Here is a 55,938-nt window from a genome sequence, read left to right on the forward strand (position 1 = left end):
GAACCTCGTCAGAAATCCAAACGACAAGCACAGCCTCAAAGTCCGGCGAAAAAAGGCAAACCTCAACGACGACTATCTCGAAAAGCTCATCACCCAAGCAATAAATTAACCTGAAGCGATTCCCCTGCGCATGGCTGCCCTGCAGCATCGCAAATCGCTCCCTTTGCCGGCCGGTTGGCGCCGATCTCAGAATTTCTGCTGCGTTATCAGCACTTCGCGGGCGATCTGATCGAGCGGCAGGACGCGGTCGACGCCGCCCTTGGCGATCGCCTCCTTCGGCATGCCGAAAACGACGGAACTCGCCTCGTCCTGCGCCACCGTGTAGGCGCCGGCCTGATGCATTTCCAGCATGCCGCGCGCGCCGTCGTCGCCCATGCCCGTCATGATGATTCCCATGGCGTTCGAGCCGGCCGAACGCGCCGCCGAACGGAAGAGCACGTCGACGGACGGCCGGTGGCGGGAGACCAGCGGCCCTGTCTTCACGCTCACATGATAGCGCGCGCCCTGGCGTTCGAGCAGCGTGTGCCTGTCGCCGGGCGCGATCAAGACATGGCCGCGCAGCACCGGATCGCCGTCAGCGGCCTCCTTGACCTCGACCTCGCAGAGCCCGTTCAGCCGCTTGGCGAAGGCGGCGGTGAATTTCTCCGGCATATGCTGGACGATGACCATGCCGGGCGCATTGGCCGGCAGTTCCTCCAGGAACTCGCGCAGTGCTTCGGTTCCGCCGGTGGAGGCGCCGACGCAGACGACCATCTCCGTCGTCTTCGCCATGGCCTGCCCCGTCGGCGGCGGCAGCATGGCATCGGCCGTCAGCTTCTTGGCCGGCCCCTCGGCGGAAGCCGAGCGAATGGTCCCGGCCGCGCGGCGGACTGTGGAAAGCCGCGCCTGCGAGGCGCTCTTGACGACTTCGCGAATGCGCATGGCGTCATCGGCAAGGCTGTCGGCGGCGCCGATCTTCGACTTCAGGATGACGTCGACGGCACCCGCCTCCAAAGCCTGAATCAGCGTTTCCGAGCCCGCCTCGGTCAGCGACGAGCACATCACGACCGGGATCGGCCGCTGCGCCATCAGCTTGCGCAGGAAGGTGATGCCATCCATGCGCGGCATCTCCACGTCGAGCGTGATGACATCGGGGACCTCGTCCAGCAGCCTGCGCGCCGCCACGAAGGGATCGGACGCCACCGCCATGATCTCGATATCGGGATCCTGCTCCAGCACGTGGGCCAGCGTCTGCCGGACGCTGGCGGAATCGTCGATGATGAGAACGCGGATTTTCTTGCGCATGAACGCCTCTAGATACGCTGGAACACCGTGTTCGAGACCTGTTTCAGCGGCAGGTCGAAACCGGTGATCGACTCGGAGTGGCCGATGAACATGTAGCCACCCTTCGCCAGGCAATCGCAGAGGCGGTTGAGCACGCCGGCCTGAGTCTGCTTGTCGAAGTAGATCAGCACGTTGCGGCAGAAGATGATATTCATCAAGTCGCCGACCGGATATTTGTCGTCCATCAGGTTCATCCGGGCAAACCCCACCCTGCTGCGCAGCTTCGGGTTTATGCGCACCTCCTTGCGGCCTTGCTGCTTGGCGACCAGCACATATTTGCGCTGCAGATCGCGCGGCACGGGCGCGATCAGGTCTTCCGGATAGATGCCCCGGCGCGCCGTCTGCAAGACGTCGGTGGAAAGATCGGTGGCAAGCACGCTGTAGGAAACGTCGTTGCGACCTTCCGCGAATTCCGCCAGCACCATCGCCATCGTATAGGGTTCGGCCCCTGTCGAGCAGGCCGAACTCCAGGTGCGGATGGTGCGCACGCCGCTATTGGCGATCGTCGGCAGCGCCACGGTCTGCATATATTCGAAATGCTTGGCTTCCCGAAAGAAGTCGGTCTTGTTGGTCGTCACCACGTCGATCAGATAGACGGTTTCCTGGGCAAGCCCGTCGTGATTGAACAGGAAGTCGCAATAATCGTCGAAGGTCGAATGGTTGGTTGCGCGAAGGCGGCGCCGCAGCCGCCCTTCGAGCATCGTCAGCTTGGTCGGCGGCATCTTGATGCCGCTGTAGTCGTAGATGAACCGGGCAAGCTTTTCGAAATTGCGCTTGCTGATCCGATCACCCGGCAATTGGGTTTCCACCGCTGCCATACTCATAGAAAGCAGTACTCCGGGTTGATGCGCGCTCAGGCGGCCGATTGCAGTGCCGAGGTATCCTCGCGCGACAAGAGCCGCGCGAGATCGATGATGACGACGAAGCCGTTTTCACGGCGAACGACGCCTGCAATATAGTCCGAGCGCCAGCGCACGCCGATGTCGGGCGCCGTCTCGATCTGGTCGTGCCGGAACGGCGTGACTTCGAAGACGCGGTCGGCGACGAGGCCCAGCGTCAGCAGCCGGCTTTCCATCGGCACGTCGAGGACGAGCACCCGCGTATGCGGCGTCGGCACGGTCTTCGTCATGCCGAGCTTCAATCGAAGATCGATCGTCGGCACGCCCTGCCCGCGCACGTCACGCAGGCCGAGCAGATAGTCGGGACCGTTCGGAATCTTGAACGCTTCCGCATAGTCGAGGATTTCCCGCACGACCTCGACCGGCACGGCGAAGATCTCCTCGCCGAGGCTGAAGGTCACGAATTGCGCTTCCAGAGATGTCGGAGCCATGATCACGCGCTTTCCTTGAATTCGGCGTCTCCATCATCGGGACCGCCCATGGAGAGATCGAGAGCGAAACCCTTCGCCCGCGCTTGCTGGCCGGCGACGCTGTTGGCGGCGGGGGTCCTGACACCGAGCTTGCGGCCGGTGAGGGGAGCCGAACTGCGGACAGTGACCTTCGCAGCCGGCGTCCGGGATTGGCGGTCGCCTGCCGCATCGATCTTGAAGAAGGCGATCGACGCCTGCAGTTCTTCGGCTTGGGAGGCGAGTTCCTCGGAAGTTGCAGACATCTCCTCGGAAGCGCCTGCATTCTGCTGCGTCACCCGGTCGAGCTGCTGGATCGCTTCATTGATCTGCGACGCGCCGATATCCTGCTCGCGGCAAGCGGCGCTGATTTCGGAAACCAGTTCGGCCGTCTTGCGGATGTCGGGCACCAGCCGGCCGAGCATGTCGCCGGCGTCCTGGGCAGCCTTGACCGTATCGCCCGACATCGAGCTGATTTCGGCAGCGGCCGACTGGCTGCGTTCGGCAAGCTTGCGCACCTCGGAGGCGACAACCGCAAACCCCTTGCCGTGTTCGCCGGCACGCGCCGCTTCGACGGCGGCGTTGAGCGCCAGAAGATCGGTCTGGCGGGCGATTTCCTGAACGATGCTGATCTTCTCGGCGATGGTCCGCATCGCCTGGACGGCGCGCGACACCGCTTCGCCGCTCATCTCGGCATCCTTGGCCGACTGGCGGGCGATCTTTTCGGTCTGCGCCGCGTTGTCGGCATTCTGCTTGATGTTGGCGGCCATCTCCTCCATCGAGGCGGACGCCTCTTCGGCGGAAGCCGCCTGTTCGCTGGCGCCCTGTGACACCTGCTCGGAGCTCGAGGACAGTTCCTGGCTGCCGGCCGAAACATTTTCTGCGGCAGCAGCCGCATCGGCGACGACGCCACGCAGGCGCTCGACCATCTGCTCGAGCGCAATGCCGAGCGTATCCTTCTCCGAAAGCGGCTTCGGTGCGACAGTCAGATCGCCGTCGGCGATCTGCGCCGCAATGTTCGCGGTGATGCGAAGGTTCTCCGTCATGGTGTTGATCATGTTGACCAGATCCTTGATCTCGTCATTGCTTCTGATCTCGACCTTCTGGTTCAGGTCACCGATCGCGACAGCGCTGGCAACGTTCATGATCTTGCGCAAGCCGCTGTTGACGCCGAGCGCAATCCAAAGGGCAGCGGCGAAAGCAATGACGGAAGCCCCGATCGCTACACCGATCAGCGTATTCTTCGTCGAGCTGTAAAGGATGTCTGTGTCGTTATCGGCTTGAGCCATCGCTTTTTGCTGAAGCGTGACGAGCGTCTCGAAAACATCTTCCAACTCCAGGACGAGGCCGCGAACCTCCCCTGAGGAAAGCGCCACGGCCCCTGCCCTGTCGCCGCCTTCCTGGGTAGAGGCGACTCTGTTGGAGCCTTCGTCGAAGCGTTTGGCGAGATCGAGCAGCCTGTCCCAACTGGGCTTGCCCTCGGGAGTTGCGAGCTGTTGGCCGGTTGTCACCAAAGCGATCATTTCATCCACACTCTTTGCGGCATTCTGATAGTGCTTCCTGACCATTTCAGGATCCATCTCCAGAAGGGCGTTTTTCTGCCAACGAACGGCATCGAGCTCGGCGGTCTTCGCTTCCATTGCCAGTTCCAGTCTTTTCGCGGGACCTGCAACAAGGTTGCTGACGGCGTCGTTCAGTGAACTAAGGCTCAAGATTCCATAGACCGCGCTGCCGGCCAGCAAGACTATGACAAAGCCGAAGGCGGCTGCGAGTTTAAGTTTGATCGTAATACGCATCTCAATATTCCTCTCTGAGAGCGAGGCAATAAATATGGTCCAGGCGGCGCGGCATCATGCAGCAAAGAAATTCCGTCAGGCGAAAACCTGTTACAGGGAGAAGTACCGGCACCCCCAAGCGCCGGAAGCGTGTGTCATGGGCCATGTGGCTGGCCCACGACAGTTTCGAACGGAGATAGCGCTCATGCACGTCTCCAGAGGAGCATTCTCCCCAAGGAGCGCGCTAGGCGCTCTCCCTAAACTCGTCGTCAACGGTGTCGGGACCGCCCATCGACATGTCGAGGGCAAACCCTTTCACTCGCGCCTGTTGAGCAGCGACGCTGCCGGCGGCCGGTTTCCTGGCCGCAGGCTTGCGGGCGGCGGGAGCGGGGCTCCGCACCGTCGTCCTGGCCGCCGGCGCGCGATCACGGCGGCTGCCTGCCGTATCGACCTTGAAGAAGGCGATCGACGTCTGCAGTTCTTCAGCCTGGCTCGCGAGCTCTTCCGAGGTAGCGGACATCTGCTCGGAGGCGCCGGCATTCTGCTGCGTCACCTTGTCGAGCTGCTGGATCGCCTCGTTGATCTGCGCCGCGCCGATATCCTGCTCGCGGCAGGCCGCACTGATCTCCGAGACCAGCTCGGCCGTCTTGCGGATGTCGGGCACCAGGCGGCCGAGCATTTCGCCGGCTTCCTGGGCTGCCGTCACGGTGTCGCTCGACATCGAGCTGATTTCGGCCGCCGCCGACTGGCTGCGTTCGGCAAGCTTGCGCACTTCCGAGGCGACAACCGCAAAGCCCTTGCCGTGCTCGCCGGCGCGGGCCGCTTCGACGGCCGCGTTGAGGGCGAGCAGGTCGGTTTGGCGGGCGATTTCCTGGACGATGCCGATCTTCTGGGCGATCGTGCGCATGGCATCGACCGCGCGGGAGACGGCCTCGCCGCTCGCTTCCGCATCCTTGGCGGACTGGCGGGCGATCTTTTCCGTCTGGGCCGCATTGTCGGCATTCTGCTTGATGTTCGAGGCCATCTCTTCCATCGAGGCGGAAGCTTCTTCGGCGGAAGCCGCCTGCTCCGTGGCGCCCTGCGATACCTGCTCGGAGCTTGCCGAAAGCTCCTGGCTGCCGGCCGAAACATTTTCGGCGGCCGAGATCGCGTCGGCGACGACGCCGCGCAAGCGCTCGACCATCTGCTCCAGGGCAAGGCCCAGCGCATCCTTGTCGGAGAGCGGCTTCGGCGACACCGTCAAGTCGCCGTTGGCGATCTGGTCGGCGATCCCTGCCGTGGTCCTGAGGTTGGCGATCATGCTCTGCATCGCGATGCCGAGCGTATCCTTGTCCGAGAGCGGCTTGGCATCGGTCGTCAGGTCGCCCATGGCGATCTGGTCGGCAAGGGCCGCCGTCGCGCGCAGGTTGGCGGTCATGGTGTTGACGGTATCGATGAGATCCTTGATCTCGTCATTGGTCCTGACGTCGACCTTCTGATTGAGATCGCCGATAGCCACGGCGTTTGCGACGCTCGTGATCTTCCGCAGGCCATTGTTGATTCCGAGCGTGATCCACAAGGCGGCGCCGAGAGCCACGAGCACGGCGATACCCGATGCCGTGGTGAGGATGAGCTTGGTCGAATCGTAAAGCTCGGTATTGGCATGGTCGGTCGCCTGCATGCTCTTGCGCTGGATCTCGATCAGGGAAGTGATCGCGCCAGCCATATCGTCGGTCATCACCCTGAGATCGCCGAGCGAAAGCGCAAGCGCGCCTGCCTTGTCGCCTCTGGCGTCGAGCTGCTGCAGTTCGGCGGATTTTTCGCGGAATTTTCCGCCGATCGCCCGCAGCTTCTCCCAATGGACCTTGCCTTCTGTCGTGGCGATGGCAAGGCCGGCATCGACGGTGTCGAACATGGCCTGCAGGTTCTGGTCGGCTTCCTTGTAAAAGCCGGCGGCGGTCTCGGGATCGGTGGAGAGCAGCGCGTTCTTCTGCGCGCGGATCGCGTTGACTTCGGCAATATTGGCATTCAGCGCCAGCTCCAGGCGGCGCACCGGCCCATCGATCATATCGCCGCTCGCCTCGTTCAAGGTGCCGAGGCTCAGGCTTCCGTAAACTGCGATGCCGATCAGAAGCAGCGTCATGACTGAGAAGGCAAGGCCGAGTTTGAGCTTAATGGTGAAACGCATGTGATACCCCGTTCTATGCGCAAAACGATTGGATAGAGAGACGTTCCGGTCCAAGGAACGCCGAACTTCAGAGTGATGTGTCTGAAAGGGGGAAAGCGACTACATTCACTTCCCGGCGGCCGGACATCTATCGGTCGCAGCGCCAACGCCTACACGCGTTGGGATATTTCCCGCCTCGGGCCACCAGGGCAGCCCGAGGGATCACATGAAGGCGAAGGCTGAGGCGCTTCACCCGGGAGAATGCTCGGCACTCTCCTCCAAGAGGCGCATTTATGCGCTCTCTCTGAAATCGTCGTCGCCGTCGTCAGGACCGCCCATCGACATGTCGAGAGCGAAGCCCTTGAGGCGCTGCTGCTGGGCCGAAACCGTCTGGCCGCGGCCCTGGCTTTGGGCGTGCGGAGCAGGCTTGCGGGCAACGGCCGGAGCCTTGATCACCTTGGCCGGGCCTTTCGGCTGCGTCTTCTGGGCACCGGGCCGTGCGCTGCCTGCCGTATCGACCTTGAAGAAGGCGATCGACGTCTGCAGTTCTTCGGCCTGGCTCGCGAGTTCTTCCGAGGTAGCGGACATCTGCTCGGAAGCACCGGCATTCTGCTGCGTCACCTTGTCGAGTTGCTGGATCGCCTCGTTGATCTGGGAGGCGCCGATATCCTGCTCGCGGCAGGCGGCGCTGATCTCGGAGACGAGTTCCGCCGTCTTGCGGATGTCGGGCACCAGACGGCCGAGCATCTCACCGGCATCGGCGGCGGCCTTTACGGTATCACCCGACATCGAGCTGATTTCGGCGGCGGCCGACTGGCTGCGTTCGGCAAGCTTGCGCACTTCCGAGGCCACGACCGCAAAACCCTTGCCGTGCTCGCCGGCGCGTGCTGCTTCCACAGCCGCGTTGAGTGCGAGAAGGTCGGTCTGGCGAGCGATTTCCTGGACGATGCTGATCTTCTGGGCGATCGTACGCATGGCATCGACAGCGCGCGTGACGGCTTCGCCACTGGCTTCCGCATCCTTGGCGGACTGGCGGGCGATCTTTTCGGTCTGCGCGGCGTTGTCGGCGTTCTGCTTGATGTTGGCGGCCATCTGCTCCATTGAAGCGGAAGCCTCCTCGGCGGAAGCCGCCTGTTCCGTGGCGCCCTGCGATACCTGCTCGGAGCTTGCCGAGAGCTGCTGGCTGCCGGACGAGACGTTTTCGGCGGCCGAAAGCGCGTCGGCGACGACGCCACGCAGGCGTTCGATCATGATGTTGACGTTGCCCAGAAGTTCGCCGATTTCGTCATGGCTGGTGATGTCGGCCATCTTCGTCAGATCGCCTTCCGCCACTTCGCGAACCACGGTGTTGGCGCGGCTGAGGCCCTTGCTGATCGTGCTGGCAATCCAGAAGGCCGTAATCGCGGCAATCAGCAGCGCAACGGCCGCGACGGCGATCATCGTCGTGCGTGTCGTCGCATACTGCTGGTCGGCCTCGGCGTCGGCACTCTTCATGCGCTGCTTTTCAAGAGCCAGAATTTCGGCGAGGGTCGAGTCGATATCGTTGGCCGCGGCACGCGCTGCCGTGATGGAGACGGTGTTTGCCCCCTCGGCATTGCCGGCCTTCAGATAGTCGCGGATCTGGTCGTCGGCTGCATTGAAAGCCTTGGAAAGCTCGGCGATGCGCGCCCAGCGGGCCTTGCCTTCTTCCGTCGCGAGCCCCAGCACATGGTTGAAGGCCTCGCTAAAATCCTTGCGAGCCTGGTTGCCCTTGTCGATCGCGCCGGCGCTTTCTTCAGGAGTGCGGGCGGTCAGCAGGTTCTTCTGCTGGCGGATGGCTTCGAGCTGCGCGATGTTGATCTGCTGCGCAAGGTCGAGGCGGGCCGCCGGGCCGGCAAGAAGATTGCCGATCGTATCGTTCAGCGATCCCAGGCTAAAGATACCGTAAGCGGCGGTGCCCAAAAGCATGAGGATGATGAAGGTGAACGCAGTCACCAGTTTCGTCTTGATTGTCAGTCGCATGGTCCAAAACCCCCGTTGAATTCATCCGGCGTCAATTGACGGCCCCCGCCGCGTCATGCCTGGATGAAAAAATCGCCTGCAGGTTCGGGAGAATGATGAACTCCCCGCCCCTCTTCACCAGGCAGTTGATGTAGTCGGCGCGCCAGCGCATGCCGACGCTCGGCGGAGCCTCGCTGGCCGTCTTGGCAAGCGTCGTCACCTCGTTCACCTTGTCGGTTCTGAGGCCGACGAGCGTCGGCTCGCCCTGCAGATCGATCTCGATGACGATGAAACGGCTGTCGATCGTGGCCTCCGCCGCCTCCATTCCGAAGGCGAGGCGCAGGTCGGCGAGCGGAATGACCTTGCCGCGAAAGTTGATGACGCTCGCGACGAAGGGCTGGCTGCCCGGCACCGCGGTTTCCGGAAGCAGGTCCAGGATTTCCTGGACGATGACCGCTTCCAGCGCGAAGGTCTCGCCGTTGAGATCGAAGGTCAGGACCTCGACTTCCTCGGCATAGCTCCAGTGATTGTCAAATCGTTCGACTGTTGCTGCTGCGCTCATCCTGCTACCCGCAATTGCGCCTCCTGTTGCTGACCCGCGGCAACCAGGTGCCCGACGTCGAGAATGAGGGCGACGCTGCCGTCGCCGAGAATGGTCGCGCCCGAGAAGGTCGCCACGTTGTCGTGCAGTTTCGACATCGACTTGATGACCGTCTGGTGGTCGCCGATGATCTGGTCGACGACGAGGCCGACGCGCTCCGTGCCGGTCGAGATCACCACGACCTTCTGATGCACGTCGGGTTTCGTGCCGGTGCGGAAGAGATCGCGCAGGCGCAGGAACGGCACCAGGCTGTCACGCAGCGAGATGAAGCTGCGGCCGCGCGAACGAAGATCTTCCTCAAGCGACAGTTCGAGGCATTCCTCGACCGCCGAGAGCGGAATGACGTAGCGGCCGGAACCGACACGCACCAGCAGGCCGTCGATGATGGCAAGCGTCAGCGGTATGCGCAGCGACACTTCCGAACCCTGACCCGGCACGCTGACGATATCGATTGCGCCGCGCAGCGCTTCGACCGTCTTCTTGACCACGTCCATGCCGACGCCGCGCCCGGACAGATTGGTGATCGCGGCGGCCGTCGAGAAGCCGGGAGCGAAGATCAGTTGCAGCAGCTCCGAGTCCGAAAGCGGCTGGCCGGGATGGATCAGCCCTGAGGATTCGGCCTTGGCGCGGACCCGTTCACGATTGATGCCCCGGCCGTCGTCCTTGATCGAAATGATTACCTCGCCGCCGGCCTGGCGGGCCGAAAGCGTCACGGTGCCGGCTTTGGCCTTGCCGGCAGCCAGGCGATCGGCAGGCATTTCCAAGCCATGATCGATCGAGTTGCGCACCAGATGCACCAGGGGATCGGCCAGGCGCTCGATGACCGTCTTGTCGACCTCGGTCGTTTCGCCCTCCGTCACCAGTTCGATCACCTTGCCGGTCTCGCGGGCGAGATCGTGGACGAGGCGGCGGAAGCGCGAGAAGAGGGTTGCGACCGGCACCATGCGCAGCACCATCATCGTGTCGCGCAGTTCGCCGGAAAGGCGTTCGATTTCTTCCGAGACGGAGCGCAGCGCGATATCGGTGCTGGCGCTCGCAAGCTGGCTGAGGCGCGATTGCGCGATGACGAGCTCGCCGACGCGGTCCATCAGTTCGTCCAGGCGTTCGGCCGGAACGCGTACGTTCTCGGCGGCCTTCGCCTGGCTTGCGGCAGCGGGCGCCTCGCGCCTGACCGGAACCGCCTCGACCGGGCGGAACTCCGGCACCACAGCCGGCGGAACCGGGATCGTCATTGCTGCAGCGACAGGAGCAGCCGCCGGCTTTGCTTCGACAGCAGCGGCGGTTGCCGTTGCCGCGCCGTCGATCTCCTCGACGCTGAGTTCCATGTCGTCGAGCACGAAGATGAAGACGTCGTCGATCGCCGACCGGTCCTGCTCGCTGGTCAGCGTCACATCCCAGGAAACGTAGAGTTCCGTCGGAGTGAGCCCGTCGAGAGGCGGAATGGCCGAAGTGTCGGCGCACACGGTGCATTCGCCGAGATCACGCAGCTCGTCCAGAAGGCCGAGAGGATTGGTGCCGTTGGCCATCGAATTGGCCGGCAGGCTGAAGCGAATGCGCCAGCTGTTCCTCTTCTTTGCCGGAACTTCGCGCACCGATGCGGGAGCGGCAGCAGCCGCTGCTGCGGGTGCCGCAGCCTTGCCGCCGACGGCAGCCTGCAGCTGCGCCAGAAGCTTATGCCCGATATCCCCGTGATCGGCGTCCGGCTGATCGACGAGGGCTCGCATGTGGTCCTGGGCGGCAAGAACCGCGGCGACGAGTTCACTGGTCGCCCCGACCTCGCCCTTGCGGACGCGGTCGAAGGCTGTTTCGCAATGATGGGTGAAGGCGGCGAGCGCCTCGAAGCCGAACATCGCGCCCGAGCCCTTGAGCGTGTGAAGCCCACGGAACACGGCGTCGACGAGATCCTTGTTGTCGAGATCGTGAGTGAGGTCGAGAAGGCCGGTCTCGATCGCTTCGAGGCATTCGGCAGCTTCCATGCGGAAGACGGCGACGGGATCGAGCGTGCTCATCTTCCTAAGACCTTCTTGACGATCTTGACGAGGCTTTCCGGATCGAACGGCTTGGTCAGCCAGCCGGTCGCGCCGGCCGCCTTGGCGCGGGCCTTGAGATCGGCATCCGATTCCGTCGTCAGGAAGATGATCGGGACGCCTGCCTGGCCCGGCAGCTTGCGCAGCTCCTCGATCATCGTCAGCCCGTCCATGACGGGCATGTTGAGATCAGTCACGATCAGATCGAAGCTGCCGCCCTTGGCCGCGGCAAGGCCCTCTGCCCCGTTGACCGCCTCGGTGACGCTGTAGCCGGCATTCGTCAGCGTGACCTTGGTGGTCAGGCGGATGCTGGCGGAATCATCTACGGTCAGGATATTTGCACTCATAACGTCACCTCTTTATGCAACCAGAAATTTAAGTCTTCTTGATCGAAGGATTCTATAAAACCTGCGCGCTCAAGTACCTTCAGGACCGAGCCGCTGGCCGGCGAAGAAAGTTTGAACGTCTTTCCCTTGGCCTTTGCTTGACGACGCGAGGATTCGAGGAGTTGAACGAAACTCAGATCCGCTTCCGCGCCTTCGGGAATGCTGAGAGTAACTGCATCTCGACTGCGAAATTCATCAGTAATCTTGGAATATAATTCGGACGAATTGCGAATACTCAGCGCCTCCGGCAAATTTATAGATTCGTAATATTGTTTTGGAGTACCCAACGCAGCCCCCTCGGCCAGAGAAATACTTGATGACCCTAAGAGGACTCTCACGGCAGCGTTAATGGCGGGTAAACAGCGGTTGTATGAAACTGTCGTATAACGAGTCCCATGACTCCCAATTCTCATCGGGGATAAGTTGTATTTCCCCCTCAGCAATGGGAATTAAGCAAAGAAAAACAGCAAGTTGGACAATAATTGCCGGCTATGTGGTCTCGCACGGAGCGTCGTCCACATCTTTCGTTAATCACAACGCAGGCGAGTCTGGCGCGTTTACCGGTCGTTTCCATCCTGCCCGTAAAAATAGAGTCAAATTGCCTGTGTTTTAAGAAAAGGTATAAAGTTGGCACACGCTCAGGTATCACCGCACGCTGCAGCCTACACACCGGGACGGGACGTCAGCCAGAGCCTTGAATCCGCCCGCAGTCAGGTCGAGGAACGTTTTCTTGAAGGCGGAACGGTGCTGCTGTCGGTGATGGATGTTCTCAACCGGCTATTGAATTCTCTCGAAAGCGTCACCACGGCGCTCGACAACAAGGAGTCGAGCGATACCGGTGCCGATCTCCGCGCAACGGTGGAAAGCCTGACGGCACTGCCGGTCACCGAGGAAAACCGCCAGCAGGCGCTCGTCTCGCTTGCGCAGACCGGCAGGGATCTGCGCAAGCACGTCGCCGACATGCAGGAGACGATGCGTTATCTCAGAACCTTCGCCGTGACCGTAAAGATAACGGGCGCGGGCCTTCCCGAATTCGCCGGCTTCGCCCAGGAAATTCTGGAGCGCATCTATTCCGGCACCGATGAGGTCAACCGTTTCGCCACCCATCTCGACAGCCTCGAGAAAGAGGTCAAGCTCGCCGCCTCGCTCGGCGCCAGCGTTTCCCGAGGTTATGCCGATACCGTTCCGGCTGTCGCCGCGGCGCTGCGCGACGATGCCGCCAAGATCGCCGGGCACCGCAAGGATCTGGGCGTCGTTGCCCGCGAAGTCGGTGCGATTGCCCGCGGCGTCCAGGCCAAGGTCGCCTCGACATTATCCGCCCTGCAGATCGGCGACATCACCCGCCAGCGCATCGAGCATGTACAGGCGACGTTTTCGCTGCTCGAGGATTTCTTTGCCGGCGAGGAGGGCTCCAGGCTCGACGCCGGCGCGCGCCGGCGCCTCCAGAACGTCATTCATCATCTGACCGCGGCGCAGATGAGCGAGATGTGCGCCGATTTCCAGCGGGATTCGGAAAACGTCGTGAAGACGATCGCAAGCTTCGACCACGACATGCGGGAAATTCTCAAGCTGCGCGATCAGATGAGCGGCGCGGGCGGCGAGGCCGACGGCAACTTCATGCGTGCGCTCGAATCGAGCGTTTCCGCCGCCCATGAGATCGTCAAGCAGGTCGACACGGCGAGCCGGCAGGCCGACACGGTGAGCCAGTCGACGATCGGCACGGCCGCCAAGCTCTTCGAAGCGATCGGCAACATCCGCGCCGTCAAGACCGATATCCACTATATGGCTTTGAACACCAACCTGCGTTGCAGCCGCTTGGGCGAGGAAGGCAAGTCGATCAACGTCGTCACCGCCGAACTGCGCATCTTCGCCGGCAAGCTCGACGATTCCGCCGACGCCATCGTCAACGGCCTGCCGGCGCTCGAAGCCGCGGCCGGCCGCGTCGCCCCCGCCACCGATGCCGGAGCCGGCGGCCTGGACGAGAGCCTGACGGCGGCCGTCGACAACATCCGCTCAGCCGCCAACGTGATGGAAAATGAGCTGAAGGCGCTTGCCGAGAACGGCCGCGAGGTCGCCACCAAGATCAGCCTGCTGATCGGCAAGCTCGATTTCCAGCATGATCTCGGCGACGTCCTTGCCCGCTCTGCCAATCTGCTCGAAAACGTCGCCGGTGCGGAGGTCGCCGATATCTCCGATCTCGCGGAGACGATCGCGCCGCTCGACCGCAAGATCTTCAAGCTCTACACGATGGTCCAGGAGCGCAACACCCATCGCGGCATCATCCCGGCGGGCAACGACGATACCCCGGCTCCCGTCGAGACCGCCAAAACCGAAGACGACGAGGACCTTTTCGCCGACGCGCTTTTCTGATTCACGCCGCCTGGGAGCGGCAAGCGCTTTAAACTGACAGGCGAGGCCGCTTGCCTGTCGTCAGAGGCGAAGAACGATCGCTATCGCCGCCGGAACTTGTTGGCCGCGTCGATCGCCGCCTTCTGCTGATCGTCCTCGATGCCGAGATAGAAGTCCTCGAGCGAGGGATCGGAAAGCCCGGCACGGCGCGACAGCACGTACCATTTCGCCGCCTCGATCGGATTGGGCGGCGTGCCGATGGCGTTGATGTAGAGATGGGCGAGCTTGTTCTGCGCGACGACGTTACCGCCATTGGCGGCAAGCTTCAGCCATTCGAAACCCTTGACGTAATCCTTCGGCCCGCCGACGCCGTTAACCAGCCAGATGCCGAGATCGAGCTGGGCCGTGTCGAAGCCGGCACGCGCGGCGCGCACCATCCACTCGCGGGCGAGTTGCTTCTTTTCCTCCGGCAGGTCTTTTAGCGTCGCATAGATCTGCGCCACGGCATATTGCGAATCGGCAATGCCCTGCTCGGCCGATTTCTCGTAGAAGGGCAGCGCGAGCTTCAGGCCTTTTTCACCGGGATTGTCGGCGACGAGAAGCTGCGCCCAGTTGAATTCCGCCGATGGATTGCCGGCCTCGGCCGCCTTGTGCATGTAGCCGTCCGCCTTGGCCTTGTCACGCGGCACACCCTGGCCTTCCATCAGCATCAACGCATATTTGAACATGGCCGCCGCATCGCCGCCCTCGGCCGCCTTGCCATACCAGAAGGCGGCGTTCTTCACGTCCTTCTTGACGCCGAGGCCTTGCGACAGGATCTCGCCGATCAGCGTCTGCGCCGCCGGATCGCCGAGCTGGGCGCGCGGCAGCGCCTTATCCATCGCGGTCAGGTAATAGCCGCGCTGATAGGCACCGTAAGCCTCGTCGACCGGCCCCTTGTAATCCTTCTCGGGCGGCAGATCGGGCAGCTTTGCCCCCATGCGGTCGAATACGCCGACGCCATCGGAAGGCTTTACCTCCCCGCCGTCGAGCCGGTCGGTGCGGAAGGTCGACGCCGGTGCCGTGCCCGGCTGGCTGATGACGCTGTCGGGCGCCTGCGCCAGGACGATATCCGGCCCGGCCGCCGTGAAGGCGACCATGCTGGCGAGGGAATATTTCAAAAGGCGGGCGGGCGGGATCGGCATGAGCGGGATTTCAATCCTCAAACCGTGGCGCTTTTTCGTCAAGCAGGGCGTTGATCTCGGCAACGATGGACGGCGCCCGGCCGGCTTCGCCGAAAACCGCCAGCCGCAGCGCCACGAACTCCGCCCCGGTTTCGGCGACCGCGAGCGCCGATGCGGGATCGGTGCCGCCCATGACGATGCAGGGGATCTCGATCATCGAGGCCCACCATTCGCCGAGCGCGAGGTTTTTCGGATGCGCTTCCGGCTTGATATCCCCGTCGAGCTTGCCGAAAAAGATATAGTCCGGCCTGGCCTCGCCGATCTCCAGCGCCGTATGCCGGTCGGCCGCATTGCCGCCGCCGACGATCAGCTTCGGCGCATGCTTGTCGATCGCCTCCGAAAGCGCCTCCGCATTGGCAGAAAGGTGCAGGCCGTCCGCCTTTGCCCGCCCCGCCACACGGCTGTCGCCAGCAATCAGCGCCGCAGCACCTGCATCCTGGATCACCGGCACCAGCTTCTCGGCATGTTTCTGGAAGGTCCCGTCGTCGAGCCCGTATTGCGGCACGATCACGGAAGCGACGTCGCCGCCCTTCAGCGCGTCGGCGACGATCTTTGCCTGTTCATCGGCATCGGCGATATCAGGCACGATGAGCACAAGGCGGCAGCGATTTTCCGGTTCGGTCATGAGGTCTTCCCGTTTCCTGCGAATTCCCTTTGAAAGGGCGGATCCGCACTCGTTTTGTGTGAGTAGTTCCGTTAGAGGAGGCTTGCAAGAGGAGGACGTCGAAAGCATGCCGCAGGATCTGTCATTCTACTACGCCGCCGTGCCCGCCGTTCTGCTGGTAGGGCTCGCGAAAGGCGGCATGGGCGACGCTTTGTCGCTGATCGGCCTGCCTTTTCTCGCCCTCGTCGTCTCGCCGGTCGAGGCAGCGGCGATCCTGCTGCCGATCCTGGTCTTCATGGACATGATCTCGCTCGTCATCTGGCGCAAGCACGGCGACTGGGCGACGCTGAAAATCATGCTGCCCGGGGCCATCTTCGGCATCGGCCTCGGCTGGGCGACATCGGCGCTCGTTCCGGGCAATATTCTGCGCATCGTCATCGGCGCGGTGACCATCCTCTTCTGCCTGCGCTATTTCTGGAACAATTTCGGGCCCGGCGTCGGCAAGGTGATCCCGCCGCGCGGCCAGCGGCCGGTCGCGGCCGGCTTCTGGGGCGCGTTTTCAGGTTACGGCAGCTTCGTCGCCCATGCCGGCGGCCCGCCCTTCCAGATCTATGCCCTGCCGCTCAAACTGCAGCCGCGCGAATATACCGGCACCAGCGTCCGCTTCTTCGCGATCCTCAATGCCATCAAGCTCATTCCCTATTTCGCGCTCGGCCAGCTCGGCACGCAGAACCTTGCGACCTCGGCGACCCTTCTGCCCTTTGCTCCGCTCGCCACCCTTGCCGGCGCCTGGTGCGTGCGGCGCATGAAGCCGGAGATCTTCTATCCCTTCATGTATGCGATGGCCTTGATCTCCGCTTTCCTGATCGTGCGTGAAGGCCTTGCCGGCTGGTAAAGGCCGCAGCTCGCTGCAATGCACAATTTCCTTGCTGGAACGGCCGGTTTGACGTAGCTTTCCCGGCATGTCGAACACGGACCCTTTCTCTGCGATTGCCGATCCGAACCGGCGGTTTCTGCTGGAGGAATTGCGCCGTGCGCCACGCACGGTCAACGAGCTCGCCGAAGGCCTGCCGATCAGCCGGCCGGCCGTGTCGCAGCATCTGAAGGCGCTGCTCGACAGCAACCTCGTCTCGGTGACGTCGGAAGGCACGAAGCGCATCTACACGGTCAACAACCGCGGCTTCGACAAGCTCAATTTATGGCTGGATCAGTTCTGGGCCTGATGCGCACCCCGCAACCTGTGGGCACGATGCGAATCACGTGAACCATTGTGAGGCGCACCTCGCAAAAGCGCCAGCCGCGATACCCCAAGCATCGGACTGGCGCAATTCTGGTGTCAAATCACCGGGTCTTGCAGATTTTAGGCGGAATGGATTGGTTTTTACCTCTTCTAACGCAAGATGATCGCCCGGCGACTCTTGGGAAGATTAATGGACGGATGACTTGAGACGCTGAATCTCGTCCTTGATGCGCAGCTTACGGCGCTTGCATTCGGCAATTTCGGTATCAGAAATAGAGGGAGCTGTCCTGAGCGCGTGCAACTCCTCCTCGAGTGCTACATGCTTCTTCTGGAGTGATTCAAGATGAGCTTCAACTGTCATTTGACCCTTCCTTCCTCTTACCTTTCCCCGACCATCTTCGTTGGGGACCAAGGTGTCAACCGCCGGACTGTGACACATTTTTGAAGGCTTGTCGAAGGCCAAAAGATGGAGATGAGATGGCAAATTCATGATCAAGACTAACTAGCCGTTACCCGTATTTGATGATAGGAGCTTGCGGAAATCATCGGCAGATCGGACAAGATCCGAGGACGATAACGGGGAATGCATATGGCCGATCAGGAACAGGCGGAAATCAGGCTCATGGTGGCGCGTCTGCGTCAGGAGCACGAGGATTTCGACGCCGCGATCAATGCCATGATCGAAACCGGATGCGACGCTCTGCGAATCCAACGCATGAAAAAGAAGAAGCTGGTCATCAAGGACAAGCTCTCGAAACTGGAAGACCAGATCGTCCCTGACATCATCGCCTGAGAGGAACGGCCTAGAGATGACAGACAGACCGCCCGTCGCCATTATCATGGGCAGCCAATCGGATTGGGAGACCATGAAGAATGCGGCCGACACGCTGGAAGCCCTAGAGATCCCTTATGATGCGCGCATCATGTCAGCGCACCGCACGCCCGAGCGCATGATGAATTTCGCCAAGGGCGCGCGCGCGGAGGGCTTCAAGGTCATCATCGCCGGCGCCGGCGGCGCGGCACACCTGCCGGGCATGACGGCATCGATGACGCCGCTGCCGGTCTTCGGCGTGCCGGTCCAGTCGAAAACCATGTCCGGCCAGGACAGTCTTCTTTCCATCGTGCAGATGCCGGCCGGCATTCCTGTGGGAACGCTCGCGATCGGCAGGGCGGGCGCGGTCAACGCCGCCCTTCTCGCCGCTGCAGTGCTTGCCCTCTCCGACGAGGAAATCGCCGAGCGTCTCGACGAATGGCGCGAGCGCCAGAGTGCCGCCGTCGCCGAATATCCAATGGACGACCAATGACCATAGCAACGATCGGCATTATCGGCGGCGGCCAGCTCGGCCGCATGCTGGCGATTGCCGCCGCGAGACTGAATTTCCGCACGATCATCCTCGAGCCGCAGGCCGATTGCCCGGCCGCCCAGCTCGCCAACCGGCAGATCGTCGCCGCCTATGACGACCCGGCGGCGCTCGCCGAACTGGCGGAAGCCTGCGATGTCGTCACCTACGAATTCGAGAACGTGCCCGTCGCGGCCGCCGAAGCGCTCTCGGCAAGCATTGCTGTCTATCCGCCTGCGAAAGCGCTGGAAGCCGCCCAGGATCGGCTCGTCGAAAAGCGCTTCCTCAACGGCTGCGGCATATCGACCGCCCGCTTTCATGCGGTCGACAGCCAGGCCGATCTCCAAGCCGCGCTGAAAGATTTCGGCGGCCAGGGTGTCTTGAAGACGCGCCGCCTCGGTTATGACGGCAAGGGTCAGAAGGTTTTTCGCTCGCCGGCCGATAGTTCCGACGGCGCCTATGCCGCTCTCGGCTCCGTGCCGCTGATCCTCGAAAGCTTCGTCGCCTTCGAGCGCGAGGTCTCGATCATCGCCGCGCGCGCTGCCGATGGGACGGTCGTCTGCTTCGATCCTGCCGAGAATGTCCACCGCAACGGCATCCTCCACACCTCGACGGTTCCCGCAACGCTCTCTGCACAAACGGCGGACGCCGCCCGCCAGGCGGCCGAAAAGATCCTTGCCGCCTTGAACTATGTCGGCGTCATCGGCATCGAATTCTTCGTGCTCGCCGATGGCGGCCTGATCGCCAACGAGATGGCCCCGCGCGTGCACAATTCCGGCCACTGGACGGAAGCCGCCTGCGTCGTCAGCCAGTTCGAGCAGCATATCCGCGCCGTCGCCGGCCTGCCGCTCGGCAATGCCGACCGCCATTCCGACTGCGTCATGCAGAACCTGATCGGCGACGATATCCTTGCCGTTCCCGACTGGCTGCGCCGCCCCGATACGCTGGTTCATCTCTACGGAAAGACGGAGTGGCGCACCGGCCGCAAGATGGGGCATGTCACCACCTTGACGCCTAAATCGCCGATTTCCCGGTGAGAAAACGCGGCCAAGTCCCGGGAAAAACACCGTCACGCGGTTGACATGGTGGAGGTGACGGGGTATCTGCTCCCCCACCTAAGAGCGCGCCCCGACGGCGCGCTTTTCATTGTTAAAGATCAACATCGCGGATCACAAAAATGAAGATCAAGAATTCGCTCAAGTCGCTCAAGGCGCGTCACCGTGACAACCGTCTGGTTCGCCGCAAGGGCCGCATCTACATCATCAACAAGCTGAACCCGCGTTACAAGGCTCGCCAGGGCTGAGTTCGCGCGTCCGGATCGCCTTGCCGCGCAAACCGCGCCTGCAACCATATCCGGTGGGTCGCTACGGTGATCACGTCAAATTTGTTTGATCTTCGGCGTTGGCGGACTAATATGTCCGCCATGCGCTTTTTTGCTTTGACATCAGCGGCGCTGCCGCTCGCCCTCATTCTGCTCACCTCCGTCTTTCCGGCCGCAGCCGCGGAAAAGGACGTCATTGTCGAGCAGACGAATGTCAACAGCTCGCCGAAACAACGCCTCGACCAGCTCTTCAGCCAGCTGAAGCGCGAACGCGACCCTGAAAAGGCCAGCGGCATCGCCAACGAGATCCGTCTGGAATGGAGCGATTCCGGCAGCGCCACCATCAATCTCTTGATGCAGTGGGCCGACAAGGCGATCGAGGAAAAACGCAATCCCGCCGCCCTCGATTTCCTCGACGAGGCGATTGCGCTGAAGCCCGATTACGCCGAGAGCTGGAATCGCCGCGCCACGCTGAATTACGCCATGGGTAACTATCGCAAGTCGATGTCCGACATCGAGCGGGTCTTGGATCTCGAGCCTCGCCATTTCGGAGCGCTCGCCGGCCTCGCGGCGATTCTCAGCAATGCCGGCAACGACCAGCTGGCATTGAAGGCCTGGCAGCAATTCCTCAATGTCTATCCCGCCGAACGCACGGCGCAGGAACAGGTCAACACGCTGTCAGAAAAACTCGCCGGCAACCGCACCTGATTCCGGCTCACCGCGCTTGACCTCGGGTCGGGCCGCGCAGGTACCACCGTTGCTCATCCGTTAAGATCATGCTTGCAGAAATTTCCGCTCTTCTCGCCCCGCTCGCCGCCGCCATCGGCTACTCCTCCTACAAGGCGCGGCAATTCGAACAGACCTATCCCAACATCGGCGAGTTGACTGATGTCGGCGGCTTCCGCATGAATGCTCTCCACATCAAACGCCCTGAAAATGCGGATCTGCCGGCGCTGGTCTTCATTCATGGCGCGAGCGGCAATCTGCTCGATCAAGCCGGCGCCTTCCGCGCCGCACTCGAAGGACGGGCGGAAATGCTCTTCGTCGATCGCCCCGGCCATGGCTATTCCGAGCGTGGCGGGCCGGAAAACGCAATTCCTTCCGGCCAGGCCGATGCGATCGCCACGCTGATGGAGAAGCGAGGGATTGAGAGGGCGATCATCGTCGGCCATTCCTTCGGCGGCGCGATCGCCGCCGCCTTCGGCGTGCGCCACCCGGAGAAGACGGCCGGGCTGCTCTTCCTCGCACCCGCCACCCATCCCTGGCCGGGCGGCATCGACTGGTATTATCACGTCGCGACGGCGCCACTCGTCGGCTGGCTCTTCAACCACGTAGTCGTCGTGCCGCTCGGGCTCAGCCGCGTGGAGCGCGGCACGCTGAACGTCTTCCGCCCCAATTCGCGGCCATCCGATTACATCGAGAAAACCGGTCCCTCGCTGGTGCTGAGGCCGCGGACCTTCCGCAACAATGCCGTCGACTTCAAAAGGCTGCTCGCTTACGTGAAGGAGCAGTCGCCGCTTTATTCGCGTATCACCGCTCCGACCGTCATCATAACAGGCGACAAGGACGAGATCGTCTGGGAACACCTGCATTCGCGCGGCCTTGCCCGCGACATAGAAGGCTCCGAACTCGTCACCATCAGCGGCGTCGGCCATAAGCCGGATTATCTCGCCACCGATGTCGCCATCGCCGCCATGGAAAAGATCGCCGGCGCGTCGCGCGACCTCCAGGCTGCCGCCCGCCGGGCCGAGGAAAGGCTCGCCTCCTCTCTCGGCGATCAAACGATCGCAATCCAGCCGCCGCTGATGCCGGGCGCCCTGCACGGCATTTGATCCTTCCGGCTGCACCCTCCTCACACAAAGCCAATTTCCCGCATTGCCGCGAGCCGCGGCAGCCCCATATGTCTTTGCGGTATTGTCCATAGGAGGGGAAATCATGGGCCGTCTGCATATCGGGGCGATCTCCGTCTTTACAGCACTGTCGCTGAGCCTGACCACGGCTTTCGCCGCGTCACCGGCGCCGGTTGAAGCCGAGCACGGCATGGTCGTCACCGCCCAGCATCTGGCGACCGATGTCGGCGTCGAGGTGCTGAAGAGCGGCGGCAATGCCGTCGATGCTGCGGTTGCCGTCGGTTATGCGCTGGCGGTGGTCTATCCCTCGGCCGGCAATCTCGGCGGTGGCGGCTTCATGACCATCCGGCTGAAAGACGGCACGAAGACCTTCCTCGATTTCCGCGAACGCGCGCCGCTCGCCGCGACGAAGACCATGTATCTCGATGCCAAGGGCGATATCGTGCCCCGCGCCAGCCTCGACGGCTATCTCGCCATCGGCGTTCCCGGCTCCGTCATGGGCCTGGAGACCGCGCGCGAGAAATACGGCACCCGGCCCCGCGAGGATCTGATCGCGCCGGCGCTCCGCTTCGCCAGGGAAGGTTTCACGCTGGAACAGGGTGACGCGGCAATTCTCGCCGGCAGCGCCAAGCGCCTCGCCAAGGATGAAACGGCCGCAAAGATCTTCCTGAAACCGGACGGCAAGCCCTATGCTTCGGGCGAAAAACTGCAGCAGCCGGATCTCGCCGCTGTGCTCGCGGCCATTTCCGAAAAAGGCCCCGACGCCTTCTATAAGGCCGCGCCCGCCGAGGCGATCGTCAAGGCGAGCCAGGCCAAGGGCGGCATCCTCGCCAAGGAGGATTTCGAACAATATGCCGTACGCGAATTGAAGCCGATCGAGTGCAACTATCGCGGCTACGACATCATCTCCTCGCCGCCGCCCTCCTCCGGCGGCGTCATCATCTGCGAAATCCTCAATGTTCTGGAGGGATACCCGCTCTCCTATCTCGGCTACAACTCGGCCGAAACGGTCCACGTGATGACCGAGGCGATGCGCTACGCCTATGTCGACCGAAACGCGGCGCTCGGCGACCCCGATTTCGTCGAGAACCCGGTCGAAAAGCTTTTGGACAAGACCTATGCCAAGGAGATTGCCGCGAAGATCGATCCCTACAAGGCCGGCGTGTCCGCGAACCTGAAACCGCTCGGCGGCAAGGAAAGCACCGAGACGACGCATTATTCGATCATCGACGATGAGGGAAATGCGGTTGCCGTCACCTATACACTGAACGGCTCCTTCGGCGCTGCCGTCGTGGCGCCCGGCACCGGCGTGCTCCTCAACAACGAGATGGACGACTTCACCTCCAAACCCGGCGTGCCGAACCTCTACGGCCTCGTGCAGGGCGAGGCGAACGCCATCGCGCCGAAGAAGACGCCGCTCTCCTCGATGAGCCCGACGATCGTCACCCGCGACGGCAAACCCTTCATGGTGATCGGCAGCCCCGGCGGCTCGCGCATCATCACCATCACGCTGGAGGCGATCCTCAATGTCGTCGATTTCGGCATGGATATCAGCCAGGCGGTCAACGCCCCGCGCTTCCACCACCAATGGCAGCCCGACAAGATTTATCTCGAACCCTATGCGCTTTCGCCGGATACGGAAAAGGCGCTCGCCGCCATGGGCTACAGCTTCGACGGCGGCAATGACGGGCCGGTCTGGGGCCAGGCCGCCGGCATCCTCGTCGGCGGCAAAAGCCTCGCGGCCATCGAAAAGGGGGGCGGCGCCCGCTACAACGGCGCCATGGACAGCCGCGCGGTGGAAGGCTCGGCCAACGGCTATTGATGGCCGGCGGCAGGCGCGATGTTCCATTCATGTCACGGTGACAAAGTCGCCGTTCACAAACCGTCTGCCGCATCCTATGCATGAGCGTAGCCCGCAAGCAGGACGATTTCCGAATGGCCAGCATTGAAATGATTGTCGCCGCCCGCGCCCGTCTGCGCGGCCATATCAGACGCACGCCGCTTCTCTCCTCCCCCTTCCTGAACGAGATCGCCGGCCGGCGCCTGTTCGTCAAGGCGGAATGCCTCCAGCATACCGGCTCGTTCAAGTTCCGCGGTGGCTGGTCTGCCGTCTCCGGCCTCGATCCGTCTGTGCGTGCAAACGGCGTCATCGCCTTCTCCTCCGGCAACCATGCCCAGGGCGTCGCCCTTGCCGCCAAGCTGCACGGCGTACCCTCCGTCATCATCATGCCGAGCGATGCGCCGAAGCTGAAGATCGACAATACCCGCGCCTTCGGCGCGGACGTCGTGCTCTATGACCGCGCCAATGAGGATCGCGACGAGATCGGCGCGAAGCTCTCGGCCGAGCGCGGCCTGACGTTGATCAAGCCTTTCGACGAGCCGTTTGTGATCGCCGGCCAAGGCACGACCGGCCTCGAAATCTCCGAGCAGGCTGCAGATGAAGGCATCGCATCAGCCGAAGTCCTCGTTCCCTGCGGCGGCGGCGGCTTGACATCCGGTATCGCGCTCGCCCTCGAAGCCAGCGCTCCGGGCTTTCGCGTGCGTCCCTGCGAGCCCGAGAATTTCGACGACACCACCCGTTCGCTCGCCTCCGGCAGGATCGAACGCAATGCTTCGATGTCGGGTTCGATCTGCGATGCGATCGTCACGCCGCAGCCCGGCAACATCACCTTCCCTATCCTCAAGCGCCTCGTCGGCGCCGGCATCGTCGTCACCGACGAGGAGGCATTGCGCGCCATGGCGCTCGCCTTCGTCAGGCTGAAAATCGTCGTCGAGCCCGGCGGCGCAGTAGCGCTCGCCGCCGCCCTCTTCCACGGCGACGCACTGGAAAGCGACACGGTCGTCGCCGTCACCTCAGGCGGCAACGTCGATTCCCATATCTTCGCCATGGCGCTCGAACGCTTCGGCTGAGACCTGGGTCGGCGCGGCCTTGGGAAGGCCGAGACGAAGCCGACAACATGATCTTCCTGTTGTTCGCGGCCAGTGCACGCGCCGGAGCGGTCAACAGTGATATCAGCTTACGCGCGCAGGGTGTCATGCACGGACTGAAGCACGAGTTCGGCAAGCCGCGCTCCCGCCGGCTGCAATTCGGCTTCCGCCCGGTGCAGGACCAGGCCGAGCTTCGGCAACTCAGGCAGGCCGATCGCCTCGGGCTCGAGTGCGCGGACCTTCGCCGGCAGGCCTACCGGGGTACGGATGGTCAGACCGAGACCTGCCGCTGTCGCGGCCCAGAGGCCGCCGAGACTGGGGCTGACGAAGGCGAGCCGCCAGGAGATGCCCGCCTCATCGAGTGCCCGCGTCGCCGCCGTTCGCAGCAGGCAAGGCGCTTCCAGCGAGGCGAGCGGCATCGGTTCGCCGCTTACCGCATGCCAGCCGGGTAATCCCTCGGCAGGGCCGATCCAGCGCATCGGCGCCTCGCCGATCACCTCGCAATGCGCCGTCAGCGTGCCGTCGCTCCACGCGAGCGCCAGATCGAGTTTGCCCGACGTCACGCGCTCCAGCAATTCGGCGTTGCGCACCACCCGCGCCTCGATACGCACCTTCGGGTGAGCCCGGGCGAAACGGCCAAGCACCTCGGGCAACAGGGTTTCTCCGAAATCCTCCTGCAGGCCGAGCCGCACCCAGCCTTCCAGTTCGACGCTGTGGACAGCCGCCGCCGCCTCGTCGTTGAGTTCCAGCAATCGCCTGGCATAACCGAGCATCGTCTCGCCGGCATCGGTCAGCGCCAGCCCGCGCCCCGCCTTGCGGAAGATCGGCGTGCCCGCCTGCTCCTCCAGCTTCTTCAACTGCGCGCTGACGGCCGAGGTCGAACGCCCGAGCTTTTCCGCCGCCTTGGCAAAATTGCCGAGCTCCATACCGGTCGAAAAAGTCCGAAGCACATCGAGATCGAAGATCGTCCGCCGCATCCCATAGTCCTTATTTTCGGGATCGTTAGTCCATAAAATTCTGGTTTTCAGCATCATCCTGTGCTGCGATGATGCTGTTGTCAAGGCCGCCGGACGGTCCAACCATGGAGATCCCAATGCCCTTCGTTCGCATCTCTCTTCGCAAAGGCAAATCTGAAGATTATCTCGCAACGCTTGCCGACACCATCCAGCGCGCCCTCGTCGAGACCTTCGACGTGCCCGCAAACGATCGCTTCCAGGCCATCCACCAGCACGATGAGAACGAGTTGATCTTCGACCGCAGCTATCTCGCCGGCCCGCGCTCCGACGATTTCGTCTACATCTCCATCACCATAGGCAGGCCACGCTCCGCGGAGATGAAAGCGGCACTCTATCGCCGCCTCGCCGATCTCCTGGCGCAGTCGCCGGGCCTTCGGCCCGAGGACCTGATGATCGTCATCAGCACCAGCGCGCCCGAGGACTGGTCCTTCGGCGCCGGCATCGCCCAGATGACCGATCCCGACTGGCGGCTGCGGGCGCTCGGAGGCCGGCAATGAGCGCTTCGAACCCAAAAACGATGACCGTCAGGCGACCGGGCAAGGTGGTTCGCTCGCCGGAGGACGTAGCCACCGCCCCCTTCTGGGTAGAGATGCTGCTCGACGGCGCCGACGGCGAGAACACTGCGATGCGCGCCACGCTCGATCCCGGCACCATCACCCGCTGGCACACCCACCCGCAGGGCCAGTTGCTCTATGTGCTTTCGGGACAGGGGCTGGCGCAGAACGAGAGTGGCGCGGTCGAAGAACTGCGTGCTGGCGACGCGATCTGGTTTGCACCCGGCGAGCGCCACTGGCATGGCGCGACCGATGATAGCCCCTTCAGCTATATCAGCATCCAGCCGAGCGAAAACGGCAGCGTTGTCGAATGGCTGGATCATGTGGAGAGACGCTCATGATCGCCATGCAATACGGCTTCACCCTGCCCGCCGATTACGACATGTCGATCATCGACCGCCGCATCCGCGACAAGGGACCGCTGCTCGACGGCTTCCCCAATCTCGGCTTCAAGGCCTACCTCAGCGCCCGCAAAGGCGACTTCGGCAGCCGCGACAATCTCTATGCACCCTTCTATCTCTGGCAGAAGCCGGAAGGGGCAAGCGACTTCCTCTGCGGCCCGGGTTTCCAAGCGCTCACCGGCGCCTTCGGCTGGCCGCGGGTGAACACTTGGATCGTATGGCAGGCAGCCATCTCGCCCGAGATCGCCGCGGCCGCCTTTGCGACCCGCGACATCCTGCAGACGGAACCCTATGCGCCGCTCGCCGATCTCCGCCGGGCGGAAAGCGCAGAGGCCGAAGCCGATCTGGCAGCAGGCGTGCTTGCTTCCGTCTCCGGCTTCGAACCGACGACATGGACACGCGTTCGCTTTAGATTATGGAAAGACATGCCTGAGATCGGCCGCCACACGCAGGCCTATCGCGTCGGCCACCTATCCCTCGCCCAGCCCTGATCTCAGGTCGTTGCCCGGCGGTAAAAGGCAAGCGATCCCGCAAGAGCCAGCAGCGCCCCGCCGCAGGCCCGCTCCAGCCACATGGCGCCCGACGTCTTCAGGAAACGCACCGCCTGCGAGCCAAAGAAGGCGTAGCCGAACATGATGATGAAATCGAGCGCGGCAAAGACGAGTGCGAGCAGCGCGTATTGCGCCGCCTGCGGCTCGCTCGGGTTAATGAACTGCGGCAGGAAGGCCGAGAAGAACAGATAGCCTTTCGGATTGGTCGCCGCGACCATGAAGCTCTTCAGCCCGATCGAAAAAGCCGACTTCGCGCCCGCCGCCTCGCCCGATTTCAGCGCCGCATCGATCGTGCCCTTCGAGCGCAGCAGCATGATGCCGAGAAAGGCGAGATAGGCTGCACCCGCCCATTTCAGCATCGAGAACCAGAATTCCGATGCCGCAAGCAGCGCACCGAGCCCAACCGCCACGGCGCCGATCAGCACGAAATCGGAGAGCACCGCGCCGATCATGCCGGAGACCGCGCGGCGCAGGCCATGCCGTGAACCGTTGGTCAGCGCCAGCAGCACCGTTGGTCCCGGCGTCGCGATGCCGACGAAGGAAACCGCTGCAAATGCGATAAGCGTGACGACGTCCATGATGATCCCTCCAAACCCGGATCGAGACTTGCACGCGCCGAAACCCTTGGCAATGCCGATCCCGCCAAGAAAAAGCCCGCCGCCTCTTCAGGCAGCGGGCTCGATCAAGGATGCGGTCGGATCAGACGCCGCTCTGACCGTCGGAGCCGATATAGGCGATGCGGATCATGTTGGTGGCGCCGGGTGTGCCGAGCGGCACGCCGGCCGAAATGATGATGCGGTCGCCCGGCTTGCCGAAGCCTTCGTCCGCGACGATGCGGCAGGCGCGGTTGACCATGTCGTCGAGATCGGTCGCGTCATGAGTGACGACGCAATGCAGGCCCCAGACGATGGCAAGGCGGCGAGCGGTCTTGATGATCGGCGACAGCGCCAGGATCGGCACCTGCGGACGCTCGCGCGAGGCGCGAAGGCCTGTGGTGCCCGACGAGGTGTAACAGACGATCGCCGACAGCTTCAGCGTCTCGGCGATCTGGCGGGCGGCGAGCGAGATCGCATCGGCGCCGGTCGCTTCCGGCTGGGCGCGCTGGGCGTAGATGATCCCGGGATAATGCGGCTCGCGCTCGATGGCGCTGGCGATCGACGCCATGGTCGAAACGGCTTCGACCGGGTAATCGCCAGAGGCCGATTCGGCCGAGAGCATGACGGCATCGGCGCCTTCGAAGACGGCGGTCGCGACGTCGGAAACTTCGGCGCGCGTCGGCACCGGCGCGGAGATCATCGATTCCAGCATCTGTGTGGCGACGACCACCGGCTTGCCGGAACGGCGGCAGGCGCGGATCAGCTGCTTCTGGATGCCCGGAACCGATTCGAGCGGCATTTCGACGCCCAGATCGCCGCGGGCGACCATCAGGGCGTCGGAGAGCTCGATGATTTCCTCGATGCGCTCGATAGCCTGCGGCTTTTCGATTTTCGACATCAGGCCGACGCGGCCGCGGGCGATCTTGCGCACTTCGGCAAGGTCGTCGGGCCGCTGGACGAAGGAAAGCGCCACCCAGTCGACATCATCGGTGGCAAGCACGGCGTCGAGGTCGGCGCGGTCCTTGTCCGTTAGCACGCCGACGCCGAGCAGTGTATCGGGAAGGCTGACGCCCTTGCGGTCGGAAATGCGCGTGCCCGAAATCACCGTCGTGACGATGCTCTTGCCGTCGCACTTTTCGGCGCGCAGAGCGAGCTTGCCGTCGTCGATCAGCAGGCGATGGCCGGGCTGCACCGATTCCAGGATCTCCGGATGCGGCAGATAGACGCGCGTGGCGTCGCCGAGCGCTTCATTGTTGTCGAGCGTGAAGGTCTGGCCGGGTTTCAGGTCGACCTTGCTGTCGACGAACTTGCCGACGCGCAGTTTCGGTCCCTGCAGGTCGGCGAGAATGCCGATCGGCCGGCCGGAACGCGCTTCCACCGTGCGGATGCGCTGGACGAGCGTGCGCATCAGATCGTGGCTCGCATGGCTCATATTGATGCGGAAGACGTCGGCACCGGCCTGGTGCAGCTTCTCGATCATCGATTCCTCGGCGGAGGCGGGCCCGAGGGTGGCGAGGATTTTAATTTTGCGATTACGCTTCATCAATTCTGGCTTTCTTGCGTCCCTGGGGTGTCGGAGAGTTGAACCATCCAGCTGCCCTGGCGGCCCGTGTCGTATTCCTTGAATCCCATCTTCTGATAACCCCGGGCATAACAATCCTGCACACCCGTGATCTTGAATTCGTTTTCCGCCACGCACATCTGCACGTCACCCGTCCATCGTCCTCCCCGGGCGGCGTCCTCTGCGTAAAGGTAATAATAGCGCGACTGCAACTCTCCCTCGATCAGCGTGGCGCAGGTCGTTGCCGGCACCTGCCACCAGCCTTCCGTGATCCAGCCGTCCTTGGCCCGGTAGCCGATGGCCACGCCGACGAGATTCTGCGTTCCGTTGCAGACACGGAAATCCGCGCGTGCGGCATCTGCGATGAAGAACGGCATGGCGGCTGCAAGAGCGAACAATGCGAGACGGACCAGCGGCCCGGACCGCGTGAGGAAACTTGGCGCGGCTTGGATCAACACGGCTCCCAAATAGCTCCACGGTTATTCGTTGTCCGTGTCTTCTTGCGCCGCCATCATGCGAAAGTCAACGCAATGCTAATCGATTATATTTCCTTTCATAAGCTGTTCATCGAGGTTCATATCCGCCCGTCCCCGCCTGCTGCGCTTGAACCGGTCGCAGGCACATGCGATCACTGAGCCCGACTGCGCAATGACGAACGGCAATTCCTTCATGGACGACTTCCAATCCTTCGAAATCCTACCCGGAAAACATGACAAAGGCATGGTGATCCTCGCGGACCACGCGATGAACCGCCTTCCCGCCCGATATGAGAGGCTCGGACTGCCCGAGTCTGCCTTTGCCCGCCACATCGCCTATGACATCGGCATCGAGGGCCTGACGCGGCAGCTTTCGGCAAGGCTCGGCGTGCCCGCCGTTCTCGGCGGCTTCTCGCGCCTGCTGATCGACCCGAACCGCGGCGAGGACGATCCGACGCTGATCATGAAAATATCGGACGGCGCCGTCATATCGGGCAATCATCCGATCGCGCAGGAAGAATGGGACTACCGCATCGAAACCTTCCATCGCCCCTATCACGCCGCGGTGGCCGAAACGATAAACGCCGTGGAGAACGCCACCGGCAAAGCGCCGCTGGTGCTGTCGCTGCATTCCTATACGCCCGCCTGGAAAGGCATTCCGCGCCCCTGGCAGGCCGCGGTCCTCTGGGACAGCGACCGCCGCGCCGTCGGCCCGCTGCTCGACATGCTGCGCGCCGATCCCGATCTCGTCGTCGGCGACAACGAACCCTATGACGGCGCGCTCAAGGGCGATACCATGTACCGCCACTGCATGGTGACCGGCATTCCTCACGCGCTGCTTGAGGTGCGCCAGGACCTGATCGCGGACGAGGCCGGCATATCGGCATGGGCCGAGCGCCTTGCGCCGATCTTTGCGGCAATGAATGCCGATCCCGCCATGCACGAATACGATGTCCACGTCTCGCGCACCGGTCCTTATTGAACGATAGGCCCCCATTGACGGAAAGGAGAGCGAGATGACCACGCTCAGCAAGGAACAGCAGACCGAATTCGAGGCCGCCGCCTTCCGCCGCCTCGTCGCGCATCTTCGCGAACGCAGCGACGTCCAGAATATCGATCTGATGAATCTGGCCGGCTTCTGCCGCAACTGCCTGTCGAACTGGTATCGCGAAGCCGCCGAGGCCGAAGGCGTCGCGGTCACCAGGGACGAATCACGCGAGATCGTCTATGGCATGCCTTACGAGGATTGGAAGAAACTCCACCAGAACGAGGCCTCGCCTGTGCAAAAGGCTGCTTTTGAACTGAACAACCCGCACAAATAGCTCGGGCGGCCGCGAACAGGCTTGACCGTGACGCCGCTTTCGCGGCAGTCACTGGCATCCAAAATCGATCACCAATCAGGAGAACACGATGTCTGATGCTCATGGCGTCGCCCGCGACCAGCTTCGCGCTTTCATCGAGCGCATTGAACGGCTGGAAGAAGAAAAGAAGACCATCGCCGACGACATCAAGGACGTCTACGGCGAAGCCAAGGGAATGGGCTTCGACACCAAGATCCTGAAGAAGGTCGTGGCGCTGCGCAAGAAGGACGAGCAGGAACGCATGGAAGAGGAAGCGATCCTCGACACCTACCTGCACGCGCTCGGCATGATCGAGTCTCCGCCGGAAGGCTGATCCTTCGCATCGCCGATCTCGATAAAGCCGTCGGGCCTCCCGGCGGCTTTTCTTTTTGCGCGGGATATTGCTGGCCAAGCACCATTCGGCCGCTCGAACAGCCAAAAGAAAAACCGCCGGATCGCTCCAGCGGTTTGGGTATTTCGACGATCGGCAGGCTCAGTTCGTGTTGAACTTGCGCACTTCCATGAAGTTGACGGCCGTGCCGCTGAAGCGGGCTGGATCGACCGAGGCGGTCTTCACGTTGAAGCCCTCGGCATAGACTGATGTCGGCTGGGCACGCATCGACTGGCTGACGAAGCGCGGCGCCTTGACCTGCTTGGAAGCCATTTCGAGCCGCGCATTGGTCAGCGCCCACTGCGAAATCATCTTCTGCGTCAGCTTCGGCTCGGTTCGAACGGTCGCGCGGCTGGCGTCGGCTGCGGCGGCTTGCTTCTGCGTCGGGCGGCCGCCCTTGGTGGGGAGGCCCGGCGCTACGGCGCCTTCGGCGGCCGGCGCGTCGAAACCGTCGCCGAAGCTTGCCGACTTCGTCACCGGCGCCAATGCGGCAAGCTGCAGCGTCGGCTTTGCGGCAGGCGCCTGTTGCGGCATCGCGGCGGCGATTGCTTGCTCCACGCTCATCTCAGGCTGATGCGAAGCAACGTCGCTTTCGGCAGCCTTGTCGTTCTGCTGCTCCAGCGCCGCTGCGACGGCAGGCGAGAGCGTATCCTGATCGGCCTCGTCGGCCTCTGCTTCCGGATCGGCATCGGCCGCGGCAAGCAGGTTTTCCGCAACGGCCGGCCGTTCGACCGGTGTCGGAACCGGCATTCCGTTCTGCATGTTCGGATCGACCGACGCCACTTCGGCGTCACCAGGCGCGCGGCGCTGGCCGAGAAGCGAGGGAACCGGAATGCTGTAGGCGCTGAGATCGGCGAACTGCTGCGGCTGGGCCTGATCGGTCGGAAGCGCTGCGGCAAGGGCCTGCTGTGCGGCATTACCCGAAGACGGCGCCACCAGCGCACTCGCCATTTCGCTGCCGGCCGGCTGGTTGCTGAATGCCGGGCGAACCTGCGGCACCGGCGCGTTCAGGTCGGCGACTTCAGTCTGCTGCGGCTCGGCAGGAGCAGCGGGCTCGGCCTTCGGCGGCGTCGCCTTGGCGACGGCGGCCGGAGCCGAATCATCCGTATCGTCTTCCTGCTCGTCCGCCCCGCCGCCGAAGAGCGCGGCAAACAGCGTCTTGTGCTTCGGCGCCGATTCGGAAGCGCTGGCGATCTCGATCTGCGTGCCGCTGGCGCGGCGCTTGTAGTCGGCCATTGCCTGCTGGTAGCCCGGCAGCGGCTTGCCATCGGCCGGAATATGGATGGTGTTGCCGTTAGGGAAAAGCCGGACGAGCTCATCGCGGCTCATGCGCGGCCAGGCACGAACACCGCCGACATCCATGTGCACGAAGGGCGAGCCCGACTTCGGATAGAAGCCGACGCCGCCGACCTGCATCTTCATGCCGATGCCGCGCAGCGTCGCGAGCTTGACGTCGGGAATGAAGAAGTCCATCGCCTTGCCGAGCATATGCTGGCTCTTTTCGGCGACGCCGGATTGGCGCGAGCGGCCGCGCAGCATTTCATTGGTCGCCGGCGAGCGGAAGCCGCAGACGACGTTGATATAGTCCCTCGATCCGCTCTGGCGGTAGACTTCCCAGATCAGGTCGAACAGGCGCGGGTCCATCTTCGTCGGCTGGTTCTTGCGCCAGTCGCGCAGGAAGCGGTTCAGCTGCTCCAGACCCTTGGGATCGAACTTGCCGTTGCGCTTATAGGTGATGACGGCCTTTTCACCGGTGTGGATGAAATAGAGCTTGAGGCTGCGGGTTTCGCCCGCTGCCTGGGAAGGCGTACTGACGAATACCGGCGAGGAAACCGCAAGCGCAAGAAGGGCGGCCGCTACCGTCCTCACTGCCTTTCCGCAGATGTCGGCGCACAACGAACGCCAGCTCAAGCGCGAAGGCTTGGAATTCCCATTCAGATTCGGCAACTCGATCCCCGTCAGACAGACAATGTCCCGTACTGTCTCAGATGACTGTCAAATGCGGTCACACGATGGCAAAAATGCCACACATGATCAACCTTTTCTTTACATAGTGAAAGAGCCACTAACAAGTGGTTTATGATCAGTAACAAATCGTGGTTGCCCGAGTCTTAACAAATGGTGCTTAAGCCGCATCTTTCTGGGGATTATCCGGATCTATGCCGTAATCTTTGAGCTTGCGATAAAGTGTGGATCGCCCGATCCCGAGCTTGCGCGCCACTTGACTCATCTGCCCGCGATAGAATTTGAGTGCGAATCGGATGAGTTCCTCCTCGACGTCGGCAAGCTTGCGCACATCGCCTGAGGGGTTGACGCTGGCGATCGCATTGTCGGAAGTCTCCGACAGGCGGTGATGCACATCCCCCGGCGTCGGCGCCCGGTAATCCTCGCCATATGCCTCATCCGGGTCGATCCCGGTGTTGTCGGCAACGAGCGCCAGATGATCCACCACTTCATATTCCGGAAGCTGGGCGGCAATCTGCGGGAAGTCCGCCTCGGTCAGCTCCGGCCCCTCGGCCAGAACGACCGCGCGGAAGATCGCGTTTTCGAGCTGGCGGATATTGCCCGGCCAGTCATAGGCAGTCAGCAGCGCCAGCGCGCCTGAGTTCACTGTCATGCGGCGGCCGTTCTTCTGCTCGCTGGAGAAGCGGTCGGCAAAGACGCGCACCAGATGCGGAATGTCTTCCTTGCGCTTGCGCAGCGCCGGAATGGTGATCGGGAAGACATTGAGGCGGTAATAGAGGTCCTCGCGGAAATGGCCGTTCTTGACCTCTTCGATCAAGTCCTTGTTGGTCGCCGAAATCAGCCGGACATTGACCTTGTGCGCGGTGCGTGCACCAACGGTCTCGATCTCGCCCTGCTGCACGGCGCGCAGCAGCTTCACCTGCACCTCGAGCGGCAGGTCGCCGATTTCATCGAGGAAGATCGTGCCGCCGTCGGCTTCCATGAACTTGCCGATGTGACGTTCGGTCGCGCCGGTGAAAGCGCCCTTTTCATGGCCGAAGAGAATGCTTTCGACCAGGTTGTGCGGGATCGCCCCGCAATTGACGGTGACGAACGGCTTGTTCGAGCGCTCGCCGCCGGACTGTATGGCGCGCGCCACCAGCTCCTTGCCGACGCCGGATTCGCCTTCGAGCACGACGGGGATGTTGGATTGTGCCGCCCGCTGGGCGAGGTCGATGACGCGGATCATCGCCGGGCTTGCCGAAACGATGTCGTCGAAACCGACGGAGCCTGAGCGCGACCGGCGTCCGGCCCGCGCCTTCACCTCACGCTGGTCGAGCTTCATCGCATTCGAAATCGAGGTGGCGATCCGCTCGGGCGAAACCGGCTTGACGACGAAATCGAAGGCGCCGGCGCGCATCGCCTGCACCACGGTCTCGATGCCGCCCTGCCCCGTCTGCACGATGACGGGGATCTGCGTGCCGAATTCGTGAAGCGCGTCGAGAAATTCGAGGCCGGTCATCTCCGGCATCATCAGGTCGAGCACGATGACATTGAAAAGGCCGCTGTCGCGCTTGACCATTTCAAGGCCGATACGGCCGTTTTCCGCCTGGTGCACGACATGGCCGTGACGCTCGATTGCGTTCTTGAGCAGGCGGCGCTGCACCGGGTCGTCTTCGACCACGAGGATTTGCCCTGCTCCCTTGAGCTCATTGTAACCGGTCATTGTCGCTCCACTTCATGCGAAACCCTGGAGCGCACTCTGGCAGAAAGGCTTGAACATCCAGTTTTGAGAAACAATTGCATTTTAACGATTGTGACGACCGTTTTTCGTGCCGAAGCGAGGCCTTTCATCCGCTGAAAAGCCCTTGATACCGGGCCTTGTCGCGCTTGCTGCACCGCAGCTCCCTTCAGACGGGCATGGGTCGCTGTAGCAGTTTGAACCTTCGCGTCGCGCTTTCTGAAAATCGATTCCGATTTTCGGGCCGATGCGCTAGACAAGCAAACCTGTTATAAAGTGGAGAGGAATTGCGCCCATGAAAATCAAGCTCCCGCACGCACGCCTTCTCTTGTCGGCAGCAGCGCCGAGTGGGGCCGCCGATCCCGCGCTCGGCGATCTGCCGGTCTGGAAGCTGCAGGATCTCTATCCCTCCGCCACGTCAACCGCTTTCGTCGCCGACATGGAAAAAGCCGGCAAGGCCGCGATCGCCTTTGAAGAGAAGTGGAAGAGCAAACTTGCCGAAGCGGCGGCCAAGACCGGCGGCGAAGGCATCGGCGCGGCGCTGCAGGAATATGAGGCGCTCGACGATCTCATGGGCCGCCTCGGCTCCTTTGCCGGCCTCACCTATTTCTCCGACACCACCAATCCGGCCAATGGCAAGCTTTACGGCGACGTGCAGGCCAAGATTACCGAATTCTCAGGTCATCTGCTGTTCTTCGCGCTGGAACTGAACCGCATCGACGATGCGGTGATCGACGCCAGCATGGCGAACGATCCCGATGCCGGCCATTACCGTCCCTGGCTCATCGACCTTAGGAAAGACAAGCCCTACCAGCTCGACGACAGGCTGGAACAGCTCTTCCTCGAAAAGTCGATGACGTCGGCCGCCGCCTTCAACCGCCTGTTCGACGAAACCATGGCGGAACTGCGCTATGAGATCGACGGCAACAAAGTGCCGCTCGAAGTGGCGTTGAACATGCTGCAGGAGAAGGATCCGGAAGCGCGGCGCAAGGCGGCCATGGCGCTTGCCGAAACCTTCAAGGCGAATATCCGCATCTTCACGCTGATCACCAACACGCTTGCCAAGGACAAGGATATCGCCGACCGCTGGCGCGGGTTCGAGGACATCGCCGACTCCAGGCATCTGGCCAACCGCGTCGAGCGCGAGGTTGTCGATGCGCTGGCTGCGGCCGTGCGCGAAGCCTATCCCCGCCTGTCGCACCGCTATTATAAAATGAAGGCGAAATGGCTCGGCATGGAGCAGATGAATTTCTGGGACCGCAACGCGCCGCTTCCGGAAACCTCGAGCGCCATCATCTCCTGGCCCGAAGCAAGAGAAACGGTGCTTTCGGCCTACGGCAACTTCGCCCCCGAGATGGCCGATATCGCCAGGCGCTTCTTCGACGAACAATGGATCGACGCTCCGGTCCGTCCCGGCAAGGCGCCCGGCGCCTTCGCCCATCCGACGGTTCCCTCGGCCCATCCCTATGTGCTCGTCAATTATATGGGCAAGCCGCGCGACGTGATGACGCTTGCCCACGAGCTCGGCCATGGCGTGCACCAGGTTCTCGCCGGCGCGCAGGGTGCGCTGATGTGCCAGACGCCGCTGACGCTTGCCGAAACCGCATCGGTCTTCGGCGAGATGCTGACCTTCCGCGCGCTCCTGGAAAAGACCACCGACAAACGCGAGCGCAAGGCGATGCTCGCCCAGAAGGTCGAGGACATGATCAATACGGTCGTGCGCCAGATCGCCTTCTACGAATTCGAGCGCAAGCTGCACACCGCCCGCAAGGCAGGCGAACTCACCGCCGACGATATCGGCGAGCTCTGGCTCTCCGTCCAGTCGGAAAGCCTCGGGCCTGCGATCAACATTTCCGAGGGCTACGAGACCTATTGGGCCTATATCCCCCACTTCATCCATTCACCCTTCTATGTCTACGCCTATGCCTTCGGCGATTGCCTGGTGAATTCGCTCTACGCCGTCTACCAGAAGGCCGAGAAGGGCTTTCAGGAGAAGTATTTCGAGCTCTTGAAGGCCGGCGGCACCAAGCATCACTCGGAACTCCTGAAGCCTTTCGGCCTCGACGCCACCAATCCGTCGTTCTGGAGCCAGGGCCTGTCGATGATCGAAGGGCTGATCGATGAGCTGGAAGCGTTAGATAAAGCGTGAATTCTCGTCGCCAGGAGCGGGGAGGCGGCAACGAGTCCCTTCTCTCCATAGGGGAGAGGTGCCGGCAGGCGGATGAGGGGGCGACATAGCAGAACCTGTCCTTCGCATATGCTCAGGACGTCGCTTCGCTCCTCCCCCTCATCTGCCCTTCGGGCATCTTCTCCCCCGTGGGGAGAAGGGAAAAATACCTCGCCCTCCCAATCGCATCTTGAGTGATGAGGAGCAGAACAAACCGAAAGCGTTGCGTGACTGACAAACCCTATATTCTCTTCCGCGACGACACTTCAGGCCAGGTGATGCTTTTCGCCGAGCCGGCTGAGATCATCATTGCCAGGACGCGCAGCGAATTCTTCGCCGGCCTCGCCCGCTTGGAAGAAGCCAGGGCCGAGGGCAAATGGCTTGCCGGCTACATGGCCTACGAGGCCGGATATCTCTTCGAGGAAAAACTCGCGTCCTTTGCCGGAGAGGGCCGCGAAACGCCGCTCCTTTGTTTCGGCGTCTTCGACGCGCCGCAGCCGGACACGCACCCGCTCGCCCAGCCGAAACAGCGTCTCGAAAACGAAGAGTTCCTGACCGCCCCGAAAGCCGGATGGGATTTCCCTATATATAAAGAGCGTTTCGACCGCCTTCACGAGCACCTGCGGCTCGGCGACGCCTATCAGGCGAACCTCACCATGCCGGTCGAAGCCCGCTGGACCGGCGATCCCCGTGCCGCCTTCTGGTCGCTGATCGAACGCCAACCGGTCAAATACGGCGCACTGGTCGATCTCGGCGGCCCGATCATCCTGTCGCGTTCGCCTGAACTCTTCTTCCGCACCGATGAAGAGGGCTGGATCGAGACCCATCCGATGAAGGGTACGGCAAAACGCGGCGCCAGCCCCGCCGAAGATGCCGAAATCATCGCGGCCATGCGGGCCGATATCAAGACGCAGGCCGAAAACCGCATGATTGTCGATCTGCTGCGCAACGACATCTCCCGCATCACCGAGGTCGGCACGCTCGACGTGCCGAAACTCTTCGACGTCGAGACCTATCCGACCGTCCACCAGATGGTGAGCCATGTGCAGGCAAGGCTGCGTCCCGGCCTTTCGATCCGCGATATCTTTGCAGCCCTCTTCCCCTGCGGGTCGATCACCGGCGCCCCGAAGATCCGGGCGATGGAAATTCTCCACGCGCTCGAAGATACCCCGCGCGACGCCTATTGCGGCGCGATCGGCATGATCTCGCCCAGCGGCGCCATGCGTTTTTCCGTCGCCATCCGCACCGTCACGCTTTTCGATGATGGGAAAGCAGTCTTCAATGTCGGCGGCGGCATCGTCTTCGATTCCACTGCCGAGGCCGAATATGAGGAATGCCTGCTCAAGGCCCGCTTCGCCATCGGCGACCAATGGATCGCGCGATGACCGATTTCTCGCTGATCGAGACGCTGCGCTGGCAGCCCGGCGATGGCTTCATCCGCTGGCGCCTGCATCTCGCCCGGCTTTCCCGCTCCGCCCGTCGCCTCGGTTTTCCGCAACCGGTCGGCGCGGCGGCAAAGCTCGATGAAGCCGTCGCCGAGGCCACAGGCCCATTGCGCATCCGCCTGACCTTCGATCCGCAAGGCAAAATCGAAGTAACGAGCGCGCCCTTTGTCCCGCTGCCCCCGGAGACCGTCTGGAGCGTTCGCATCGCCAAGATCCGTCTCGACTCCGCCGACAGGCTGCTGCACGTCAAGACCACGCGCCGCGCCGTCTACGAGACCGCCCGTGCCGAATATGCGCCTGCGGAGGCGGATGAAGTCATCCTTTTGAACGAGCGCGGCGAAGTCTGCGAAGGCACCATCACCTCCGTCTTCCTGGACGACGGAACCGGCATCCTGCGCACCCCGCCGATTTCATGCGGCCTGCTCGCCGGTGTGCTGCGCACCGAACTCATCTGCGGGCGCAAGGCCCGCGTCGGCCGTCTGACACTTGCCGATCTCGATGCCGGCACGCTCTATGTCGGTAACTCGCTGCGCGGACTGATCCGCGCAAACCTCCTCAGGAATTGACCATGTTCATTCTCTCCCTCACCTACGTAAAATCCAACGATGAAGCCGATAGGCACATGGAGCCGCACATGGCCTGGGTGAAGGAGGGTTACGCCAAAGGCTGGTTCCTCGCCTCCGGCCGCAAGGTGCCGCGCACCGGCGGCGCGATCCTCGCCATCGGCGACCGCGCCGCGATCGAAGCCTATGTCGCCGCCGATCCCTTCACCATCCACGGCGTTGCCGAATACGAAATCACCGAACTTGCGATAACGACGACGGTTGAAGGACTGGAAATCCTGAAGCGCTAACCATCTGGCGCCTGCTCTTCAGCTATGGCATTCACGACGATCACGTGAAGAATATTGACAATATGTGCTACGCCACCCACAATCACGAGAAAATAAGGGTAAACCAATGGCGTCAGGCAGCATTCACGTAAAGGTCAGCGGTGCGCTTCAGGATCATATCCAGCAGCAGATCGGCGATGATGGCCTCTACGAAAACGCGAGCGAATACATCCGTGCTTTGATCCGGCGCGATTTGCAAACGCGTGATGAAGCATGGGATGCCCTTCAAAAGGAACTCGCACCCGCGATGCGGGCCGCCGATGGTGAGTTTGTCGCTGTCAGCGCCGAGGATGTCATTCGCCGCAACAAACGCCGCTGACTGTGATGGCTTATCGGTTTTATCCGCGTGCAGACGCTGCACAGGACAAGATTTGGCGCGATACGTATGAAACGTGGGGAGAAAAGCAGGCGGATGCCTATATCCTCGGGCTGCATGGTCGGTTGCAGCGCCTATGCGAGGAGCGACTTATCTGGCGCCAGCTTCCACAGCGATTGGCCATTCCCGCAGATATCAAGCACCATGCTTATTTCAGCCGTTATGAACATCACTACATTTTCTTTCGCGAACTCGATAACGGCGATATTGGCGTGATGAGCATTCTTCACGAGCGGATGGATTTGCCGGTAAGGCTTAGAGAGGACTTGGTAGCTCATTCGAGCAAGGGATCGTAATAGGCATATTCCAAAACACGACACATCGGGTAGCCGACCTTCCGCCCACCCGATATTTGCCCTTTCCCCGTCAACGCTCTTTATTGTGACGCCGTTTTGTGGTTAGAGCCGGTCACTTCGCAATTTCTGCGGCAATCTCACAAGAATTCTTCGGGCTTCCCGCCTTCGTCGCCTTCCACAGGAGAAAAGAATGACGGAACAGAACTATCCGGTATACGCCGAAATTACCGGTCCGATCGTGATGATCGGCTTTGGCTCCATCGGCCGCGGCACCCTGCCCCTGATCGAGCGCCACTTCAAATTCGACAAGAGCCGGATGGTCGTTATCGACCCGCGCGAAGAGCCCTCCGACATGGAGATCCTGAAGAAGCACGGCGTCCGCCATATCAAGGAATATGTCACCAAGGACAATTACAAGGAACTGCTGAAGCCACTGCTGACGGAAGGCGAAGGCCAGGGTTTCTGCGTCAACCTCTCGGTCGACACCTCCTCGCTCGACCTCATCAAGCTCTGCCGCAAGCATGACGTGCTCTATGTCGACACCGTCGTCGAGCCCTGGCTCGGCTTCTATTTCGACAAGGGCATGAGCAATGCCGACCGCACCAACTATGCGCTGCGCGAAACCGTGCGCAAGGAAAAGGCGAAGAATCCGGGCGGCGCCACGGCCGTTTCCACCTGCGGCGCCAATCCGGGCATGGTTTCCTGGTTCGTCAAGCAGGCGCTCGTCAACCTCGCCAACGACACCGGCCTGAAGTTCGACGAACCTGACCAGCATGATCGTGAAGGCTGGGCCAAGCTCATGAAGAAGCTCGGCGTCAAGGGCGTCCACATCGCCGAGCGCGACACCCAGCGCACCAAGCACCCGAAGCCGCTCAACGTCTTCTGGAACACCTGGTCCGTCGAAGGCTTCATCTCCGAAGGCATGCAGCCGGCCGAACTCGGCTGGGGCACGCATGAGCAGTGGATGCCGAAGAACGCCAAGAAGCACAAGAAGGGCAACAAGGCCGCCATCTATCTGGAGCAGCCCGGCGCCAACACTCGCGTGCGTACCTGGTGCCCGACCCCTGGCCCGCAATACGGCTTCCTCGTCACCCACAACGAGTCGATCTCGATCGCCGACTACTTCACGGTCCGCGACAAGGACGGCGAAGTAACCTTCCGCCCGACCTGCCATTATGCCTATCATCCGGCCAACGACGCCGTGCTCTCGCTGCATGAGATGTTCGGCAACGGCGGCACGCCGCAGCCGGTTCATCACGTTCTCGACGAGGACGAGCTGGAGGACGGCATCGACGAACTCGGCGTGCTGCTCTACGGCCACGAGAAGAATGCCTATTGGTATGGTTCGCGCCTGTCGCTGGAGGAAACCCGCCGCATCGCGCCTTATCAGAACGCCACCGGCCTGCAGGTCACGTCAGCCGTTCTCGCCGGCATGGTCTGGGCGCTCGAGAACCCGAAGGCCGGCATCGTCGAAGCCGACGAGATCGATTACAAGCGCTGCCTCGAAGTGCAGATGCCCTATCTCGGCCCGGTCGAAGGCCACTATACCGACTGGACCCCGCTCGACGGCCGTCCCGGTCTCTTCCCCGAGGATATCGACACCAAGGATCCCTGGCAGTTCAGGAACATTCTCGTTCGCTGAGATCGTCAGTGCAACTTGAAGATGCCCGCCGCGAGGCGGGCATTTTTGTAACGCCGGCTGTATAAATTCTGCCCGCCGCCTTCCAAGGCTTGCCATCCTGGCGGGTGCACGCCATGTTTTGCCCGAACTGCAGCGGGGTCCGCCGCGCCGATTCGCCGGGAGAAGCCTTATGAATATCAAAACTGGTCTCGTTCTTGTCGGTGCAGCAGCCGCGCTTGCCGCCTGCGTTTCATCAGGACCGCGCCCCCTGCCGGTTGCAAACACGCCCGCGCCCACCGGCGTCGAAGGCAGCTGGAGCGATCCGAACGGTATCGTTTCCACCTTCCAGGGCGGCACGTTCACCACCCGCACTACCGACAGCAACCAGTTGCTCGCCTCCGGCACCTATATCAACACCTCGCCGACGCTGGTCGAGATCAACATGACCTCGCTGGTGCGCAAGACCCAGTCCAAGGTCAATTGCGCCCTCGTAAATCCGAGCCAGCTGAATTGCACCTCGGATTCCGGCGCACAGTTCACGCTTTCCCGCCGCGGCTGACAAGGACGGATGGGCGATAGGCTTGCGGGGATAAGCACCGTGCGAGCCTTCGCCGGTTACCTCGTCCTGCTGCTCGCACTGCCGCTTGCGGCACTTGCCGTCGTCCTGCCGGCCAATGTCTACCGCGCCCAGGGCATCGCCGCCCCCGATTGCGACGGGCCGCTGCAGGTTTTGATCTTCGCTCTGCCGGCCCTCTTGATCTATGGCGCCGGCGCATTCCTTGCCTACCGGAGCGGTAGACGCTTTCACCGCATCCTTTCCCTTCTCTGCCTGCTCGTCGCACTGGCCACTCTTCCCAACATTGCGGAAGCTGCGCGCGAACTCTACCGAAACGCCGTCGACGGCGAATGCTTGGGCTAGAGCATGTCGCGCAAAAGTGTGCAGTGGTTTTGCGTTAACGACATGCGTAAAACAAAGACCTAAAGCGCGAAGAGCGAATCTGAAAGATCGCGACGCGCTTTAGTCACCCGGCTTTTTTGTCTGCCGCCTCTTGGAAAGAATCCCTTCTGATCCAGCTTTCCCTTGCGGTCGCGCATCGTCTCGTGGAACATCTGCGCGCCGGGAAACCGCCCCGGCGGACTATGGAAGGGATCGGCGAGGATCGGGGAATCTCTCGCCTCAATCAGGAGAACAGGGATGACGAAGTCTTTCAGCTTCGGTCTTTTGACCGCGTCCATGCTGGCGCTGAGCGCGGGTGCCGCCTTTGCGGATTACGAACTCAATATTCTTCATATCAACGATTTCCATTCACGCATCGAATCGATCAACAAGTTCGACTCCACCTGCTCGGCCGAAGAGGAAGGCAAGAAGGAATGCTTCGGCGGCGCGGCCCGCCTGAAGACCGCGATCGACCAGCGCCGCCAGGCGCTGTCGGGCAAGAACGTTCTCCTGCTGAATGCCGGCGACAATTTTCAAGGCTCGCTGTTTTACACGACCTACAAGGGCGCAGCCGAAGCTGAATTCCTGAACATGATGAAGTTCGACGCCATGACCGTCGGCAACCATGAATTCGACGACAGCGAGGACGGGCTCGCGACCTTCCTCGACAAGGTGCAATTCCCTGTCGTGACGGCGAACGTCAAGGCGGCAGCCGCCTCCAAGCTCGGCGACCGCATCAAGCCCTCGCTGGTGCTCGATGTCGGCGGCCAGAAGATCGGCATCGTCGGCGCTGTCACCAACGATACGCCCGAGCTTTCCTCACCCGGCCCGAACGTCACGATCGCCGACGACGTTGAGACCATTACATCAGCCGTTCAGGAGCTGAAGGGCCAGGGTGTCAACAAGATCATCGCGCTGACCCATGTCGGCTACCCCCGCGACCTCGCCGTGATCGCCAAGATCCCAGACGTCGATGTCGTCGTGGGCGGCCATTCGCATAGCCTGCTCTCGAATACCGATCCGAAGGCCGAAGGCCCGTATCCGACGATGGTCGACAACCCCGGCGGCTACAAGGTGCCGGTCGTCCAGGCCGCCTCCTACAGCAAATATCTCGGCGATCTCGTCGTCAATTTCGACGATAACGGCGTCGTCAAGGACGCCAAGGGCGATCCGATCCTGGTCGACTCTTCCTTCACACCCGATCCTGCCGTCATCACCCGCGTTGCCGAACTGGCAAAGCCGATCGAGGAACTGCGCAAGAAGGTGATCGGCTCCTCCGAAGGCCCGATCGAGGGCGACCGCAAGGTCTGCCGCGTCAAGGAATGCTCGATGGGCAATCTGGTGGCCGACGCCATGCTCGACCGCACGAAGAACCAGGGCGTCACCATCGCCTTCCAGAACGGCGGCGGCCTGCGCGCCTCGATCGACGGCGGCGACGTCACCCAGGGCGAGGTCATCACCGTCCTGCCTTTCCAGAACACCCTCGCCACTTTTGAAACGACCGGTGCCGATGTCGTCAAGGCGCTCGAAAACGGCGTGAGCCAGATCGATCAGGGCGCCGGACGCTTCCCGCAGGTCGCCGGCCTGAAGTTCTCGTTCGACCAATCGAAGCCTGTCGGCAGCCGCGTCAGCGATGTCCAGGTGAAGGAGGGCGACAACTTCGCGCCGATCGACCCGGCCAAGTCCTACAAAGTCGCCACCAACAACTTCATGCGATCAGGCGGCGATGGCTATTCGATCTTCAAGGACGGCAAGAACGCCTATGATTACGGCCCGGATCTTGCCGACGTGACCGCCGGATATCTGGCAGCTCATTCGCCTTATAAGCCCTACACCGATGGCCGCGTCACCGAAACCGGCGCGACTGTGGCACAGGCGCCCGCTGCCGAACCGGCGGCTCCCGCTCCCGCGCCGGCAGCACCTGCGCCGGCCACCGAGCCCGCTCCCGCCCCTGCGGCGCCGGCTGCACCCGCCCCGGCCACCGAGCCGGCCCCGGCAACTCCCGCGCCTGCTACGGAACCGGCTCCGGCAGCCTCCGCACCCGCCGCAACGACGCCCTCCACCCACGTCATCGCGGCGGGCGACACCTTCTGGGATCTCGCCGTCACCTTCTATGGCGATGGTACGTTGTGGCGGAAGCTTTCGGAGGCCAACGGCAAGCCGAACCCACGTCACCTGACGGTCGGCAAGGAGATCGAGGTTCCTGCCAAGTAAGACGATTTGTCCCGATTGTCGTGGCCGGTCCGGGCTTTCCCGGGCCGGCTTTTCTTTCTATAGGGTGAACCGTGATCTCGCGGCTGCGTATGAGCCAACGAGATGAAAAAGAGCGTTGGGGCCAGAATGACCGCAGATATTTCACTCCGCCCGGCGGACCATCCGGCCGTCAAGTCAGGCAAGGTCGGCGTCCTGCTGGTTAATCTCGGCACGCCCGACGGCACCGACTACATCTCGATGCGCCGCTATCTCAGGGAATTCCTGACCGATCGCCGTGTCATCGAATGGTCGCCCTGGAAGTGGTATCCGATCCTCTTCGGCGTGGTACTCAACAGGCGCCCGCAGAAGGTCGGCAAGGCTTATGAGCTGATCTGGAACAAGGAGAGGAACGAAAGTTATCTCCGTACCTATACGCGCAACCAGTCGGAACTGATGGCCGAGCGGCTCAAGGATCTTGCCAATGTCAAGGTCGACTGGGCGATGCGCTACGGCACGCCGTCGATCGCTTCGCGCATCGAGGCGCTGAAGGAAGACGGCTGCGACCGCATCGTGCTCTTCCCGCTCTACCCGCAATATGCGGCGGCGACGACTGCGACCGTCAACGACAAGGCCTTCCAGAAACTGCTCACCATGCGCTGGCAGCCGGCGCTGCGCACCGTGCCCGACTATCATGACGACGAGACCTATATCGAGGCGCTCGCCCAATCCGTCGAAAAGCACCTTTCGACGCTGGACTGGAAGCCGGAGATGCTGCTTGCCTCCTTCCACGGCATTCCGATGTCCTATTTCAAAAAGGGCGATCCCTATTACTGCCAATGCCAGAAGACCGGCCGGCTGCTGCGCGAACGGCTCGGGCTGACCAAGGAAAATTTCATGGTCACCTTCCAGTCCCGCTTCGGGCCGGAGGAATGGTTGCAGCCCTATACCGACAAGACGGTGGAGAAGCTCGCCCAGGACGGCGTCAAGCGCATCGCCGTCATCAATCCCGGCTTCGTCTCCGACTGTCTGGAAACGCTGGAAGAGATCGCCGAACAGGCCGCCCACTCCTTCCATGAGAATGGCGGCGACAAGTTCACGCATATTCCCTGCCTCAACGACGGCGAGGACGGCATGAAGGTGCTGGAAAAGGTCGTTCGCCGCGAATTGCAGGGCTGGGCCTGAGAATAGGTCCAAGGACCTTGCCGTGACGAGCCTCCTTTCACCGGGAGGCCGTGCATTCGCGTGTCATTTCTTCCTCGCAAAGAACATGCTAACTCACCACATCAGTTGTGAGGCGCTTGCGCATGCGCCGATGGGAGGAATTTTTCATGCTGTTCGGCGGCTTCGACATCGTCGTGATCGTGCTCGTCATCTTCGTCATCCTCGTGCTTTTTGCCGGGATCAAGACCGTGCCGCAGGGCTATCGCTACACCATCGAGCGCTTCGGCCGCTATACCCGCACGCTGGAGCCGGGCCTCAACCTCATCACCCCTTTCATCGAGCGTGTCGGCGCGCGGATGAACGTGATGGAGCAGGTGCTGAATGTGCCGACGCAGGAAGTGATCACCAAGGACAATGCTTCGGTTTCAGCCGATGCCGTCGCCTTCTTTCAGGTTCTGAATGCCGCCCAGGCCGCCTATCAGGTGTCCCACCTCGAAAATGCCATCCTCAATCTCACCATGACCAATATCCGCTCGGTCATGGGATCGATGGATCTCGACGAACTGCTTTCCAACCGCGATGCGATCAATGACCGGCTGCTGCGCGTCGTCGACGAGGCCGTGCAGCCCTGGGGCATCAAGGTCACCCGCGTCGAGATCAAGGACATCCAGCCGCCGCGCGACCTCGTCGACGCGATGGCCCGCCAGATGAAGGCCGAGCGCGAAAAGCGCGCCCAGGTGCTGGAGGCGGAAGGCTCGCGCAATGCCCAGATCCTGAGAGCCGAGGGCGCCAAGCAATCCGCCATCCTGCAGGCCGAAGGCCAGCGCGAAGCTGCCTTCCGCAACGCCGAAGCCCGCGAGCGACTGGCCGAGGCCGAGGCCAAGGCGACGAAGATGGTTTCCGAAGCGATCGCCGCCGGCGACGTCCAGGCGATCAACTATTTCGTTGCGCAAAAATACACCGAAGCGCTCGCCTCGGTCGGTTCGGCGCCCAATTCCAAGATCGTGCTGATGCCGATGGAAGCCTCTTCCATCCTGAGTTCGCTCGGCGGCATCGGCGCCATCGCCCGCGAAGTCTTCGGTGACGCCGGCAATCCGCCGCCGCCTCCCCCGCCGCGTCCGCGCCCCGCCCCGGCCCGCTCGACGCCGTCGATCAATCCACCGCTTCCCAACAATCCCTTCAATCCCGATCAGGAGCGATGAGCCATGCTGGCGAAGATCATCGCCGAACTCGGTCCGTGGAGCTGGTGGGTCGCAGGCCTGGTGCTGCTCGCCGCCGAAATGATCGTGCCTGGCTTCTTCCTGGTGTGGATCGGCCTTGCCGCCTTGATCGTCGGCGCGCTGTCGCTGCTCTTCTGGGACAGTGCCTTCTGGGTCTGGGAGCTGCAGGCGATCCTTTTTGCGCTTCTCACCGTCGCCACCACCTTTGCCGGCCGCCGGCTGACGCTGCGCAATGCCGCGACCGACGAGCCCTTCCTCAATCAGCGCGGCGCGAGCCTCGTCGGGCGCACGGCGACGCTGCAGGAACCGATCCGCGAAGGCCGCGGCCGCATCCGCCTCGACGATACGCTATGGCAGGTCATGGGGCCTGATTTGCCCGCGGGAACACAGGTGAAGGTGATTTCGTGTCACGGCCGCGACCTGCGGGTCGAACCCGTCTGATCAGGCAACCCCGATCCGCAGCAGGTCGTGGAAATGCACCAGCCCGACCGGACGGTTGTCCTCGTCGATGACGATCAGCGCGCCGATGTGATGCTGGTTGAGCAGTGCCAGTGCGGCGGTCGCCAGCATCGTCGGCTTCACCGTCTTCGGCGTCTTCGTCATGATGTCGTCGACGGCAAGATCGGCAAGGTTGCGCGTCAGGTTGCGCGCCATGTCGCCTTCGGTGACGATGCCGCAGAGCCGGCCATCCCCGTCAAGCACGCCGACGCAGCCGAAATGCTTGCGCGACAACACGGTGATCGCCTCCGGCATCGGCGTGCCCTTGGCAACCAGCGGCAGCTTCTCGCCGGTATGCATGATATCGGCGACATGCATCAGGCTCGCGCCGAGCTTGCCGCCGGGATGGAAGACGTGAAAATCTGTGGCGGTAAAGCCCCGCGCCTCCAGGAGCGCCACCGCCAGAGCGTCGCCGAGCGCAAGCTGCATCAGCGTCGAGGTCGTCGGGGCCAGGCCGTTGGGGCAGGCCTCCTGCTCGTTCGGCACCAGAAGGATGATATCGGCTGCACTCGCAAGCGAGGAACGTTCGCTGCAGGTGATCGCGATCAGCGGAATGGAGAAGCGCCGCGTGTAGGAGATGATGCTCTTGAGCTCGGCGCTCTCGCCGCCCTTGGAAATCGCCAGGACGACGTCATCGCGCGCGATCATGCCGAGATCGCCGTGATTGGCTTCGGCCGCATGCACGAAAAAGGCGGGCGTTCCCGTCGAAGCGAACGTCGCCGCGATCTTCGCGCCGATATGCCCGCTCTTGCCGACGCCGGTGACGATCACGCGCCCGGAGATGTCGCCGATGGTCTCCACCGCCTTTGTGAAAGGACCGGCCAACCCATCGTCAAAGGCTCGTTCGAGTGCCTCGAGACCGCGTTTTTCGGTCTCTATCGTGCGTTTTGCCGATTCGAGCACGCTGTTTTCAACGAGTTTGATCGCTCTCTTGTTCATGGAGATGCGTTAGACCTTTTCACTTTCCAAGTCCACCCCGCACCATTTCCGAAATGTGAACGGCGCCTGCCCGCGGCAACGAATGATTAACCACAAGGCTTTACCTTTGGGTAAGAACCGAAAGCATGTCAGGCACGAATTGATGGGCCAGCCAAAACAGACGAGCAGTGTGACGCCGCTCCGCGCCATGAGCCGTGTCGTCTGCTTTACTGCGTTCGGCGGCCTGCTTCTCGGCCAGACGCCGGCTTTCGCGCAGTCCGCCTCATTGCAGTCGGCGACCAGCCGCGCAGCGTCCTCCGAGAACAATCGCGCGACGACGGGCGCGGCATCCGAAGCCGGCTTCGATGACGAGAGCGACGGCTTGGCCACGCCGGCGGCAAACGGCGCTGCCGCAAACACGGACGATGCCCAGAGGCCCGCCATACCGGACGCGCAATACGGCGACGACATCACCGGCTCCATTCTTGATGAGGACATGCGCCGGCTGAACACCCGCGAGGCCTTGGTCGATGAGACGCTGCCGCGCCGCAAGGCCACCGAAAGCGCCTCGACGGCGGAAACGCCGGGCATTCCGATCGGCACGTTCGTACTCCGCCCGAGCGTGACCCAAAGCATCAACACCGAGACCACCAAGGACGGCGATACCAGGCAGCATCGCGCCTTCCTCGAAACCGATGCGGCCGCGACACTCACATCCGACTGGGGACGTCACCAGCTGACCGTCACCTCGGAAGGCGCCTGGCAGAAGAATATCAGCGGCGAGGGCGAAGAGCAGCCGTCCTTCAAGGTCAACGGCGATCTCCGGCTGGATCTTCCCGACGATACGGTCGCGCACCTGACGGCCGGGTACAATTTCTACCGCGAGGATACGGACGATCCCGACGCCATCGCCGATGCCACGCAGCAGTCCGACGTGCAGGAGTTCACCGCCGGCGCTTCGGTCCAGCGCGATTTCGGCATCCTGCGCGGCACGACGGCGCTGGGGCTCAGCCGTTCGATCTATTCCGACGCCACGCTTGCAAACGGCACGACCGTGACCCTGAGCGACCGCAACCAGACGACCGGCACGCTGCGCGGGCGCGTCGGCTATGAGCTGTCGCCCGCACTCATCCCCTTCATCGAAGCCACGGTTGGCCGCACGATCTATGACGAAACGCGCGACTCCGCCGGTTACGAACGTTCGGGCCACAGCTATGGCGCCAAGGCGGGCGTCGAGGTCGATCTCGGCGAAAAGCTGAAGGGTGAAGTCGGCATCGGCTACGCGATGGCGGATTTCGAAGACAGCCGGCTGTCCTCGATCGATACGGCCACGCTCGATGCGAGCCTGCTCTGGTCGCCGATCCGCGGCACCGATGTCAATCTCGACCTGCAGACGAGCATCCAGCCCTCGACGACGGCAGGCGAGAGCGGCTACGTCTCGCACGCGCTGACGACGACGGTCACCCACCAGCTGCGCGACAATCTCGTCGGGACGATGATCGGCGGCGTCATATGGCGCGATTATCCCACGGACAGCACCATCAACGACGAGCTCGTTTATACCACGGCGACCGGCCTGACCTGGAACATCAACCGCTATCTCGATCTGACCAGCACGCTCGGCTACGAGCTGACCACGCGCAAGGACGGCGACGACTCCCAGCAATGGCGCGCCGGCGTCGGCCTCAAGCTGAAAAGATAAACGCCGCGCCTCCGATGGGAGGCGCGGCGTTCTATCACTGATAGGCTTGGGCGGAAATCTTACTTCAGCCCTGCAAGCAATTCCTTGAAGCCGCCTTCGACGGACGGACGGATGTCGGCACGTTCGAGGGCATAGGCGACGTTCGCCAGGATGAAGCCGTCCTTGGCGCCGCAGTCGTAGGTCGTGCCGCGGAAATGGTAACCGGCGAAATCCTGTTCCTTCAGCAGCTTCAGCATGCCGTCGGTGAGCTGGATCTCGTTGCCGGCGCCGCGCTCCTGGGTTTCGAGGATCTTGAAGATCTCCGGCTGCAGGATGTAGCGGCCGTTGATGAAGAAGTTGGAAGGCGCCGTTCCCTTGGCGGGCTTTTCCACCATGCCGGTGATGCGGAAGCCCTCGCCGATCGCTTCGCCGACGCCGACGATGCCGTATTTATGCGCCTGGTCGGGCGCGCATTCCTCGACGGCGATGATATTGCCGCCGCTCTGGCCGTAAAGGTCGATCATGCCCTTCATGCAGCCCTTGTCGCCCTTCATGATCATATCGGGCAGCAGCAGTGCGAAGGGCTCGTCGCCGACGATCTCGCGGGCGCACCAGACGGCATGGCCGAGGCCGAGCGGCTCCTGCTGGCGGGTGAAGCTCACCGTGCCGGCTTTCGGCAGCTGCTGGGCGAGAAGGGTGATTTCCGCCTTCTTGGCGCGTTCGCGCAGCGTCTGTTCCAGCTCGAAATGAATATCGAAATAATCTTCGATGACGTGCTTGTTGCGTCCGGTGACGAAGACCAGATGCTCGATCCCTGCTTCGATCGCCTCGTCGACGACATATTGAATGATTGGCTTGTCGACGACCGTCAACATTTCCTTGGGAACAGCCTTCGTTGCCGGTAGGAATCGCGTCCCCAATCCGGCAACCGGAAATACTGCTTTACGAACTTTGCTGTGCTGAGCCACACCGGCCTCCTGCTTCGATCATATCGCTTTGGAAATAGAGCTTTTTAGCTTCAACTAGTATAGAATTGCTACTGTTTTGCAACTGATGACCGTCGCGGGCCGTCATGGTAAAGAATTTGTTGACTCCGTTCCTGTAGTCTCGGGTTTGGGCGGACATGATGCCCCGCTGCACCGGAAACTGAAGATGTGGGATACGACTGTCGATGACCCAGAATCACAAAAACTCCCTTCGTGGTCTTGCTCTCGCCTTCGTTGTCGCCGCCCAGGTTGGGCTGGTCCCCGACAACGCGAAAGCTGATTCCCGGTTCCAGAAATGGATCGCGGATTTTTACCAAACAGCCGCTCAGAGTGGCATCAGTAAGGCAACCTATCAAAAGGCCTTTTCCGGGGTGAGCGAGCCCGATCCCACCGTGCTCGAAAAGGCGGCCTATCAGCCGGAATTCACCTCTAAGATCTGGGACTACGTCGATTCGCGCGTCAATCCCTACACCGTCAAGATCGGCCGCGAGATGGCGGTCAAGCACGCAAGGACGCTCGCTGCGATCGAACAGCGATTCGGCGTCGACAAGACCATTCTTCTCGCCATCTGGTCGATGGAATCGAATTACGGCGCGATCCTCGACAAGGACGACCGGCTGCATTACGTGCCCCGCGCTTTGGCAACGCTTGGCTATGCCGATCCGAGCCGCGCCAAGTTCGCCAAGAAGCAGTTGATTGCCGCGCTGAAGATCCTGCAGAACGGTGACGTGCCCGCGCGGGAGATGACCGGCTCCTGGGCCGGCGCCATGGGCCACACCCAGTTCATCCCGACGAGCTATCTGCTCTATGCCGTCGACGCCGACGGCAATGGTCACCGCGACATCTGGAACTCGGTGCCGGATGCGCTGGCGACCTCGGCCAACCTGCTGATGAAGAACGGCTGGGATACCGGCAAGACCTGGGGCTACGAAGTCGTCGTTCCCGCGGCCGCGGCCAAGCAGGCCGGCAAGACCCATACGCTGGCCCAATGGGCCGAGCTCGGCCTGAAACGCCCGAACGGCAAGGCCTTTCGCGAAGGCGGCACCAAGGCCGTGCTGAAGATGCCGGCCGGGCCCGGTGGCCCCGGCTTCCTGATGACGGCCAACTTCTTCACCATCAAGAACTACAATGCGTCGGACAGCTACGCCCTTGCCGTCGGCCTGCTGGCCGACCAGATCGCCGGTTACGGCGGCATGCAACAGCGCTGGCCGCGCCCGGACGGCGCGCTCGACATCACCGAGAAATTCGAGCTGCAGACGCGTCTCAAGACGCTCGGCTATTACAATGGCGAGGTCGACGGCAATTTCGGATCGGGTTCGAAGGCGGCGATATCGGCCGTGCAGGAGCGCATCGGCATGCAGCCGGACGGCGAGCCGTCGCTGCCGCTTCTGAACGCGCTTCGCCGCTAGAACCGGTGTAACCGTGACCTACATAAAGCGGGAGTAGACGCTGGCCTGCCCTCAGTGCAAGATGCCGGCAGATGCGGAACTGCCCATGACCAAGAAAACTGACCGGACCCCTCAAAGCCGCTGGCTCATGCTCGCCTTGATGGCGGCTTCGCTGGGTCTCGGCGCGCTTGCGCCGGTGGCTGTCGCGCAAGCCCAGGAGCAGCGCTACCAGCGCCGGTCGATTCTCGATTTCTTCCTCGGCCGGCGCTATCTCGACGACGGGCCGCAGGCCCCTGACGTCCAGCAGCCGAGACGCCAGCAGCGCAAGCGCCCGCCGGCGCAGAAAGCCGTGGTCAGCCCCCGCACCGCGCCGCCGATCCGCGCTCCCGTACAGGAGGAGCCGGTCGTGCAGAAACTCGCCGACGCCCGCAAGATCCTGATCGTCGGCGATTTCCTTGCCAGCGGCCTCGGCGACGGCCTGACCGCTGCCTTCGAGACGTCGCCCGGCGTCATCGTCGAGGCTCGCGGCAATGTTTCCTCGGGTCTCGTCCGCGACGATTATTACGACTGGCCGGAACAATTGCCGAAGATGATCGACGAGCTGAAGCCGGCCATGGTCGTCGTCATGATCGGCGCCAACGACCGTCAGCAGATGGTGACCGACACCGCCAAGGAAAAATTCCGCACCGACGGCTGGTTTGCCGAATATCGTCGGCGTGTGCTCTCCTTCGGCAAGGAAGTCGCCGATCGCAAGATCCCGCTGCTCTGGGTCGGCCTTCCCGCCTTCGAATCCGATCAGATGACGGCCGATGCCGTCCAGATGAACCAGCTCTACCGCAACCAGGTCGAGAGCATCGGCGGCGAATTCATCGATATCTGGGATGGTTTCGTCGACGAAAACGGCAACTTCATCGTCACCGGATCGGATGTGAACGGCCAGCAGGTACGCCTGCGCACGTCCGACGGCATCAACCTGACCCAGGCCGGCCGACGCAAGCTCGCCTTCTACGTGGAAAAGCCCGCCCGCCGCATTCTCGGCACCCAGGCAAGCCCGGATCTGGTGCGCCTGGACGAAAGCAACCTGCCGGGTCTCGGCCTTCCCACCAACCCGGTCGAGCACACCGTACCGATCAGCCTCTCCGATCCCAATCTCGACGGCGGCGCCGAGCTTCTCGGCGCAAGACCGCCCCCTGTGACGCTGACGAAGTCGCCGCGCGATCTCCTGGTCGAGCAGGGTGAGATGACGCCGGCACCCGTCGGGCGCGTCGACGACTACCGCATGCCGGCGGCCAAGACGCCGGCCGAAGTCTCGGTGAAATAACAAGGCCGCGCGAGACGCGCCTTCTTTTCGTTTACGCCGCCTGCGGCCAGCTCAGATAATAATAGTTCGAACCGATCAGACCGAAGAAGGCGTTGCTGTCGTTCGTCTGATCGACATAGCTGCCGTTCTCCTTGACGAAGGCGCCGTCGGAGCCGCGCTCCAGATGCGCATCGAGGAAGTCGCTCCAGCCGCTGACATCGATCGCCTCGCCAGCTTTGCTTTCCCCTGCCTCATCGGGATCGTCAACGTCCCAGGCGGCGATCGAGACGCCCTGCGTCGGATCAGAGATGGTGAGCGTGCCCGCTTCGAGTGCCGCCAGCATGTCGTGAGCCTTGCCGCTTTCGCCTTCGGCCGCGGCCGCTTCTTGCAGCTGCTGCTTCAGCATCGACATGAAGGAGGCGCTGGTCACATCGGCGCTGTCGCCGGTCGTATCACTCTCATCGGACGTCTCGTCCTTCGACGAAAGCGTGTCGAGCAGCCCAGACAGCGCCTGATTGGAAAGAAGCGACGCGGAGCTCGAATCGAGCCCGTAGCTGCTCAGAATGCTTGCCGCCGACGAACTCTGCGTATCCTCCGCGCTTTCATCGGCGCTGCGAAGATTCTTCAGGGCGTATTGGGCCGAAACCATCCTGGTATTGTCGAGTGCAGAAACCATGTGAATAATCCTTGTCGATCATTCGCGGCGGTCATATTGCCTGGCGCCGCGGCCGATGGTGAAATGCCTTGGCCGGCACGGCGGGGCACATCCGCTCCGGTCGCCGCCGGCTCCTCCTGAGCCCGCGTCAGGCATCAGCGTCACCGCCCGGCATTGCTTGAGGCTTGCGTCCCACCTCGGCGCGTCAAGCGGTCGCACCGGCAAAAGAGCGCCTTACCGGACGTAAAAAAACTCCGCCGGAAGGGCGGAGTTCGTGTCTTTGCCAGCCTGTATGAGCCGAGATCAGTTCGGCAGGACGCTCGAGCCCATCAATGCCTCGTCGATGGCGCGTGCCGCCTGGCGGCCTTCGCGGATCGCCCAGACCACCAGCGACTGGCCGCGGCGCACGTCGCCCGCCGTCCAGAACTTGTCGACCGAGGTCTTGTAGTCGCGGTCGTTGGCGACGACGTTGGTCGAGCCGCGCTTGTCGGTGTTGAGCGTCAGCTTGCCTTCGAGCTCCTTCAATACGCTTGTCGTGAACGGGCCGCGGAAACCGATGGCGATGAAGGCGAGATCGGCGCGGATGACGAATTCCGTGCCGGCAACCGGCCGCCGGCGCTCGTCGACCTCGCAGCATTTGACACCCGTCAGCACGCCGTCTTCGCCGACGAATTCGAGCGTCGCCACCTGGAATTCACGCACGGCGCCCTCGGCCTGCGAGGAGGAGGTGCGCATTTTCGTCGCCCAGAAGGGCCAGACGGCGAGCTTGTCTTCCTTCTCAGGCGGCTGCGGCCGGATGTCGAGCTGAGTAACCTTGACGGCCCCCTGGCGGAACGCCGTGCCGACGCAGTCCGAAGCCGTATCGCCGCCGCCGACGACGACGACATGCTTGGCTCCGGCCAGGATCGGATCAGACGGCCAGCCGACGCTGTCGATGTTTTCGCGCCCGACGCGGCGGTTCTGCTGCACGAGATAAGGCATCGCATCATGCACGCCGGCAAGATCCGTGCCCGGGATGCCCGCCTCGCGCGGTGTCTCGGAGCCGCCGCAATAGAGGACGGCGTCGTGATCGGCGAGCAGCTGCTCGACCTTGACGTCGACGCCGACATTGACGCCGCAATGGAAGGTGACGCCCTCGCCCTTCATCTGCTCGACGCGGCGATCGATGAAGTTCTTCTCCATCTTGAAATCGGGG

Annotated in this window: 56 protein-coding genes (1 of these 56 only partly in view); 33 read left to right on the top strand and 23 right to left on the bottom strand. The window is 62.5% G+C overall.

The window, feature by feature from the left end; genetic code table 11:
- Positions 1-186: 186 nt before the first annotated feature.
- From ATY78_RS15085 to ATY78_RS15130, 10 genes are all read right to left on the bottom strand, one after another.
- Positions 187-1,284, bottom strand: coding sequence for a chemotaxis response regulator protein-glutamate methylesterase (locus ATY78_RS15085; protein WP_088683132.1), 1,098 nt, complete (start codon positions 1,282-1,284; stop codon positions 187-189).
- Positions 1,285-1,292: 8 nt separating this feature from the next.
- A complete protein-coding gene (locus ATY78_RS15090) occupies positions 1,293-2,147 on the bottom strand; it encodes a CheR family methyltransferase (protein ID WP_088683133.1) in 855 nt (284 codons plus the stop codon).
- A gap of 29 nt (positions 2,148-2,176) precedes the next feature.
- Complete coding sequence (locus ATY78_RS15095) at positions 2,177-2,653, bottom strand: chemotaxis protein CheW (RefSeq protein ID WP_088683134.1); 477 nt, start codon at positions 2,651-2,653, stop codon at positions 2,177-2,179.
- Between the two features lie 2 nt (positions 2,654-2,655).
- The gene (locus ATY78_RS15100; RefSeq protein WP_088683135.1) at positions 2,656-4,464 is read right to left on the bottom strand and encodes a methyl-accepting chemotaxis protein; all 1,809 of its coding nucleotides are present in this window, start codon (positions 4,462-4,464) and stop codon (positions 2,656-2,658) included.
- 223 nt (positions 4,465-4,687) lie between these two features.
- The gene (locus tag ATY78_RS15105; protein ID WP_088683136.1) at positions 4,688-6,610 is read right to left on the bottom strand and encodes a methyl-accepting chemotaxis protein; all 1,923 of its coding nucleotides are present in this window, start codon (positions 6,608-6,610) and stop codon (positions 4,688-4,690) included.
- A 270-nt stretch (positions 6,611-6,880) separates the two neighbouring features.
- A complete protein-coding gene (locus tag ATY78_RS15110) occupies positions 6,881-8,590 on the bottom strand; it encodes a methyl-accepting chemotaxis protein (RefSeq protein WP_088683137.1) in 1,710 nt (569 codons plus the stop codon).
- 31 nt (positions 8,591-8,621) lie between these two features.
- A complete protein-coding gene (locus ATY78_RS15115; protein ID WP_088683138.1) occupies positions 8,622-9,131 on the bottom strand; it encodes a chemotaxis protein CheW in 510 nt (169 codons plus the stop codon).
- The gene (locus tag ATY78_RS15120) at positions 9,128-11,179 is read right to left on the bottom strand and encodes a chemotaxis protein CheA (protein ID WP_088683139.1); all 2,052 of its coding nucleotides are present in this window, start codon (positions 11,177-11,179) and stop codon (positions 9,128-9,130) included. The genes ATY78_RS15115 and ATY78_RS15120 overlap by 4 nt, the downstream gene beginning before the upstream one ends.
- Entirely contained in the window at positions 11,176-11,544 is a 369-nt protein-coding gene (locus tag ATY78_RS15125) for a response regulator (RefSeq protein WP_088683140.1), read from the bottom strand. The genes ATY78_RS15120 and ATY78_RS15125 overlap by 4 nt, the downstream gene beginning before the upstream one ends.
- Entirely contained in the window at positions 11,541-11,870 is a 330-nt protein-coding gene (locus ATY78_RS15130) for an STAS domain-containing protein (protein WP_088683141.1), read from the bottom strand. Before ATY78_RS15130 ends, ATY78_RS15125 begins: the two co-directional genes overlap by 4 nt.
- Before the next feature lie 340 nt (positions 11,871-12,210).
- Here ATY78_RS15130 and ATY78_RS15135 point away from each other — a divergent pair, with 340 nt between their 5' ends.
- The gene (locus ATY78_RS15135) at positions 12,211-13,953 is read left to right on the top strand and encodes a methyl-accepting chemotaxis protein (protein WP_088683142.1); all 1,743 of its coding nucleotides are present in this window, start codon (positions 12,211-12,213) and stop codon (positions 13,951-13,953) included.
- 80 nt (positions 13,954-14,033) lie between these two features.
- On the opposite strand, the gene ATY78_RS15140 is transcribed toward ATY78_RS15135, so the two are convergent.
- Together ATY78_RS15140 and ATY78_RS15145 are read right to left on the bottom strand one after the other, a co-directional pair.
- On the bottom strand, positions 14,034-15,116 hold the full coding sequence (locus ATY78_RS15140; RefSeq protein WP_088683143.1) for a tetratricopeptide repeat protein: 1,083 nt from the start codon (positions 15,114-15,116) through the stop codon (positions 14,034-14,036).
- A 10-nt stretch (positions 15,117-15,126) separates the two neighbouring features.
- Positions 15,127-15,780 carry a thiamine phosphate synthase gene (locus ATY78_RS15145; RefSeq protein WP_088683144.1) on the bottom strand — a complete coding sequence of 218 codons (654 nt, stop codon included), beginning with the start codon at positions 15,778-15,780 and terminating at the stop codon, positions 15,127-15,129.
- Positions 15,781-15,886: 106 nt separating this feature from the next.
- On the opposite strand from ATY78_RS15145, the gene ATY78_RS15150 reads away from it, so the two are divergent.
- Both ATY78_RS15150 and ATY78_RS15155 read left to right on the top strand, forming a co-directional pair.
- Positions 15,887-16,654, top strand: coding sequence for a sulfite exporter TauE/SafE family protein (locus ATY78_RS15150; protein WP_088683191.1), 768 nt, complete (start codon positions 15,887-15,889; stop codon positions 16,652-16,654).
- Positions 16,655-16,721: 67 nt separating this feature from the next.
- Positions 16,722-16,982 carry a metalloregulator ArsR/SmtB family transcription factor gene (locus tag ATY78_RS15155; RefSeq protein WP_003542830.1) on the top strand — a complete coding sequence of 87 codons (261 nt, stop codon included), beginning with the start codon at positions 16,722-16,724 and terminating at the stop codon, positions 16,980-16,982.
- Between the two features lie 204 nt (positions 16,983-17,186).
- On the opposite strand, the gene ATY78_RS15160 is transcribed toward ATY78_RS15155, so the two are convergent.
- On the bottom strand, positions 17,187-17,360 hold the full coding sequence (locus tag ATY78_RS15160) for a DUF465 domain-containing protein (protein WP_008533139.1): 174 nt from the start codon (positions 17,358-17,360) through the stop codon (positions 17,187-17,189).
- Positions 17,361-17,588: 228 nt separating this feature from the next.
- On the opposite strand from ATY78_RS15160, the gene ATY78_RS15165 reads away from it, so the two are divergent.
- The 8 genes from ATY78_RS15165 to ATY78_RS15200 all read left to right on the top strand — a co-directional run bounded on the left by ATY78_RS15165 (position 17,589) and on the right by ATY78_RS15200 (position 24,420).
- The gene (locus ATY78_RS15165; RefSeq protein WP_010028538.1) at positions 17,589-17,792 is read left to right on the top strand and encodes a DUF465 domain-containing protein; all 204 of its coding nucleotides are present in this window, start codon (positions 17,589-17,591) and stop codon (positions 17,790-17,792) included.
- Positions 17,793-17,808: 16 nt separating this feature from the next.
- Positions 17,809-18,303, top strand: a complete 495-nt coding sequence (gene purE / locus ATY78_RS15170; RefSeq protein ID WP_088683145.1) for a 5-(carboxyamino)imidazole ribonucleotide mutase — start codon at positions 17,809-17,811, stop codon at positions 18,301-18,303.
- On the top strand, positions 18,300-19,376 hold the full coding sequence (locus ATY78_RS15175; RefSeq protein WP_088683146.1) for a 5-(carboxyamino)imidazole ribonucleotide synthase: 1,077 nt from the start codon (positions 18,300-18,302) through the stop codon (positions 19,374-19,376). The genes purE and ATY78_RS15175 overlap by 4 nt, the downstream gene beginning before the upstream one ends.
- Before the next feature lie 140 nt (positions 19,377-19,516).
- Entirely contained in the window at positions 19,517-19,642 is a 126-nt protein-coding gene (gene ykgO / locus ATY78_RS15180) for a type B 50S ribosomal protein L36 (protein WP_003582204.1), read from the top strand.
- Between the two features lie 111 nt (positions 19,643-19,753).
- Entirely contained in the window at positions 19,754-20,368 is a 615-nt protein-coding gene (locus ATY78_RS15185) for a tetratricopeptide repeat protein (protein WP_088683147.1), read from the top strand.
- 68 nt (positions 20,369-20,436) lie between these two features.
- Positions 20,437-21,492 (top strand): alpha/beta hydrolase, encoded by a 1,056-nt coding sequence (locus tag ATY78_RS15190; RefSeq protein ID WP_088683148.1) that lies wholly within the window; start codon positions 20,437-20,439, stop codon positions 21,490-21,492.
- Positions 21,493-21,595: 103 nt separating this feature from the next.
- Complete coding sequence (gene ggt / locus ATY78_RS15195; RefSeq protein ID WP_088683149.1) at positions 21,596-23,332, top strand: gamma-glutamyltransferase; 1,737 nt, start codon at positions 21,596-21,598, stop codon at positions 23,330-23,332.
- 113 nt (positions 23,333-23,445) lie between these two features.
- The gene (locus tag ATY78_RS15200; RefSeq protein WP_088683150.1) at positions 23,446-24,420 is read left to right on the top strand and encodes a threonine/serine dehydratase; all 975 of its coding nucleotides are present in this window, start codon (positions 23,446-23,448) and stop codon (positions 24,418-24,420) included.
- 107 nt (positions 24,421-24,527) lie between these two features.
- Here ATY78_RS15200 and ATY78_RS15205 read toward each other — a convergent pair whose 3' ends face one another.
- Positions 24,528-25,415, bottom strand: coding sequence for a LysR substrate-binding domain-containing protein (locus ATY78_RS15205; RefSeq protein WP_088683151.1), 888 nt, complete (start codon positions 25,413-25,415; stop codon positions 24,528-24,530).
- Positions 25,416-25,531: 116 nt separating this feature from the next.
- Between ATY78_RS15205 and ATY78_RS15210 the strand changes: the two genes are divergently transcribed.
- From ATY78_RS15210 to ATY78_RS15220, 3 genes are read left to right on the top strand one after another with little or no spacing between them, the layout of a single operon-like run.
- A complete protein-coding gene (locus tag ATY78_RS15210) occupies positions 25,532-25,951 on the top strand; it encodes a tautomerase family protein (RefSeq protein ID WP_088683152.1) in 420 nt (139 codons plus the stop codon).
- Positions 25,948-26,349: a cupin domain-containing protein gene (locus tag ATY78_RS15215; RefSeq protein ID WP_088683153.1), complete on the top strand. Its 402-nt coding sequence runs from the start codon at positions 25,948-25,950 to the stop codon at positions 26,347-26,349. Before ATY78_RS15210 ends, ATY78_RS15215 begins: the two co-directional genes overlap by 4 nt.
- Entirely contained in the window at positions 26,346-26,900 is a 555-nt protein-coding gene (locus tag ATY78_RS15220; RefSeq protein WP_088683154.1) for a DUF4865 family protein, read from the top strand. The genes ATY78_RS15215 and ATY78_RS15220 overlap by 4 nt, the downstream gene beginning before the upstream one ends.
- Before the next feature lie 2 nt (positions 26,901-26,902).
- Here ATY78_RS15220 and ATY78_RS15225 read toward each other — a convergent pair whose 3' ends face one another.
- From ATY78_RS15225 to ATY78_RS15235, 3 genes are all read right to left on the bottom strand, one after another.
- Entirely contained in the window at positions 26,903-27,538 is a 636-nt protein-coding gene (locus ATY78_RS15225) for a LysE family translocator (protein WP_088683155.1), read from the bottom strand.
- A 121-nt stretch (positions 27,539-27,659) separates the two neighbouring features.
- Positions 27,660-29,099, bottom strand: a complete 1,440-nt coding sequence (gene pyk / locus ATY78_RS15230; RefSeq protein ID WP_088683156.1) for a pyruvate kinase — start codon at positions 29,097-29,099, stop codon at positions 27,660-27,662.
- Positions 29,099-29,584 (bottom strand): DUF1036 domain-containing protein, encoded by a 486-nt coding sequence (locus ATY78_RS15235; protein ID WP_088683157.1) that lies wholly within the window; start codon positions 29,582-29,584, stop codon positions 29,099-29,101. The genes pyk and ATY78_RS15235 overlap by 1 nt, the downstream gene beginning before the upstream one ends.
- Positions 29,585-29,786: 202 nt before the next feature.
- On the opposite strand from ATY78_RS15235, the gene ATY78_RS15240 reads away from it, so the two are divergent.
- The 3 genes from ATY78_RS15240 to ATY78_RS15250 all read left to right on the top strand — a co-directional run bounded on the left by ATY78_RS15240 (position 29,787) and on the right by ATY78_RS15250 (position 31,267).
- Positions 29,787-30,575: an N-formylglutamate amidohydrolase gene (locus tag ATY78_RS15240; protein ID WP_088683158.1), complete on the top strand. Its 789-nt coding sequence runs from the start codon at positions 29,787-29,789 to the stop codon at positions 30,573-30,575.
- A 34-nt stretch (positions 30,576-30,609) separates the two neighbouring features.
- Positions 30,610-30,915, top strand: a complete 306-nt coding sequence (locus tag ATY78_RS15245) for a DUF1244 domain-containing protein (RefSeq protein ID WP_088683159.1) — start codon at positions 30,610-30,612, stop codon at positions 30,913-30,915.
- An 88-nt stretch (positions 30,916-31,003) separates the two neighbouring features.
- A complete protein-coding gene (locus ATY78_RS15250) occupies positions 31,004-31,267 on the top strand; it encodes a DUF2312 domain-containing protein (RefSeq protein WP_003585771.1) in 264 nt (87 codons plus the stop codon).
- Between the two features lie 159 nt (positions 31,268-31,426).
- Here ATY78_RS15250 and ATY78_RS15255 read toward each other — a convergent pair whose 3' ends face one another.
- Entirely contained in the window at positions 31,427-33,271 is a 1,845-nt protein-coding gene (locus ATY78_RS15255; protein WP_088683160.1) for a DUF882 domain-containing protein, read from the bottom strand.
- A gap of 178 nt (positions 33,272-33,449) precedes the next feature.
- Complete coding sequence (locus ATY78_RS15260) at positions 33,450-34,994, bottom strand: sigma-54 dependent transcriptional regulator (protein ID WP_088683161.1); 1,545 nt, start codon at positions 34,992-34,994, stop codon at positions 33,450-33,452.
- A gap of 310 nt (positions 34,995-35,304) precedes the next feature.
- Here ATY78_RS15260 and ATY78_RS15270 point away from each other — a divergent pair, with 310 nt between their 5' ends.
- From ATY78_RS15270 to ATY78_RS15330, 13 genes are all read left to right on the top strand, one after another.
- On the top strand, positions 35,305-37,158 hold the full coding sequence (locus ATY78_RS15270) for a M3 family oligoendopeptidase (RefSeq protein ID WP_088683162.1): 1,854 nt from the start codon (positions 35,305-35,307) through the stop codon (positions 37,156-37,158).
- A gap of 215 nt (positions 37,159-37,373) precedes the next feature.
- On the top strand, positions 37,374-38,561 hold the full coding sequence (locus ATY78_RS15275; RefSeq protein WP_088683163.1) for an aminodeoxychorismate synthase component I: 1,188 nt from the start codon (positions 37,374-37,376) through the stop codon (positions 38,559-38,561).
- Entirely contained in the window at positions 38,558-39,187 is a 630-nt protein-coding gene (locus tag ATY78_RS15280) for an aminotransferase class IV family protein (RefSeq protein WP_088683192.1), read from the top strand. The genes ATY78_RS15275 and ATY78_RS15280 overlap by 4 nt, the downstream gene beginning before the upstream one ends.
- A gap of 2 nt (positions 39,188-39,189) precedes the next feature.
- Entirely contained in the window at positions 39,190-39,474 is a 285-nt protein-coding gene (locus tag ATY78_RS15285) for a YciI family protein (protein ID WP_088683164.1), read from the top strand.
- Between the two features lie 106 nt (positions 39,475-39,580).
- Positions 39,581-39,832 carry a transcriptional regulator gene (locus ATY78_RS15290; protein ID WP_088683165.1) on the top strand — a complete coding sequence of 84 codons (252 nt, stop codon included), beginning with the start codon at positions 39,581-39,583 and terminating at the stop codon, positions 39,830-39,832.
- Positions 39,833-39,834: 2 nt separating this feature from the next.
- Positions 39,835-40,185 carry a type II toxin-antitoxin system RelE/ParE family toxin gene (locus ATY78_RS15295; RefSeq protein WP_088683166.1) on the top strand — a complete coding sequence of 117 codons (351 nt, stop codon included), beginning with the start codon at positions 39,835-39,837 and terminating at the stop codon, positions 40,183-40,185.
- A 190-nt stretch (positions 40,186-40,375) separates the two neighbouring features.
- Positions 40,376-41,827, top strand: coding sequence for a homospermidine synthase (locus tag ATY78_RS15300; protein WP_088683167.1), 1,452 nt, complete (start codon positions 40,376-40,378; stop codon positions 41,825-41,827).
- Positions 41,828-41,996: 169 nt separating this feature from the next.
- Positions 41,997-42,365 carry an outer membrane lipoprotein Omp10 gene (gene omp10, locus ATY78_RS15305; RefSeq protein ID WP_088683168.1) on the top strand — a complete coding sequence of 123 codons (369 nt, stop codon included), beginning with the start codon at positions 41,997-41,999 and terminating at the stop codon, positions 42,363-42,365.
- 39 nt (positions 42,366-42,404) lie between these two features.
- Positions 42,405-42,725 (top strand): hypothetical protein, encoded by a 321-nt coding sequence (locus ATY78_RS15310; protein WP_088683169.1) that lies wholly within the window; start codon positions 42,405-42,407, stop codon positions 42,723-42,725.
- A 276-nt stretch (positions 42,726-43,001) separates the two neighbouring features.
- Complete coding sequence (locus tag ATY78_RS15315; protein WP_088683170.1) at positions 43,002-44,957, top strand: bifunctional metallophosphatase/5'-nucleotidase; 1,956 nt, start codon at positions 43,002-43,004, stop codon at positions 44,955-44,957.
- Between the two features lie 126 nt (positions 44,958-45,083).
- The gene (gene hemH, locus ATY78_RS15320) at positions 45,084-46,118 is read left to right on the top strand and encodes a ferrochelatase (protein WP_088683171.1); all 1,035 of its coding nucleotides are present in this window, start codon (positions 45,084-45,086) and stop codon (positions 46,116-46,118) included.
- A 146-nt stretch (positions 46,119-46,264) separates the two neighbouring features.
- On the top strand, positions 46,265-47,299 hold the full coding sequence (locus ATY78_RS15325) for an SPFH domain-containing protein (RefSeq protein WP_088683193.1): 1,035 nt from the start codon (positions 46,265-46,267) through the stop codon (positions 47,297-47,299).
- A gap of 3 nt (positions 47,300-47,302) precedes the next feature.
- A complete protein-coding gene (locus ATY78_RS15330; RefSeq protein ID WP_088683172.1) occupies positions 47,303-47,758 on the top strand; it encodes an NfeD family protein in 456 nt (151 codons plus the stop codon).
- Here ATY78_RS15330 and ATY78_RS15335 read toward each other — a convergent pair whose 3' ends face one another.
- Positions 47,759-48,754 carry a KpsF/GutQ family sugar-phosphate isomerase gene (locus ATY78_RS15335; RefSeq protein WP_088683173.1) on the bottom strand — a complete coding sequence of 332 codons (996 nt, stop codon included), beginning with the start codon at positions 48,752-48,754 and terminating at the stop codon, positions 47,759-47,761. It lies immediately after the preceding gene.
- Between the two features lie 142 nt (positions 48,755-48,896).
- Between ATY78_RS15335 and ATY78_RS15340 the strand changes: the two genes are divergently transcribed.
- Positions 48,897-50,435 (top strand): outer membrane beta-barrel protein, encoded by a 1,539-nt coding sequence (locus tag ATY78_RS15340; protein ID WP_088683174.1) that lies wholly within the window; start codon positions 48,897-48,899, stop codon positions 50,433-50,435.
- 59 nt (positions 50,436-50,494) lie between these two features.
- Here ATY78_RS15340 and galU read toward each other — a convergent pair whose 3' ends face one another.
- Entirely contained in the window at positions 50,495-51,382 is an 888-nt protein-coding gene (gene galU / locus ATY78_RS15345; protein ID WP_088683175.1) for a UTP--glucose-1-phosphate uridylyltransferase GalU, read from the bottom strand.
- A 203-nt stretch (positions 51,383-51,585) separates the two neighbouring features.
- Between galU and ATY78_RS15350 the strand changes: the two genes are divergently transcribed.
- Positions 51,586-52,809 carry a lytic murein transglycosylase gene (locus ATY78_RS15350; RefSeq protein ID WP_088683176.1) on the top strand — a complete coding sequence of 408 codons (1,224 nt, stop codon included), beginning with the start codon at positions 51,586-51,588 and terminating at the stop codon, positions 52,807-52,809.
- Between the two features lie 61 nt (positions 52,810-52,870).
- A complete protein-coding gene (locus ATY78_RS15355) occupies positions 52,871-54,109 on the top strand; it encodes a DUF459 domain-containing protein (protein WP_190237468.1) in 1,239 nt (412 codons plus the stop codon).
- 31 nt (positions 54,110-54,140) lie between these two features.
- Here ATY78_RS15355 and ATY78_RS15360 read toward each other — a convergent pair whose 3' ends face one another.
- A complete protein-coding gene (locus ATY78_RS15360; RefSeq protein ID WP_088683177.1) occupies positions 54,141-54,764 on the bottom strand; it encodes a hypothetical protein in 624 nt (207 codons plus the stop codon).
- Positions 54,765-55,046: 282 nt separating this feature from the next.
- Positions 55,047-55,938: the 3' portion of a glutamate synthase subunit beta gene (locus ATY78_RS15365; RefSeq protein ID WP_088683178.1), read on the bottom strand. The gene runs 563 nt beyond the window's last position; only the last 892 of its 1,455 coding nucleotides appear in the window; its start codon lies beyond the right edge, outside the window — the gene reads right to left on this strand; its stop codon occupies positions 55,047-55,049.

It is taken from the genome of Rhizobium sp. R635 (genome assembly GCF_002211285.1).
GTDB lineage: Bacteria > Pseudomonadota > Alphaproteobacteria > Rhizobiales > Rhizobiaceae > Rhizobium.

What these genes read in the sequence shown, in the direction of transcription:
- ATY78_RS15285 (WP_088683164.1), top strand. Translation starts at nt 39,190, where the DNA reads ATGTTCATTCTCTCCCTCACCTACGTAAAATCCAACGATGAAGCCGAT.
- ATY78_RS15350 (WP_088683176.1), top strand. Translation starts at nt 51,586, where the DNA reads ATGACCCAGAATCACAAAAACTCCCTTCGTGGTCTTGCTCTCGCCTTC.
- ATY78_RS15290 (WP_088683165.1), top strand. Translation starts at nt 39,581, where the DNA reads ATGGCGTCAGGCAGCATTCACGTAAAGGTCAGCGGTGCGCTTCAGGAT.
- ATY78_RS15240 (WP_088683158.1), top strand. Translation starts at nt 29,787, where the DNA reads ATGGACGACTTCCAATCCTTCGAAATCCTACCCGGAAAACATGACAAA.
- ATY78_RS15120 (WP_088683139.1), bottom strand. Translation starts at nt 11,179, where the DNA reads ATGAGCACGCTCGATCCCGTCGCCGTCTTCCGCATGGAAGCTGCCGAA.
- ATY78_RS15205 (WP_088683151.1), bottom strand. Translation starts at nt 25,415, where the DNA reads ATGCGGCGGACGATCTTCGATCTCGATGTGCTTCGGACTTTTTCGACC.
- ATY78_RS15260 (WP_088683161.1), bottom strand. Translation starts at nt 34,994, where the DNA reads ATGACCGGTTACAATGAGCTCAAGGGAGCAGGGCAAATCCTCGTGGTC.
- ATY78_RS15090 (WP_088683133.1), bottom strand. Translation starts at nt 2,147, where the DNA reads ATGAGTATGGCAGCGGTGGAAACCCAATTGCCGGGTGATCGGATCAGC.
- ATY78_RS15250 (WP_003585771.1), top strand. Translation starts at nt 31,004, where the DNA reads ATGTCTGATGCTCATGGCGTCGCCCGCGACCAGCTTCGCGCTTTCATC.
- ATY78_RS15190 (WP_088683148.1), top strand. Translation starts at nt 20,437, where the DNA reads ATGCTTGCAGAAATTTCCGCTCTTCTCGCCCCGCTCGCCGCCGCCATC.
- ATY78_RS15340 (WP_088683174.1), top strand. Translation starts at nt 48,897, where the DNA reads ATGGGCCAGCCAAAACAGACGAGCAGTGTGACGCCGCTCCGCGCCATG.
- ATY78_RS15100 (WP_088683135.1), bottom strand. Translation starts at nt 4,464, where the DNA reads ATGCGTATTACGATCAAACTTAAACTCGCAGCCGCCTTCGGCTTTGTC.
- ATY78_RS15355 (WP_190237468.1), top strand. Translation starts at nt 52,871, where the DNA reads ATGCCGGCAGATGCGGAACTGCCCATGACCAAGAAAACTGACCGGACC.
- hemH (WP_088683171.1), top strand. Translation starts at nt 45,084, where the DNA reads ATGACCGCAGATATTTCACTCCGCCCGGCGGACCATCCGGCCGTCAAG.
- ATY78_RS15330 (WP_088683172.1), top strand. Translation starts at nt 47,303, where the DNA reads ATGCTGGCGAAGATCATCGCCGAACTCGGTCCGTGGAGCTGGTGGGTC.
- ATY78_RS15280 (WP_088683192.1), top strand. Translation starts at nt 38,558, where the DNA reads ATGACCGATTTCTCGCTGATCGAGACGCTGCGCTGGCAGCCCGGCGAT.
- ATY78_RS15150 (WP_088683191.1), top strand. Translation starts at nt 15,887, where the DNA reads ATGCCGCAGGATCTGTCATTCTACTACGCCGCCGTGCCCGCCGTTCTG.
- ATY78_RS15220 (WP_088683154.1), top strand. Translation starts at nt 26,346, where the DNA reads ATGATCGCCATGCAATACGGCTTCACCCTGCCCGCCGATTACGACATG.
- ATY78_RS15215 (WP_088683153.1), top strand. Translation starts at nt 25,948, where the DNA reads ATGAGCGCTTCGAACCCAAAAACGATGACCGTCAGGCGACCGGGCAAG.
- ATY78_RS15315 (WP_088683170.1), top strand. Translation starts at nt 43,002, where the DNA reads ATGACGAAGTCTTTCAGCTTCGGTCTTTTGACCGCGTCCATGCTGGCG.
- ATY78_RS15145 (WP_088683144.1), bottom strand. Translation starts at nt 15,780, where the DNA reads ATGACCGAACCGGAAAATCGCTGCCGCCTTGTGCTCATCGTGCCTGAT.
- ATY78_RS15160 (WP_008533139.1), bottom strand. Translation starts at nt 17,360, where the DNA reads ATGACAGTTGAAGCTCATCTTGAATCACTCCAGAAGAAGCATGTAGCA.
- ATY78_RS15270 (WP_088683162.1), top strand. Translation starts at nt 35,305, where the DNA reads ATGAAAATCAAGCTCCCGCACGCACGCCTTCTCTTGTCGGCAGCAGCG.
- ATY78_RS15210 (WP_088683152.1), top strand. Translation starts at nt 25,532, where the DNA reads ATGCCCTTCGTTCGCATCTCTCTTCGCAAAGGCAAATCTGAAGATTAT.
- ATY78_RS15110 (WP_088683137.1), bottom strand. Translation starts at nt 8,590, where the DNA reads ATGCGACTGACAATCAAGACGAAACTGGTGACTGCGTTCACCTTCATC.
- ATY78_RS15300 (WP_088683167.1), top strand. Translation starts at nt 40,376, where the DNA reads ATGACGGAACAGAACTATCCGGTATACGCCGAAATTACCGGTCCGATC.
- pyk (WP_088683156.1), bottom strand. Translation starts at nt 29,099, where the DNA reads ATGAAGCGTAATCGCAAAATTAAAATCCTCGCCACCCTCGGGCCCGCC.
- ATY78_RS15245 (WP_088683159.1), top strand. Translation starts at nt 30,610, where the DNA reads ATGACCACGCTCAGCAAGGAACAGCAGACCGAATTCGAGGCCGCCGCC.
- ATY78_RS15105 (WP_088683136.1), bottom strand. Translation starts at nt 6,610, where the DNA reads ATGCGTTTCACCATTAAGCTCAAACTCGGCCTTGCCTTCTCAGTCATG.
- purE (WP_088683145.1), top strand. Translation starts at nt 17,809, where the DNA reads ATGACAGACAGACCGCCCGTCGCCATTATCATGGGCAGCCAATCGGAT.
- ggt (WP_088683149.1), top strand. Translation starts at nt 21,596, where the DNA reads ATGGGCCGTCTGCATATCGGGGCGATCTCCGTCTTTACAGCACTGTCG.
- ATY78_RS15085 (WP_088683132.1), bottom strand. Translation starts at nt 1,284, where the DNA reads ATGCGCAAGAAAATCCGCGTTCTCATCATCGACGATTCCGCCAGCGTC.
- ATY78_RS15125 (WP_088683140.1), bottom strand. Translation starts at nt 11,544, where the DNA reads ATGAGTGCAAATATCCTGACCGTAGATGATTCCGCCAGCATCCGCCTG.
- ATY78_RS15275 (WP_088683163.1), top strand. Translation starts at nt 37,374, where the DNA reads ATGAGGAGCAGAACAAACCGAAAGCGTTGCGTGACTGACAAACCCTAT.
- ATY78_RS15185 (WP_088683147.1), top strand. Translation starts at nt 19,754, where the DNA reads ATGTCCGCCATGCGCTTTTTTGCTTTGACATCAGCGGCGCTGCCGCTC.
- omp10 (WP_088683168.1), top strand. Translation starts at nt 41,997, where the DNA reads ATGAATATCAAAACTGGTCTCGTTCTTGTCGGTGCAGCAGCCGCGCTT.
- ATY78_RS15140 (WP_088683143.1), bottom strand. Translation starts at nt 15,116, where the DNA reads ATGCCGATCCCGCCCGCCCGCCTTTTGAAATATTCCCTCGCCAGCATG.
- ATY78_RS15095 (WP_088683134.1), bottom strand. Translation starts at nt 2,653, where the DNA reads ATGGCTCCGACATCTCTGGAAGCGCAATTCGTGACCTTCAGCCTCGGC.
- ATY78_RS15175 (WP_088683146.1), top strand. Translation starts at nt 18,300, where the DNA reads ATGACCATAGCAACGATCGGCATTATCGGCGGCGGCCAGCTCGGCCGC.
- ATY78_RS15225 (WP_088683155.1), bottom strand. Translation starts at nt 27,538, where the DNA reads ATGGACGTCGTCACGCTTATCGCATTTGCAGCGGTTTCCTTCGTCGGC.
- ATY78_RS15335 (WP_088683173.1), bottom strand. Translation starts at nt 48,754, where the DNA reads ATGAACAAGAGAGCGATCAAACTCGTTGAAAACAGCGTGCTCGAATCG.
- ATY78_RS15325 (WP_088683193.1), top strand. Translation starts at nt 46,265, where the DNA reads ATGCTGTTCGGCGGCTTCGACATCGTCGTGATCGTGCTCGTCATCTTC.
- ATY78_RS15200 (WP_088683150.1), top strand. Translation starts at nt 23,446, where the DNA reads ATGGCCAGCATTGAAATGATTGTCGCCGCCCGCGCCCGTCTGCGCGGC.
- ATY78_RS15155 (WP_003542830.1), top strand. Translation starts at nt 16,722, where the DNA reads ATGTCGAACACGGACCCTTTCTCTGCGATTGCCGATCCGAACCGGCGG.
- ATY78_RS15360 (WP_088683177.1), bottom strand. Translation starts at nt 54,764, where the DNA reads ATGGTTTCTGCACTCGACAATACCAGGATGGTTTCGGCCCAATACGCC.
- ATY78_RS15115 (WP_088683138.1), bottom strand. Translation starts at nt 9,131, where the DNA reads ATGAGCGCAGCAGCAACAGTCGAACGATTTGACAATCACTGGAGCTAT.
- ATY78_RS15165 (WP_010028538.1), top strand. Translation starts at nt 17,589, where the DNA reads ATGGCCGATCAGGAACAGGCGGAAATCAGGCTCATGGTGGCGCGTCTG.
- ykgO (WP_003582204.1), top strand. Translation starts at nt 19,517, where the DNA reads ATGAAGATCAAGAATTCGCTCAAGTCGCTCAAGGCGCGTCACCGTGAC.